This is a genomic window from Saccharothrix sp. (assembly GCF_031180885.1).
Taxonomy (GTDB): Bacteria; Actinomycetota; Actinomycetes; order Mycobacteriales; family Pseudonocardiaceae; genus Actinosynnema.
Window position 1 is genome coordinate 755,078 of sequence record NZ_JAPSLK010000001.1, and the last position, 57,671, is coordinate 812,748.

General features: G+C 70.4%; 55 protein-coding genes, 1 tRNA gene and 1 pseudogene (2 of these 57 running past the window's edge). 36 read left to right on the top strand and 21 right to left on the bottom strand.

Features of this window, described 5'->3' with window-relative positions; genetic code table 11:
- Positions 1-27, bottom strand: partial view of an acetate--CoA ligase gene (gene acs / locus RIN75_RS03825; protein WP_309110316.1) — the beginning only. Its footprint begins 1,959 nt before the window's first position; the window shows 27 of its 1,986 coding nt (coding positions 1-27); it begins with the start codon at positions 25-27; its stop codon lies beyond the left edge, outside the window.
- 199 nt (positions 28-226) lie between these two features.
- Entirely contained in the window at positions 227-796 is a 570-nt protein-coding gene (locus RIN75_RS03830; RefSeq protein WP_309110317.1) for a GNAT family protein, read from the bottom strand.
- A gap of 92 nt (positions 797-888) precedes the next feature.
- Between RIN75_RS03830 and RIN75_RS03835 the strand changes: the two genes are divergently transcribed.
- On the top strand, positions 889-1,614 hold the full coding sequence (locus RIN75_RS03835; RefSeq protein ID WP_309110318.1) for an oxidoreductase: 726 nt from the start codon (positions 889-891) through the stop codon (positions 1,612-1,614).
- Here the strand turns inward: RIN75_RS03835 and kynU are convergent.
- Positions 1,611-2,735, bottom strand: a complete 1,125-nt coding sequence (kynU, locus tag RIN75_RS03840; protein WP_309110319.1) for a kynureninase — start codon at positions 2,733-2,735, stop codon at positions 1,611-1,613. The two genes, RIN75_RS03835 and kynU, sit on opposite strands and share 4 nt — an antisense overlap.
- Positions 2,732-3,547 (bottom strand): tryptophan 2,3-dioxygenase family protein, encoded by an 816-nt coding sequence (locus RIN75_RS03845; RefSeq protein WP_309110320.1) that lies wholly within the window; start codon positions 3,545-3,547, stop codon positions 2,732-2,734. Before RIN75_RS03845 ends, kynU begins: the two co-directional genes overlap by 4 nt.
- Before the next feature lie 107 nt (positions 3,548-3,654).
- Here RIN75_RS03845 and RIN75_RS03850 point away from each other — a divergent pair, with 107 nt between their 5' ends.
- A complete protein-coding gene (locus tag RIN75_RS03850) occupies positions 3,655-4,101 on the top strand; it encodes an Lrp/AsnC family transcriptional regulator (protein ID WP_309110321.1) in 447 nt (148 codons plus the stop codon).
- Positions 4,102-4,345: 244 nt separating this feature from the next.
- Here the strand turns inward: RIN75_RS03850 and murQ are convergent, their stop codons facing one another.
- The 6 genes from murQ to RIN75_RS03880 all read right to left on the bottom strand — a co-directional run bounded on the left by murQ (position 4,346) and on the right by RIN75_RS03880 (position 12,322).
- Entirely contained in the window at positions 4,346-5,269 is a 924-nt protein-coding gene (gene murQ / locus RIN75_RS03855; protein ID WP_309110322.1) for an N-acetylmuramic acid 6-phosphate etherase, read from the bottom strand.
- Positions 5,266-6,180, bottom strand: a complete 915-nt coding sequence (locus tag RIN75_RS03860; RefSeq protein ID WP_309110323.1) for a MurR/RpiR family transcriptional regulator — start codon at positions 6,178-6,180, stop codon at positions 5,266-5,268. The genes murQ and RIN75_RS03860 overlap by 4 nt, the downstream gene beginning before the upstream one ends.
- Before the next feature lie 110 nt (positions 6,181-6,290).
- Positions 6,291-7,991: a serine hydrolase domain-containing protein gene (locus RIN75_RS03865; protein WP_309110324.1), complete on the bottom strand. Its 1,701-nt coding sequence runs from the start codon at positions 7,989-7,991 to the stop codon at positions 6,291-6,293.
- Positions 7,992-8,002: 11 nt separating this feature from the next.
- Positions 8,003-9,232 carry a DUF1343 domain-containing protein gene (locus RIN75_RS03870; protein WP_309110325.1) on the bottom strand — a complete coding sequence of 410 codons (1,230 nt, stop codon included), beginning with the start codon at positions 9,230-9,232 and terminating at the stop codon, positions 8,003-8,005.
- Between the two features lie 5 nt (positions 9,233-9,237).
- Complete coding sequence (locus RIN75_RS03875) at positions 9,238-10,950, bottom strand: glycoside hydrolase family 3 protein (protein WP_375295900.1); 1,713 nt, start codon at positions 10,948-10,950, stop codon at positions 9,238-9,240.
- Positions 10,951-11,509: 559 nt separating this feature from the next.
- Complete coding sequence (locus tag RIN75_RS03880; RefSeq protein ID WP_309110326.1) at positions 11,510-12,322, bottom strand: HAD-IB family hydrolase; 813 nt, start codon at positions 12,320-12,322, stop codon at positions 11,510-11,512.
- Positions 12,323-12,791: 469 nt separating this feature from the next.
- Between RIN75_RS03880 and ssd the strand changes: the two genes are divergently transcribed.
- From ssd to RIN75_RS03915, 8 genes and pseudogenes are all read left to right on the top strand, one after another.
- A complete protein-coding gene (ssd, locus tag RIN75_RS03885; protein WP_309110327.1) occupies positions 12,792-13,886 on the top strand; it encodes a septum site-determining protein Ssd in 1,095 nt (364 codons plus the stop codon).
- 27 nt (positions 13,887-13,913) lie between these two features.
- Complete coding sequence (locus RIN75_RS03890; RefSeq protein WP_309110328.1) at positions 13,914-15,047, top strand: TadA family conjugal transfer-associated ATPase; 1,134 nt, start codon at positions 13,914-13,916, stop codon at positions 15,045-15,047.
- Positions 15,048-15,139: 92 nt separating this feature from the next.
- Positions 15,140-15,820 carry a type II secretion system F family protein gene (locus RIN75_RS03895; protein WP_309110329.1) on the top strand — a complete coding sequence of 227 codons (681 nt, stop codon included), beginning with the start codon at positions 15,140-15,142 and terminating at the stop codon, positions 15,818-15,820.
- Entirely contained in the window at positions 15,817-16,371 is a 555-nt protein-coding gene (locus RIN75_RS03900; protein WP_309110330.1) for a type II secretion system F family protein, read from the top strand. Before RIN75_RS03895 ends, RIN75_RS03900 begins: the two co-directional genes overlap by 4 nt.
- Complete coding sequence (locus RIN75_RS03905; protein WP_309110331.1) at positions 16,372-16,554, top strand: DUF4244 domain-containing protein; 183 nt, start codon at positions 16,372-16,374, stop codon at positions 16,552-16,554.
- A 353-nt stretch (positions 16,555-16,907) separates the two neighbouring features.
- Positions 16,908-17,270 (top strand): TadE family type IV pilus minor pilin, encoded by a 363-nt coding sequence (locus RIN75_RS03910; protein ID WP_309110332.1) that lies wholly within the window; start codon positions 16,908-16,910, stop codon positions 17,268-17,270.
- A 33-nt stretch (positions 17,271-17,303) separates the two neighbouring features.
- Positions 17,304-17,615 (top strand): annotated as a pseudogene (locus RIN75_RS43980) (Rv3654c family TadE-like protein); the annotation flags it as partial.
- Between the two features lie 285 nt (positions 17,616-17,900).
- Positions 17,901-18,515, top strand: coding sequence for a bifunctional DNA primase/polymerase (locus RIN75_RS03915; RefSeq protein WP_309110333.1), 615 nt, complete (start codon positions 17,901-17,903; stop codon positions 18,513-18,515).
- A 225-nt stretch (positions 18,516-18,740) separates the two neighbouring features.
- Here the strand turns inward: RIN75_RS03915 and RIN75_RS03920 are convergent, their stop codons facing one another.
- Complete coding sequence (locus tag RIN75_RS03920; RefSeq protein WP_309110438.1) at positions 18,741-21,143, bottom strand: DEAD/DEAH box helicase; 2,403 nt, start codon at positions 21,141-21,143, stop codon at positions 18,741-18,743.
- A gap of 207 nt (positions 21,144-21,350) precedes the next feature.
- On the opposite strand from RIN75_RS03920, the gene RIN75_RS03925 reads away from it, so the two are divergent.
- The 9 genes from RIN75_RS03925 to RIN75_RS03965 all read left to right on the top strand — a co-directional run bounded on the left by RIN75_RS03925 (position 21,351) and on the right by RIN75_RS03965 (position 33,300).
- Positions 21,351-23,663, top strand: a complete 2,313-nt coding sequence (locus RIN75_RS03925; protein WP_309110334.1) for a sodium-translocating pyrophosphatase — start codon at positions 21,351-21,353, stop codon at positions 23,661-23,663.
- Between the two features lie 112 nt (positions 23,664-23,775).
- A complete protein-coding gene (locus RIN75_RS03930) occupies positions 23,776-24,354 on the top strand; it encodes a hypothetical protein (protein WP_309110439.1) in 579 nt (192 codons plus the stop codon).
- A gap of 47 nt (positions 24,355-24,401) precedes the next feature.
- Positions 24,402-24,998, top strand: a complete 597-nt coding sequence (locus RIN75_RS03935; protein WP_309110335.1) for a hypothetical protein — start codon at positions 24,402-24,404, stop codon at positions 24,996-24,998.
- Positions 24,999-25,082: 84 nt separating this feature from the next.
- The gene (locus tag RIN75_RS03940; protein WP_309110336.1) at positions 25,083-25,742 is read left to right on the top strand and encodes a hypothetical protein; all 660 of its coding nucleotides are present in this window, start codon (positions 25,083-25,085) and stop codon (positions 25,740-25,742) included.
- Positions 25,743-25,868: 126 nt separating this feature from the next.
- Positions 25,869-28,643, top strand: coding sequence for a type I DNA topoisomerase (gene topA / locus RIN75_RS03945; protein ID WP_309110337.1), 2,775 nt, complete (start codon positions 25,869-25,871; stop codon positions 28,641-28,643).
- Positions 28,644-28,658: 15 nt separating this feature from the next.
- Positions 28,659-29,399 (top strand): hypothetical protein, encoded by a 741-nt coding sequence (locus tag RIN75_RS03950; RefSeq protein ID WP_309110338.1) that lies wholly within the window; start codon positions 28,659-28,661, stop codon positions 29,397-29,399.
- Between the two features lie 81 nt (positions 29,400-29,480).
- Entirely contained in the window at positions 29,481-31,484 is a 2,004-nt protein-coding gene (locus RIN75_RS03955) for a dTMP kinase (protein ID WP_309110339.1), read from the top strand.
- A 22-nt stretch (positions 31,485-31,506) separates the two neighbouring features.
- Positions 31,507-32,703, top strand: coding sequence for a DNA polymerase III subunit delta' (locus RIN75_RS03960; RefSeq protein ID WP_309110340.1), 1,197 nt, complete (start codon positions 31,507-31,509; stop codon positions 32,701-32,703).
- A gap of 153 nt (positions 32,704-32,856) precedes the next feature.
- Entirely contained in the window at positions 32,857-33,300 is a 444-nt protein-coding gene (locus RIN75_RS03965) for a hypothetical protein (protein WP_309110341.1), read from the top strand.
- Between the two features lie 106 nt (positions 33,301-33,406).
- Here RIN75_RS03965 and RIN75_RS03970 read toward each other — a convergent pair whose 3' ends face one another.
- Positions 33,407-35,026 (bottom strand): hypothetical protein, encoded by a 1,620-nt coding sequence (locus tag RIN75_RS03970; RefSeq protein WP_309110342.1) that lies wholly within the window; start codon positions 35,024-35,026, stop codon positions 33,407-33,409.
- A 126-nt stretch (positions 35,027-35,152) separates the two neighbouring features.
- On the opposite strand from RIN75_RS03970, the gene RIN75_RS03975 reads away from it, so the two are divergent.
- The 3 genes from RIN75_RS03975 to RIN75_RS03985 all read left to right on the top strand — a co-directional run bounded on the left by RIN75_RS03975 (position 35,153) and on the right by RIN75_RS03985 (position 37,479).
- Positions 35,153-35,226: transfer RNA gene (locus tag RIN75_RS03975), tRNA-Thr, on the top strand.
- A gap of 777 nt (positions 35,227-36,003) precedes the next feature.
- Positions 36,004-36,870, top strand: coding sequence for a tyrosine-type recombinase/integrase (locus RIN75_RS03980; RefSeq protein WP_309110440.1), 867 nt, complete (start codon positions 36,004-36,006; stop codon positions 36,868-36,870).
- A 57-nt stretch (positions 36,871-36,927) separates the two neighbouring features.
- A complete protein-coding gene (locus tag RIN75_RS03985) occupies positions 36,928-37,479 on the top strand; it encodes an NUDIX domain-containing protein (protein ID WP_309110343.1) in 552 nt (183 codons plus the stop codon).
- Here the strand turns inward: RIN75_RS03985 and RIN75_RS03990 are convergent.
- Positions 37,465-38,541 (bottom strand): tetratricopeptide repeat protein, encoded by a 1,077-nt coding sequence (locus RIN75_RS03990; RefSeq protein WP_309110441.1) that lies wholly within the window; start codon positions 38,539-38,541, stop codon positions 37,465-37,467. The genes RIN75_RS03985 and RIN75_RS03990 overlap by 15 nt on opposite strands.
- Positions 38,542-38,784: 243 nt before the next feature.
- Positions 38,785-39,264, bottom strand: a complete 480-nt coding sequence (locus RIN75_RS03995) for an XRE family transcriptional regulator (RefSeq protein WP_309110344.1) — start codon at positions 39,262-39,264, stop codon at positions 38,785-38,787.
- Positions 39,265-39,347: 83 nt separating this feature from the next.
- Between RIN75_RS03995 and RIN75_RS04000 the strand changes: the two genes are divergently transcribed.
- Genes RIN75_RS04000 through RIN75_RS04020 form a run of 5 tightly spaced genes read left to right on the top strand, consistent with a single transcriptional unit; the run spans position 39,348 to position 43,243 of the window.
- Positions 39,348-39,611, top strand: coding sequence for a helix-turn-helix domain-containing protein (locus tag RIN75_RS04000; protein ID WP_309110345.1), 264 nt, complete (start codon positions 39,348-39,350; stop codon positions 39,609-39,611).
- Positions 39,608-39,964, top strand: a complete 357-nt coding sequence (locus RIN75_RS04005) for a WhiB family transcriptional regulator (protein WP_309110346.1) — start codon at positions 39,608-39,610, stop codon at positions 39,962-39,964. Before RIN75_RS04000 ends, RIN75_RS04005 begins: the two co-directional genes overlap by 4 nt.
- Positions 39,964-40,317: a hypothetical protein gene (locus RIN75_RS04010; protein WP_309110347.1), complete on the top strand. Its 354-nt coding sequence runs from the start codon at positions 39,964-39,966 to the stop codon at positions 40,315-40,317. The genes RIN75_RS04005 and RIN75_RS04010 overlap by 1 nt, the downstream gene beginning before the upstream one ends.
- A gap of 5 nt (positions 40,318-40,322) precedes the next feature.
- Positions 40,323-41,099 (top strand): hypothetical protein, encoded by a 777-nt coding sequence (locus RIN75_RS04015; RefSeq protein ID WP_375295905.1) that lies wholly within the window; start codon positions 40,323-40,325, stop codon positions 41,097-41,099.
- A complete protein-coding gene (locus RIN75_RS04020; RefSeq protein WP_309110349.1) occupies positions 41,096-43,243 on the top strand; it encodes an FtsK/SpoIIIE domain-containing protein in 2,148 nt (715 codons plus the stop codon). The genes RIN75_RS04015 and RIN75_RS04020 overlap by 4 nt, the downstream gene beginning before the upstream one ends.
- A gap of 193 nt (positions 43,244-43,436) precedes the next feature.
- On the opposite strand, the gene RIN75_RS04025 is transcribed toward RIN75_RS04020, so the two are convergent.
- Complete coding sequence (locus RIN75_RS04025) at positions 43,437-44,255, bottom strand: helix-turn-helix transcriptional regulator (RefSeq protein ID WP_309110350.1); 819 nt, start codon at positions 44,253-44,255, stop codon at positions 43,437-43,439.
- A 99-nt stretch (positions 44,256-44,354) separates the two neighbouring features.
- A complete protein-coding gene (locus RIN75_RS04030; RefSeq protein WP_309110351.1) occupies positions 44,355-44,690 on the bottom strand; it encodes a hypothetical protein in 336 nt (111 codons plus the stop codon).
- A gap of 558 nt (positions 44,691-45,248) precedes the next feature.
- Here RIN75_RS04030 and RIN75_RS04035 point away from each other — a divergent pair.
- A complete protein-coding gene (locus RIN75_RS04035) occupies positions 45,249-46,424 on the top strand; it encodes a hypothetical protein (protein WP_309110352.1) in 1,176 nt (391 codons plus the stop codon).
- A gap of 245 nt (positions 46,425-46,669) precedes the next feature.
- On the opposite strand, the gene RIN75_RS04040 is transcribed toward RIN75_RS04035, so the two are convergent.
- Positions 46,670-47,212 carry an RICIN domain-containing protein gene (locus RIN75_RS04040; RefSeq protein ID WP_309110353.1) on the bottom strand — a complete coding sequence of 181 codons (543 nt, stop codon included), beginning with the start codon at positions 47,210-47,212 and terminating at the stop codon, positions 46,670-46,672.
- 162 nt (positions 47,213-47,374) lie between these two features.
- Between RIN75_RS04040 and RIN75_RS04045 the strand changes: the two genes are divergently transcribed.
- Positions 47,375-47,524: a hypothetical protein gene (locus tag RIN75_RS04045; RefSeq protein ID WP_309110354.1), complete on the top strand. Its 150-nt coding sequence runs from the start codon at positions 47,375-47,377 to the stop codon at positions 47,522-47,524.
- Here the strand turns inward: RIN75_RS04045 and RIN75_RS04050 are convergent.
- Positions 47,511-48,437 carry a TIGR03617 family F420-dependent LLM class oxidoreductase gene (locus tag RIN75_RS04050; protein ID WP_309110355.1) on the bottom strand — a complete coding sequence of 309 codons (927 nt, stop codon included), beginning with the start codon at positions 48,435-48,437 and terminating at the stop codon, positions 47,511-47,513. The two genes, RIN75_RS04045 and RIN75_RS04050, sit on opposite strands and share 14 nt — an antisense overlap.
- A 63-nt stretch (positions 48,438-48,500) precedes the next feature.
- Between RIN75_RS04050 and RIN75_RS04055 the strand changes: the two genes are divergently transcribed.
- Positions 48,501-48,923, top strand: coding sequence for a 50S ribosomal protein L11 (locus RIN75_RS04055; RefSeq protein ID WP_309110356.1), 423 nt, complete (start codon positions 48,501-48,503; stop codon positions 48,921-48,923).
- Here the strand turns inward: RIN75_RS04055 and RIN75_RS04060 are convergent.
- A complete protein-coding gene (locus tag RIN75_RS04060) occupies positions 48,920-49,372 on the bottom strand; it encodes a DUF4442 domain-containing protein (RefSeq protein WP_309110357.1) in 453 nt (150 codons plus the stop codon). The genes RIN75_RS04055 and RIN75_RS04060 overlap by 4 nt on opposite strands.
- Positions 49,373-49,512: 140 nt before the next feature.
- Here RIN75_RS04060 and RIN75_RS04065 point away from each other — a divergent pair, with 140 nt between their 5' ends.
- Both RIN75_RS04065 and RIN75_RS04070 read left to right on the top strand, forming a co-directional pair.
- Entirely contained in the window at positions 49,513-50,010 is a 498-nt protein-coding gene (locus RIN75_RS04065; protein WP_309110358.1) for a MarR family transcriptional regulator, read from the top strand.
- On the top strand, positions 50,010-51,671 hold the full coding sequence (locus RIN75_RS04070; RefSeq protein ID WP_309110359.1) for an MDR family MFS transporter: 1,662 nt from the start codon (positions 50,010-50,012) through the stop codon (positions 51,669-51,671). Before RIN75_RS04065 ends, RIN75_RS04070 begins: the two co-directional genes overlap by 1 nt.
- A 60-nt stretch (positions 51,672-51,731) precedes the next feature.
- On the opposite strand, the gene RIN75_RS04075 is transcribed toward RIN75_RS04070, so the two are convergent.
- A complete protein-coding gene (locus RIN75_RS04075) occupies positions 51,732-52,235 on the bottom strand; it encodes an inorganic diphosphatase (protein WP_309110360.1) in 504 nt (167 codons plus the stop codon).
- A gap of 126 nt (positions 52,236-52,361) precedes the next feature.
- Here RIN75_RS04075 and dacB point away from each other — a divergent pair, with 126 nt between their 5' ends.
- From dacB to hpt, 4 genes are all read left to right on the top strand, one after another.
- Positions 52,362-54,272 (top strand): D-alanyl-D-alanine carboxypeptidase/D-alanyl-D-alanine-endopeptidase, encoded by a 1,911-nt coding sequence (dacB, locus tag RIN75_RS04080; RefSeq protein WP_309110361.1) that lies wholly within the window; start codon positions 52,362-52,364, stop codon positions 54,270-54,272.
- A gap of 66 nt (positions 54,273-54,338) precedes the next feature.
- Entirely contained in the window at positions 54,339-55,361 is a 1,023-nt protein-coding gene (locus tag RIN75_RS04085; RefSeq protein WP_309110362.1) for a zinc-dependent metalloprotease, read from the top strand.
- Positions 55,358-56,272, top strand: coding sequence for a tRNA lysidine(34) synthetase TilS (tilS, locus tag RIN75_RS04090; RefSeq protein ID WP_309110363.1), 915 nt, complete (start codon positions 55,358-55,360; stop codon positions 56,270-56,272). Before RIN75_RS04085 ends, tilS begins: the two co-directional genes overlap by 4 nt.
- 20 nt (positions 56,273-56,292) lie before the next feature.
- Positions 56,293-56,844, top strand: coding sequence for a hypoxanthine phosphoribosyltransferase (gene hpt / locus RIN75_RS04095; protein ID WP_309110442.1), 552 nt, complete (start codon positions 56,293-56,295; stop codon positions 56,842-56,844).
- A gap of 126 nt (positions 56,845-56,970) precedes the next feature.
- On the opposite strand, the gene RIN75_RS04100 is transcribed toward hpt, so the two are convergent.
- On the bottom strand, positions 56,971-57,671 hold the 3' end of the coding sequence (locus RIN75_RS04100) for a substrate-binding and VWA domain-containing protein (RefSeq protein ID WP_309110364.1). It continues 1,000 nt past the right edge of the window; 701 of the gene's 1,701 nt are visible here — the last part of the coding sequence; the start codon falls outside the window, past its right edge; its stop codon occupies positions 56,971-56,973.

Below are 57,671 nucleotides of genomic sequence, written 5' to 3' on the forward strand. Positions count from 1 at the left end.
CGGTCCCTGGGCTTGCGGCTGGGTCATGTGGGCGGACCTCCTGAATCCGAGGGGTGCGCACTGAAGGTAGTGCGATTCAGCTCACTGCGCACCCAAAAGGTTCAGACCAATTTCGACGGGTTCGAAACGTGTTGGCAACTGTGTAACCCGCGTCCGGCCCGCTGACCACGGTGGATCCGCTGAACGACACATCAATTGCGACCAACGGCACAAGCCGTGACCCGCGTCACGCGCTCAGGCGCGCCTTCGCGGCCGGCCACTCGGCGGCGGTCATCGAGTAGACGACGGTGTCGCGCAGGGTGCCGTCCGGACGGATCCGGTGCACTCGCAGCAGGCCCTCGCGCGTCGCGCCGAGCCGTTCGATGGCCCGCTGCGACCGCTCGTTGCGGGCGTCGGTGTGCCAGCCGACGCGGTGTGCGCCCAGGTCCTCGAACGCCCTGGTCAGGAGCAGGAGCTTGGCGTTGCGGTTGAGGGCGGTGCGCTGCCAGCGGGTGCCGATCCACGTGTAGCCGATGTAGAGGCCGCGGTGCTTGGGGTCGATCTCGTAGTACGAGGTGGTGCCCGCGACCTCCTCGGTCTTGGGGTCGATCTGCGCCCACGCGCGCCGGGTCGGGTCGTTGATCGCGGCGGCGACCATCTCCCGGGCCTCTTGGACGCTTCGCGGTTGGCGGACGCTGAGCCAGCGCCAGATCTCCGGGTCCTTGCCGGCTTCCAGCAGGCCTTCGGCGTGGTGCAGACCCAGGGGTTCGAGGCGGACGTGCTCGCCGGTCAGCGTGGGACGGTCGTACCAGGTCATGCTCCGGACCTTAAGCGGTCCAGTGGCTATGTTACATGGCCAATTCTCAGCGTTTTCAGATAGCCACTTACCGGCGGGTAGTGTTCTCCGGCGTGACCGATCCGCTCGCCCCGCTGCTGGACCTGCCCGGCGTGCCCGAGGCCGTCCAGACCGCCCGCGAAGCCGTCTTCCAGGTGCACCGGCACCGGGTGAACCTGCGCGGTTGGGCCACCACCGCCGCCGAGGCCTCCGTCCGCGCCGCCCGCGCCTCGGCCGCGCTGGACGGCGGTCCCACCGAGATCCCGTCCGACGGGTCGGTGACGGACCCCGTGCTGGCGGGCGCGTTGCGGGTGGCCGAGTCGCTGGGGACGATCCTGCCGACGTGGCAGCGCGCGCCGTTGCAGGCGCTGGCGAAGCTGCACGTCCTGGCCGGTGCGGACCTGGGCGCGGAGCTTGGTCGGCCTCGCGTGGCTCCCGGCATCTCGGAGCGCTTGGACCTGCTGGCGTCGCTGGTGACGGGCGGAACCTCCGTGCCCGGCCCGCTCGTGGTGGCCGTGGTGCACGGCGAGCTGATGTCGCTGGCCCCGTTCCCGACGGCCAACGGCGTGGTCGCACGCGCGGCCTCACGCCTGACCTCGATCGCCACGGGCTTGGACCCCAAGTCCTTGGGCGTGCCCGAGGTCTACTGCGTGCGCCGCCAAACCGAGTACTCGGCGGCCCTGCACGGTTTCTCGACCGGCGAGCCCGAGGGTGTGGCGAAGTGGATCACGTTCTGGTGCTCCGCTTTGGAAGCGGGCGCCCGCGAGGCGCGCAGCATCGCGGACGCCGCAGCGTCCTAGAGCAGTTCCTTCAGGGTGGAGGCGGCGCGCTCCGCCTCCTCGAACGTGTTGTAGAGCGGGGCGAAGCCGAACCGGAGCACGTCCGGCGCGCGGAAGTCGCCGATGACGTTGCGCTCGATCAGCGCGTCCATCAGCGCGCCCGCCTTCGGGTGGCGCAGGGAGACCTGCTGGCCGCGCCACTCGTCGGTCGGCGTCAGGACCTCGATGCCGGGCAAGTCCCGGACCAGGTCCATGAAGTGCGCGGTCAGTGCCAGACCCTTGGCCCGGACGTCCTGCAGGTCGACGTGGTCCCACACGTCCAGCGCCGCGTCGAGGGCCAGCATCGACAGGATGTCCGGGGTCCCCACGCGGGCCCGGGACACGCCGGGGTCCGGGATGTAGTCGGGCTGCATCGCGAACGGCACCTGGTGGCCCGTCCACCCGGTCAGCGGCTGGTGGAAACCGGGCTGCGCCTTGGTCGGCACGTAGATGAACGCGGGCGAGCCGGGGCCGCCGTTGAGGAACTTGTACGTGCAGCCCACGGCGAGGTCCACGCCCAGCGCGTCCAGCTCGATCGGCAGCACGCCGGCGCTGTGGCAGAGGTCCCACACGACCTTCGCGCCCACCGCGTGCGCCTGCTCGGTCAACGCGGCCATGTCGTACAGCCTGCCGGTCCGGTAGTCGACGTGGTTGAGCAGCACGACCGCCGTGGTGTCGCGCAGGTCCAGCCGGTCCGGGTCGGCGGGGCGCAGGGCCAGACCGGTCAGCTCCGCCACGGACTGCGCGATGTAGCCGTCCGTGGGGAACGTGCCCGCGTCCACGACGATCTCGGACCGGTCGGTGCTGCGGACCGCCGCCATCAGCGCCTTGAACAGGTTCACGCTGGTCGAGTCGCACACGACGACCTGCCCGGCCGACGCGCCGACCAGTCGCCCGACCCGGTTGCCGACCCGTTCGGGCGTCTCCCACCAGCCTTCCGACCAGCTCCGGATGAGCCGCGAACCCCACTGGTGCTTGACGACCTCCTGAACGCGTTCGGCGACGTTCTTCGGTGGTGCGCCGAGCGAGTTGCCGTCGAGGTAGACGACGTCGTCGTCCAGGTCGAACAGGTCGCGCACATGCGCCAACGGGTCTCGGTTCACACGTAGCTCCTCGCGGTCCACAGTTCCGGGAAGATCGAGCGTTGCGTGCGCTTCTCCAGCCACGCAACCCCCGCCGAGCCGCCGGTGCCGACCTTCGAGCCCATCGAGCGGCGGGTGGCGAGCAGGTGGTCGTAGCGCCAGCGGGCGAACTCCTCGGCGATGTCGGTCAACGCCTCGCCCAGCTCCAACAGGTCCCGCGACCCGGACCGGTAGACCTCGGCCCACACCTGCTCGACCTGGGCGTTGGGCTGGTAGGGCTCGCTGAAGTCGCGGCCGAGCACTTCGGCGGGGATGTCCAGGCCCTGGCGGTGCAGGGCGGCGAGGACGTCGTCGTACAGGCTCGGTTCGGCGAGCAGGGCTTCGAGCGCGTCGTGCTGGGCGGGCACCGCGCGGTGCGGGACGAGCATCGACCGGGACTTCTCGCCGAGCAGGAACTCCACCTCGCGGTAGCGGCCGGACTGGAAGCCGGAGCCTTCGCCGAGCGCGTCGCGGAAGGCGTTGAACTCACCGGGGGTCATCCGCGCGATCGGCCGCCACGCGGCGTTGAGCGCCTGCATGTGCAGGTCGCTGCGGTGCAACGTGCGCACAGCCGCCCGCAGGTCGTCGGCCCGCAGCTCCTTCTGCGCCTGCCGCCACTCGAAGCAGAGGAGGCCGAAGTACAGCTCCATGACCTGGGTGATCACCAGGAACGACATCTCGCGCGGGTCCTTGGACCACTGCTGTTGCAGCGAGTGCAGCACGGAGGCGTGCACGTAGTCCTCGTAGGGCGTTGTGCCGCCGAAGTCCAGTTTGGGTGCGACCGGGCAGTCCATGTGCTTCATGATGGTCGCGCGGACGGGTGATCTGAATGGGCGTTGACCTGGTGTTTCGGGTCATTCTCTTGTGGTTGTGAACGCTTGGGCGGTTTAGGTTTACGTTCGTGAGCACCGAGTTGGATCGCGTGGATTGGGCCCTGCTGGAAGCGCTCCAGGAGGACGCCAGGCTGTCGTACAACGAACTGGCCCGCCGCGTGCACGTGTCACCCCCGACTGTGGCCCAACGCGTCCGCCGCCTGGAGAACGCCGGCGTCATCACCGGCTACCGCGCGACCGTTGATCCCATCGCGGTCGGAAAGACGGTCGTGGCCCTGGTCCGCATGAAGTGCTACGGCCCACGCTGCATCACGGTGCACCCGGAACTGCTGGACGACTGCCCCGAGGTGGTGGAGGTGGTGCGCTTGACGGGCGACATCTGCTCGGTGGTCAAGGTCGCGACCACGTCGATCACCGACCTGGAACGCCTACTGGTCCGCCTCTCCGGCTACGGCGAAACCTCCTCCGCAATGGTCCTCTCAACCCCAATCCCCTGGCGCCCCATCACCGCCTGACCCACCCGCACTCGATCACCGCCTGACCCTCACACCCGGAATCACCGCCTGACCCTCCGCCCCGATCACCGCCCGAGCCTTCGAAGTCGATCTTGTCGGTGGTCCGTGGGACAATGGAAGCGGGGGCCGGAGGCCGCGCCCCAGCGCGGCAGTCATCGCGAAACCGCAGGTCAGAGACGCAAATGCACGCGCCAAAGATCCCAGGCGATGGGCTGAGCGATGCCGGGTCCGGAAGGCGTGCGGTCTAGCGAGCGGTGAGCAAGGTCAGGGCTTGGCGGACGTAGCCTTGCGCCTTTTCCAGCGCCTCCGCCGCCTGGGCGATCGGCACGCCGGACAGCAGGTGCACGAGCGCCACCTTCAGGTCGCCGCCCGCGTCGGCCAGCGCCGTCGTGCACTCGGTCTCCGCCAGCCCGGTCGCCTCGCGCAGGATCCGGACCGTCCGCCCGCGCAGCTTCGCGTTGGTGGCCCGCATCGACACCATCAGGTTCGAGTACGTCCGCCCCAACCGCACCATCACCGCCGTCGAGAACGACGTGAGCACCAGCTTCTGCGACGTCCCCGCCTTCATCCGGGTCGACCCGGCGATCGCCTCCGGACCCGTGTCCACGGTGATCAGCACGTCGACGTCCACCCGCGGCGCGCTCGGGTTGTTGGACACCAGCACCGTGCGCGCGCCCAGCGTCCGGGCCTCGTTGAGCGCGGCCACCACGAACGGCGTCCGGCCGGAGGCGGTCACGCCCAGCACCACGTCACCGGCCACCGCGTGCCGCCGGATCTGCGCGGCGCCGCCGGCGGCCTCGTCCTCGACGTCCTCCACGGCCTTGACCAGCGCTTCCGGCCCGCCGGCGTGGTGGGCGACGAACCAGTCCGGCGGCGCGTTGAACGTCGGCACGATCTCGGCCGCGTCCAGCGTCGCCAGCCGGCCGGACGTGCCCGCGCCCACGTAGTGCACGCGGTGGCCGGTGCGCAGGGCGTTCACCGCGAGGTCGGCGGCCTGGGCCAACTCCGGCAGCACGGCCTCGACCGCGTCCGGCACCCGGTGGTCCTCGGCGTTGATCAGTCGCAGCACGTCGAGCGTGGACAGCCGGTCGATGTCCAGCGTCCGCGGGTTGCGGGTCTCCGTCGGCGACTCGACCCGGACCGCGACCCCCTGCCGGGGCGGGGTCATTTACCGGTCTCCCGGCGCCGCCTGCCGTCCGGCCGGGCGCCCAGGCGGTGCCCCGACACCGCGTCGTAGGTCGCCTCCAACGCCGTCTTGGCGGTCTCGACGTGCTTCTGGGCGACGCCGATGAACAGGCAGTCGATGACGGTCAGTTGCGCGATCCGGCTCGCCATCGCACCCGAGCGGAACGTGGTCTCGCGGGCGGCGGTGGTCAGGACGTGGTCGGCGACCTCGCTGATCGGCGAGCGCGGGAAGTTCGTCAGCGCCACCGTGGTCGCGCCGTGCTCCTTGGCGACCCGCAGCGCCTCGACGGTCTCCGCGGTGGACCCGGTGTGCGAGATGCCGACCGCGACGTCGCCGGCGTTGAGCACGGCGGCCGAGGTGAGCGCGATGTGGGTGTCGTTCCACGCGAAGCAGGTGCGGCCGATGCGGTGCAGCTTCTGCTGGAGGTCGAACGCGACGAACGCGCTGGCCCCGAACCCGTAGACGTCCACCCGGCCCGCGCCCGCGACCGCCTCGACGACCGCCTGGAGGGTCTCGACGTTGAGCTGCTCCGCGGTCTCCTCGACCGCGCGGGCGTCGGCGAACGCGACCTTGCCGACGACCTGGCGCAGGTCGTCGCCGGGGCCGATGTCGCCGCCGAGGTCCCGATCCGTGCGGGCGGCCGTGCGGGCGGTGTCGGCGGCCAGCGCGATGCGCAGTTCCGGGTAGCCGCCGACACCGATGGCCTTGCAGAAGCGGGTCACGGTCGTCTCGCTGGTGCCCGCCGCCTCGGCGACCTCGGTGATGCTGCGGTGGGCGACGGTCGCCGGGTTGTCCAGCACGACCTTCGCCACCCGCTGCTCCGCGCGGGCGAGGCCGGGGAGCAGGGACCGGATCCGGACGAGAGGACTGGCGTCGGTGCTTTCGGTGGACACGTGGGAAACTTACTAACCGTCCAACGGAAAATCAACGGAGGGTGTGCGACCGTCACCCCAACCGTGACGCAATGCCACCTGGTGGACGTCGCGGTTGCGCCGAAAGCCCACTATCGGTTGGCCGAACGCCACCCTTCCGCGCGCAGCCCGTCGCGTTCGCCGTCCACCAGCACCCCGCGGTCGTCGACGATCCGGACGGCGTCGACGTACGCTCCGCGCCCGCCGTAGCCGGCACCGCGCACGAACCGCCACCGGTACAACTTGGCCGGTGTGGTCTCGAGTTCCACGCGCTGCCAGCGGCGCTCGCCGTACCCCGTGAGCGTCTTCAGGTCGCTCCACGTCGTGCCATCGTCACTGGACTCCACGACCACCTTGTCCGTGGGATCCAAGTCGACAAAGGCACTGAACGACACGGTGTGCCGGCCGCCGGATGTTCGGAGGTCCGGTGTGGTCAACGTGCCGCCGGGTGTGGTGGGCGTCCAACTCGTCGGGCCGCGCCGCGGTGGGACGGCCAGCGCCTGGGCGAGGCCGTTGGCGACGACCCGGCGGGCCGGGTTGATCGAGCCCCAGGTCCGGGTGGGGTGGACCCGGTTGGTCAGCAGGATCGCGATCGAGTTCGACAGCGGGTCCAGCACCAGGCTGGTGCCGGTGAACCCGGTGTGGCCGGCGGTCCTCGGCGAGGTCAGCGCACCCATGTACCAGCGCTGGTCCAGCTCGAAGCCCAGGCCGTGCGCGTTGCCGGGGAAGCCCTGGTTGAAGTCGGTGAGCATCAGGCGGACGGTGTCCGGCTGGAGGATGCGCGCGTGGCCGTACCGGCCGCCGTTGAGGATCGCCTGGCCCAGTGTCGCCAGGTCGTGCGCGGTGGAGAACACGCCCGCGTGCCCCGCGACACCGCCGAGCGACCACGCGTTCTCGTCGTGCACGACACCCCGGACCAGCCCGCGCCCGGTCTGGAACTCGGTGGCGGCGATCCGGTCGAGCTTCGCGGCCGGCGGGTTGTAGCCGGTGTCGTCGAGGTCGAGCGGACCGGAGATGCCCTCCGCGACCAGGACGTCGAGCTTCTTGCCGCTCAGCCGTTCGCTGAGCACGCCCAGCGTGATCAGATTCAGGTCGGAGTACGTGTAGACGGTGCCGGGTTTGTTCTTCGGCGCCACGTCCATCACGGCTTTGATGCGCGACGGGATGTCCGGGTACCGCGACCACAGCGGCAGCCACGGCTCCAGACCCGAGGTGTGGGTGAGGAGTTGGCGGACCGTGATGACGTCCTTGCCGTTGACCCCGAACTCGGGCAGGTAGCGGGCGACCGGGGCGTCCAGCTCGAACGCGCCCCGCTCGTGGAGCTGCATGACCACGATCGAGGTGAACAGCTTCGAGATCGAGGCGAGGTCGAAGATCGTGTTCCGCGCCATCGGCACCCGTTGCGCCTCGGGCAGCTCCTTGCCCGCCGCGTCGGCGTACCGGACCGCCCACCCGGCGGTCTCGTGCGTGGCCACCACCCCGTCGTGCACCAGCAGGGTCACCGCGCCGGAGAACAGCGGGTGCCCGCTCGCGTCCGGCTCGGTGTACCGCCGCACCTGGTCCAGCGCGGTGCCGATGGCCGCCGGGTCGAGTCCCACGACCTCCGGTGTACCCGATCGGAGCACGTCGTGCGCCCACCCGTGGCGAGGCAGGTCGAACCGGCCGGGCAGTCCTTGCGCCTCGACCGTGCCGTCGCCCGGCGCGGCGGTGTCGTCGTACGGCGCGGCGTGGGCGGTCGCCACGGACGCGACGGCGAGGGTCGTCGCGAGCAGTGCGGTCAGCAGGGTGCGCATCGCAGGTCCCCTCACCGGTAGTGGAGGTACTGACGGCGGAGGCGGATGAAGGCGGCCAGCTCGTCGGACCACGCGCCGATCACCTCGTCGGTGCCGGCGCCCGCGTCGACCATGCGGCGCAGGCGGTCCGAGCCGGTGAGCTTGTCGATCCAGAAGTCCGGCCGCCACGCGAACACCTGCGGGTAGCGGGCCCGCGCGGTCACGATCATGGCCACCGCCGCCCGGATCGCGTCGAACTCCCGCGGCGATGTCACGTGCAGCGCCACCCCGCCGCACGCCTTCCCGACGAACTTGTTGAACGTGGGCGTGAAGTGCGCCTCCCGGAACCGCACCCCCGGCATGCCGAGCGCGTTGAGGTCCTCCGCCCACCGCCAGTCGATGCCGGGTGCGCCCACCGTCTCGAACGGGCGAGTGGTGCCGCGCCCTTCGGACAGCACCGTCCCCTCGAACAGGCAAGTGCCGGGGTAGACCAGCGCGGTGTCGCGCGTCGGCATGTTCGGGCTCGGCGGCACCCACGGCAGCCCGGTGTCCAGCAAGTCCCGCCGCCACCCCTTCGCCCACACCGTCCGCAGCGAGACCGATCCGCCCTCGGCCGGCAGGAACTCCCCGTTGAACAGCGCGGCCAGCTCACCGACCGTCATCCCGTGCTGCTGCACGATCGGCTTCCTGCCCACCCCCGTCGCGTACGCCGGGTCGAGCTGCGGCCCGCGCGCCCACCCGCCGACCGGGTTCGGCCGGTCCAGCACCAGGAATTCCGCGCCGGTCGCCTTGGCGGCCTGCATCGCCGTGTACATGGTCCAGATGTAGGTGTAGAAGCGCGCGCCCACGTCGGCGATGTCGAACACCACCGTGTCGACACCGGCCTTGGCGAACATCCCGGCCAACTTGGTGGCGTTCGCCCCGTAGGCGTCGTACACCGGCACGTTCGTGCGCGGGTCCAGGAAGTCGCCCTCCGACCCGCCGGCCTGCGCGGTGCCGCGGAACCCGTGCTCCGGGCCGAACGCCGCGGCCGGTGTGTGCCCGGCGGCGACCATCGAGTCCACGATGTGCGTCTGGTCCCGGAGGACGCCGGTCGGGTTGGTGACCACGCCGACCTTCCGGCCCGCGAGGACCCGCCACCCGTCCTCCGCCGCCAGTTCGGCGCCGGTGGTGAGCTTCCGGTCGGCCTGCGCCGGCGCGGAGGTGGTGGCCAGCACCGGGACCGCCAGCGCGCCCCCGATCAGGAGTTGTCTGCGTCGCATCGCCCTCACCAGCTCAATCCGTGGCCGAACGGGTACGGGGTCGGGCCCGGCACGGCCACCGGAAGGGTTCCCGCCGGCCGCACCTCACCCGTGATCACGCGGGCCAGCGCGGCCATCGACACCGCGCTGTAGGAGTATGTGGCCAGCCAGTTCGGCGCGGCGGTGTGGGCCACGTCGTACGGGTTCTGCACGGCCACCGCCACCACGGTCTTGCCGGTGGCCAGCAACCTGGTCAGCAACGCCTGCTGCGCGGGCTGCCGGGACAGGGCGTTCGTCAGCACCACCACGAGGTCGGCGCTGCCCGCGGCCTGTACGGCGGCGGCGATCTGGGCCTCGGTGGGCGCGCTGCCGGTGGGCAGGGCGGTACCGCCGAGCAGGCCCGCGAGTGTGCGCGTGGTGGTCTCGCCCCAGCCCGTGACCAGCGCGTACGTCGGCTTGGCGGCCAGCGGCAGGTCGCGGTTGCGCACCGCGGTGACGGTGCGGTCGGTGATCGCCTGCGCGGTGGCCAGGTGCTCCGGTGTGCCGATCGCCGAGTCGACCTTGTCCTCGTCGACGAGCGGGCCGGTCAGCATGCCGCGCAGGAACTTCATCCGCAGGATCCGCAGCACGCTCTGGTCGATGCGCTCCTCGGTCAGCTCACCGCTGCGCACGGCGGCGAGGACGCTCTCCACGGCGACGCCCAGGTTCATCGGCATGAGCAGCTGGTCGACGCCCGCCTTCAGCGCCAGCACCGGGATCTCCGCGTCGGAGTGCAGCTGCCGCACGCCCGCCATCTGGAGCGAGTCGGTGATGATCACGCCGTCGTAGCCCAGCTCGTGGCGCAGCAGGTCCAGCGCGGGCTTGGACAGCGTGGCCGGCTCGCCGGACGGGTCGATCTTGGGCACCTTGATGTGCGCGGTCATGATCGAGTCGATGCCCGCCGCCACCGCGGCCTTGAACGGTGGCGCGTCCAACTGCCGCCACTGCTCGACGGTGCGGTCGACCTTGGGCAGCGTGGTGTGGCTGTCCTCGTCGGTGTCGCCGTGGCCGGGGAAGTGCTTGGCGGTGGCCGCCACGCCGTGCTTGGACAGGAAGCGCTGCTGGTAGCCGCGGACCTGGGCGGCGGTCAGCTCGGCGGCCAGCGCCGGGTCGCCGGAGTAGGAGCGGACGCCGATCACCGGGTTGGCCGGGTTGGAGTTGACGTCCGCGTCGGGCGCGAAGTTCTGGTTGACGCCCATCGCGCGCAGCTCGCGCGCGGTGATGGCGGCGGCACGTTCTGCGTCCGCGGCGCTGCGGCCGGCGCCGAGGGCCATGTTGCCGGGGAACTGGGTGGCCGGCGCGCCGATGCGGGTGACGATGCCCATCTCCTGGTCGGTGGCGATGGCCAGCGGGATGCGGCTGGCGCGCTGGAGGCCGTTGGAGAGGCGGGCGATCTGGCGCGGTGTGTCGATGTTGTCCCGGCTGGAGTTGTTGAAGTAGATGACGCCGCCGGGCTGGTACTTCGCGACCACCTCGGCCGGGGTGTCGACGCCGAAGTCCTTCTTGTTGTTGGGGTGCGCCTCGTCCGGCGCCTGGCCGTTGAGGTGGGTGACGAACAGCTGCCCCACCTTCTGCTCCAGGGTCATTCCGCGCAGGAGCGCGCCGACGGACTGCGCCTGGACCGGGTCGGCGGTCGCGGGCGGCACGACGAGGGACGCCGCCGCCACAGCTGCGGCGGCGAGCGCGAGCGGTCGGAGCACGGTGGCCTCCCCACTTGGCAATCTTTCCACCAACAGGTGGACGCATGCGGAAAGTTACTCACGTCACAGGGGCGGGTCAACGGGTTGCGCTGCGTGGCCATCATGCGGAGGGGCACCGACAAAAACCGGCGTCCGGCGACTCACTCCTTCGGGTGTTCCTGGCGCAGAAACAGGCCGTGGCCCCTCCCGGAGGAGAGGCCACGGCCGGCGGCGCGGGCTTTCGAGTTACCAAGCGTGCAACTCGTGTCGTACAACCCTGGCCTCGGCGTCCGGCGTCCCGGTACGCAGGCCCTAGACGACAAGCCTCCCGCGGCGTGCTGCGCGTGGGTGCTCGAAGTCCGCGCACGGAGCCCTGTCGGGGTGAACGGTGCTTCTCTTCCGCTCCGTCCCTGGCCGACCCGGGGTCCGCACCTCCTTTGTAATCCGGTTGCGCCGCCACATCAAGGGCTCGATGGGGTGCACCGGTCAAGCCACCGAAAGTAGCGGATCTTCTTGTCTGACACCGTTTTCGAAGCGGACACCATGGTCGGTACCGCTGTCCGGGGCACCCGGGGGTGAATCAGCTCCGGCGGCGCCGGCGCAGCCCGTACCAGGCCACGCCCGCGGCCGTCGCCGCGCCCAACCCGATCGCGGTCACCGCGACCGCCGTGCCCGAGGGCCGCGGGATGCGGGCGCGCAGCGACACCGGGTCGGAGAAGGTCAGGACCGGCCAGCCGCGCTGGGCGGCGACCTTGCGCAGCGCGCGGTCCGGGTTGACCACCGTGGGGTGCCCGACGGCCTCCAGCAGCGGCAGGTCGGTGATCGAGTCCGAGTACGCGTAGCAGCGGGTCAGGTCGTAGTCGTGCTCCTCGGCGAGCTGCTTGGCGGCGACCGCCTTGTTCTCGCCCGCGCAGTAGAAGTCGACGTCGCCGGAATAGCGACCGTCCGTCACGACCATCCGCGTGCCCACGCTGTGCGTCGCGCCGACCATCGTGGAGATGGGCGCCACCAGTTCCTCACCGGACGCGGACACGACGACCACGTCGTGACCCTCGGTCTTGTGGTCGCTGATGAGCTGCGTGGCTTCCTTGTAGACCAGCGGGTCGACGATGTCGTGCAGCGTCTCGTCCACGATCGAGCGAACCTGCTCGACGTCCCAGCCCGCGCACAGCGCGGTGATGTGCGAGCGCATCCGGTCCATCTGGTCGGCGTCGGCGCCGGCCAGCATGAACACGAACTGCGCGTAGGCGCTCTTCAGCACCGCACGCCGGTTGATGAGGCCCTCTTGGAAGAAGGGCCGGCTGAACGCCAGCGTGCTCGACTTGGCGATGACCGTCTTGTCCAGGTCGAAGAACGCGGCGACTCTGCTGCCTTCGGTGGCGTGCTCGGTCACGGCACCAGCTTAAGGGCGGGTTCGACGGGTCGGTCGGCAGGCGTCATTCGCAGTTGTACGAACTTGGCGTGGTGCGGTCTACCGAATTTCTCGTGTCCCTCTAACGGAAGACACGCATGACCCTGTCCCGTGGGGATACAGTAGACGGGTCCGGCGCGACCGGACGGGTTCAGTCCGACCCCCCGGGACTGAACCATCGACGACCCCCGTCCCTCCCCCCTGGCGGGGGTCGTCCCATGTCCGGGGCCGGTTTCAAGATCGTTCCAGGTGTACCTCCGCCCACTTCCGGGCGTCCTCCCCAGCTTCTCCCGGGCCGTCGTGCGCCCGCTGCCGAACCCGCAATCGTGCGGCTCCGAGTTGTCCACAGGCCCCGAGTTGTCCACAGATTGAACAACCGGCGTTGTGGCCTTGCTCACCGGTCGGGAGCGTGGGTCTCGCACGGACCCGCGTGCCTGACCGAGGAGGAGCTGTGAGCCGAGTGGTGGCCCTGGTGGCCGGGACCGACCTGCTGGACGAGGTGCTGCAAGCCGCCGCCGTGGCGGGGTGCGAGGTGGAGCGGGTGGTCGACGTGTCCGCGCTGCGCGGGCACTGGCACGCCGCGCCCGCCGTCGTCGTGGACGCGGAGGGCGCGAGAGCGTGCGTGTCCGCGGCGTTGCCCCGGCGACCAGGGGTTTTGCTGGTGTCGACCGGGCCTCCCGACCCCGCTGCCTGGCCGTGCGCGGTGGAGTTGGGCGTGGAGCGGGTGATCGACGTGTCCGCCGCGCCGGACGGGTTGCGGACCGCGCTGGCCGACCGGCTGGAGTCGCCGCACGAGGGCGGCCGGGTGCTGGCGGTGCTCGGCGGTTGTGGTGGGGCGGGCGCATCGGTGCTGGCCACAGCCGTGGGGCAGGCGGTGCTGCTGCGTGGTGGTCGCGCGCTGTTGGTGGACTGCGACCCGTTGGGCGGTGGGCTCGACCTGGCGCTGGGCGCCGAGTCGGCATCGGGCGTGCGCTGGCCGGATGTCGAGCTGAGCGGTGGCCGGGTGCCCGCGTCCGCGCTGCGCACAGCCCTGCCCGGGCTCAACCGGGCCGGCGGCGCGTTGTCCTTCCTGTCGTGCTCCCGCGGCGGCCCCGATCCGGCGCCGCAGGCCGTGGCCGCCGTGGTCGAGGCGGGGCGGCGGGCGGGGGAGACCGTGGTGTGCGACGTGCCGCGGCAACTCCCACCGGCGGCGTGCGCCGCGCTCGACCGCGCCGACCTGGCGGTTCTGGTCGTGCCGGCGGAGGTGCGGGCGTGCGCGGCGGCCAGACGCGTGGCCGATCGGGTGGCCGAACGCGGGGTGCGCCTCCACTCCGTGGTGCGCACACCCGCGCCGGGCGGGATCCGACCGGCGGAGGTGGCGGAGGCGGTGGGCATCCCGCTGCTCACGACCATGCGCCCCGAGCCGCGCCTGCCCACAGCCCTGGACCACGGGCGTTTCCCGCTGCGGACACGCGGGCCGCTGGCGAAGGCGGCGCGCGCGGTCCTCGCGGCGCTCGAGGCGACTTCGTTGCCGGACAAGCACATCCGGGAGCCACACCATGTCTGATCACTGCCGTCCACCGGTCGGAGGTGGGTGATGAGCGACCTCGTGGAGCGCGTCCGGCAGCGGTTGGCCGACGGGCGGGCCGAGTTGTCGTCGGCGTCCGTGGCCGCCGCCGTGCGCGGTGAGGCCGGGGGCGTCGTCAGCGACGAGGACGTCCAGCGGGCGTTGACGGTGTTGCGGCGCGAGTTCGTCGGGGCCGGGGTGCTGGAGCCGTTGCTGCGGGACCCCGGGACCACCGACGTGCTGGTCACCGGGCCGGACCAGGTGTGGGTCGACGGGGACGGCGGGCTGCGGCGCACGGACGTGGTGTTCCCCGACGAGACCGCGGTGCGGCGGCTGGCGCAGCGGTTGGCCGTGGCGGCCGGGCGGCGGTTGGACGATGCCGTGCCGTACGTCGACGGCTGGCTGCCGGGTGCGGTGCGGTTGCACGCGGTACTGCCGCCGATCGCGCCGTCGACGTGCCTGTCGTTGCGGGTGCTGCGGCCGGCGAGCCACGACCTGGCGGCGTTGTGCGGACGCGGGACGTTCGACGCGGCCACGGCCGAGGTGCTGCGGGCGGTGGTGCGGGCGCGGCTGGCGTTCCTGGTGGTCGGCGGGACCGGGTCGGGCAAGACGACCCTGCTCGCGGCGCTGCTCGGGTGCGTGCCGCACGACCAGCGGATCGTCTGCGTGGAGGACGCCGGCGAACTCGAGCCGGACCACCCGCAGTTCGTGCGGCTGCTGGCGCGCGGCGCGAACGTCGAGGGTGCGGGGCGGGTCACCGTGCGCGACCTGGTCCGGCAGGCGCTGCGGATGCGGCCGGACCGGATCGTCGTGGGCGAGGTCCGGGGCTCCGAGGTGGTGGACCTGCTCACCGCCTTCAACACCGGCCACGACGGCGGTGCGGGGACCCTGCACGCGAACTCGCCCGCCGAGGTGCCCGCGCGGCTGGAGGCGTTGGCGGCGTTGGGCGGGCTCGACCGGCGGGCCGCGCACAGCCAGGTGGCGGCGGCGGTGAAGGTCGTCCTGCACATGCGGCGGGACGCCGACGGCGCGCGGCGGTTGGCCGAGATCGGGGTGTTCGAGCGCAGGCACGACGTGCTGGAGGTGCGGCCCGCCTGGCGGTTGGGCGAGGGCTGGCAGCCGGCGGGTGTCGGGCTGAGGGGATTGGTGGCCCGGCGATGACCTTCTTCTTGATAGCTCTGGCACTCCTGGCGGCACCACCGACCACAGCGCGACGCCGGCTCGCGGCTCTGCGTGCGAACGGCCGTTCTCCGGTGCGGGGAGAGGTTCGGCGGTGGCTGTCGAGGGGGCCGGTGGTCGTGGCGGTGGGGGCGCTGGTCGGGTTGCTGCTCGGCATCGGTGGTGTCGTCGCCGGGGCGTTGTTGGCGTTGACGTTGTGGCGCTTGCACATCGATAGGCGGAAGGAGCGTGCGGAACGGGAGTCCAAGCAGGCGATCGCCGAGGGGCTGGCGGCGTTCGTGGCCGAGCTGCGGTCGGGGACCGACCCGGCGCGGGCGGCGTTGGGTGCGGCCGAGGACGCCGATCCACCTGCGGCGGAGGTGTTCGCGACCGTCGCGGCCACCGCTGAACGCGGGGGTGACGTCGAGAAAGCCTTGGCGCACACCGAAGGGCGGCAGCCCGCGCGGGCGTGGCGGTTGTCCGGCGACCACGGGGTGCCGTTGGCCGACGTCCTGGAGGCGGTGCGCGACGACCTCCGGCGGCGGGCCGGGTTCGTGCGGCACGTGCACGCCCGGATGGCCGGTCCTCGCGCGAGCGCGGCGGTGTTGGCGGGGTTGCCGGTGCTCGGGGTCCTGCTGGGCGAACTGACCGGTTCGCACCCGCTGGGTGTGCTGGCCGGGACCGGCGTCGGGCAGGTGCTGCTGGTGGTCGGTGTGGCACTGGTCTGCGCCGGGTTGTGCTGGAGCAGCCACCTCACCAGGCAGGTGACGGCATGACGTTCCTGCTGCTGGCCGTGGCCCTGTTGCTGCACCCCGGGCGGCCGAGCCCGATCGTTCGGCTGAGACCTGCGACCAGGAAGGCTCGGGCACCGACGCGCCCGCCGCCCGACCCGTTCGCCCTGCCGACCGCCTGGGACCTCTTGGCGGCGGCCCTGCGGTCGGGGCTTCCGGTGGCGACGGCCGTCGAGGCGGTGCTGCCCGGTGTGCCGCCCGAACCCGCCGGACACCTGCGCAGGGTCGGCGACCTGCTGCGTCTTGGCGCCGACCCGGTGACGGCGTGGGCACCGGCACTGGCGCACCCCGACACCGCGCCCCTGGCCCGGGCTGCTCGGCGCAGTGCCAGGTCGGGTGCGGCGTTGGCCGGTGCCGTGGCCGACCTGGCGGCGGACCTCCGGGCCCGTGCCGCCGACCGTGCGGAGGCCCGGGCGCAGCGGGCGGCGGTGCTGGTGGCCGGGCCGTTGGCGCTGTGCTTCCTGCCCGCGTTCCTGTGCCTGGGTGTCGTGCCCGTGGTCATCGGGTTGGCGGGACAGGTGACTTCGAGTTGGTGAGTGTCCACAGTGGACGAAGGGGTGAAGGTGTTGAACGACAAGGGGATGACCACCGCGGAGTACGCGATCGGCACGCTTGCCGCTGCCGGGCTGGCGACGGTGCTGCTGGTGCTGCTCAAAGGCGACTGGGTGATGGCGCTGTTGCAGGGATTGCTGCAAAAGGCCTTCACGGCGGGAACGTGACGTCCGGCGAGCGGCGCGGGGAGGTCACGCGGGATCTGCCGGGCGGCGGTGTGACGCGAGTGGCGCCGCCGGGCGGCGGTGTGACGCGAGTGGCGCCGCCGGGCGGCGGTGTGACGCGAGTGGCGCCGCCGGGCGGCGGTGTGACGCGAGTGGCGCCGCCGGGCGGCGGTGTGACGCGAGTGGCGCCGCCGGGCGGCGGTGTGACGCGGGATGTGCCGAGCGGTGATGTGACGCGCGATGTGCGGCGCGGGGAGGCGACGTCCGGTGAGCGGGGCGGCGTGACGCGCAATGTGCGCGGCGCTGTGACGCGGGATGGGCGCGGCGGCGTGAGGTCTCGTGGGCGGCGTGCGGGTGTGGCGTCCGGGGATCGGGGTGCGGCGACCGTTGAGGCCGCGTTGGCGGTGTGCGGGCTGGTGGCCGTGTTGGTGCTGGGGATCGAGGCGGTCGTGACAGTTGTCGCGCAGATCCGGTGCACCGATGCGGCGCGCGAGGCCGCTCGGCTGGTCGCGCGGGGTGAGGACGGGCGGGCTGGGGCGGTGGTGAGTGCCATCGCGCCGGCTGGGGCCGTGCTCGTGGTGCGGAAGGAGGGGGACACCGCGTCGGTCGAGGTGTCGGCGGAGAGGCGGTTGTTGGACGTGCGGGCCAGTGCGTTCGCCGTGGTCGAGCCGGGGGTCGGGGGAGCCCAAGCGGCCGGTGGCGGACGGCGGGACGGATGAGTGGAAGGGGAGCTTGGAGAGGAGTGACAAGGGGTGAGGGGGGATCGGGGGAGTGCGTCGGTGGTGGCGGTCGCGGTGATTGCCGTTGTGTTTTCGGCGGTGTTGATCGGGATTGAGGTGGGGAGGGTTGTTGTCGTTCGGCATCGGGTGGCGGCTGCGGCTGACCTCGCCGCGGTCGGGGCGGCTGGGTATGCGCTCGACGGGGAGGTTGTGGCGTGCGGCAAGGCGGCGCTCGTTGTCGAGCGGATGGATGCCCACCTGGTCGAGTGCGAGGTGGTCGGGGTTGAGGTGCGGGTTGTGGTGCGTGGTCCGGCTTTGGCCTTCGGTGCGCCCAGCGCGCGGGCTCGGGCTGGTCCGGGTGAACCCGCACTGCCGTCCGCCGCGACGAACGGTCGTCTCCCGGCGGTGAGCGGACTCACACACCGCGCCATTGCGGATTCGGCGCCGGCCATCGGGAACGCCGGTGTTCTGTCGGCCGGTGGGTCGTGCGGCGTTCGCCGTTCCGTACCTACCAGTTGTCGACCGGGGGTTACCAGAAGTGCCTGCCATGACGTTAGTTCAAGTGGCGGCACCGACGCGGTGTCGAAAAACACCCGACACGGTGTCGTGGTCCAAGGAGGCGAACGGAAGATGGAGTGGTCGGATAGCTGGCGCGGGGCCTTCCGCATCGAGCTGCGCGCGGAGGCGGTCAACCTCGCGTGGCACGGGTGGCCTGTGCTGCCGGGCACCTATCCGGCGGGTGCGCAGTGGGCCGGTCGCGAGGGCGTCGAGCAGGACGGCCCCGTCCCGGTGCACCGCGACTGGCAGGAGCGCATCGGCACCAAGGCCGAGCAGGTCGCCACCTGGTGGGCCGGTCGCTCCTACAGCATCCTGCTGGCCACCGGGCACGGCGTGGACGCCATCGAGGTCGGAGCGGACCTCGGCCGGCGGGCCGCCGTGGCGCTGAGGGCCACCGGAATCCCGGTGCCCATCGTCGCCACGCCCTCGGGCCGCTGGATGTTCCTGGTCACCACCGGCCAGGCGCTGCGCGCCGACTGGGTCGCCGAGCACGACGTCCACCACTACGGCAGGGGCGAGTACGTGCCGCTGCCGCCGACCCCCTTCCAGCACGGCGTCGTGCACTGGCGGGTCAAGCCGCAGATCTGCGCCTGGCAGCTCCCGCAGCCGGGTGTCGTGCAGGACGCGCTGACCGAGGCGGTCCACGCACCCGCGGACTACGGCCTGCTCGCCACCGACCGGGCCTGAAGCCAGGCCTGAAACCTGGCCTGACGCTGGGCCTGAAACAGGCCTGAAAACGGGCCTGAAATGGGAAAGGCGCGGGAATCCCGAACCCGCGCCTGGATCCCAAGGTGGGTCGGCGTCGAACCCCGATCCCGAGGTGGGGCGGCGTCGCACCTGGATCCGGAGATGGGTTGGCCTCGGACCTCGATCCCGAAGTGGGGCGGCGTCACCCATGTCCAGCGGGACTGGTCAACCCCGGCCGGTCCTCAGCCCTTCGACCCGGCCGTGTCGGGCGTCGTGGGACTTTGCCCCGACGACCCCGAGCACGACGTCCAGCACGGCCAACCCGCCCGCCTTGTCCAGCGGATCGTTGCCGTTCCCGCACTTCGGCGACTGCACGCAGGACGGGCATCCGGCCGGGCACGTGCAAGCAGCGATGGCCTCCCTCGTAGCGGCCAACCACGGGACCACCGCGGCGAAACCGCGGTCGGCGAATCCGGCCCCGCCCGGATGACCGTCGTGCACGAACACCGTCGCCTCCCCGGTGTCCTGGTGCAGCGCGGTCGACACCCCGCCGATGTCCCACCGGTCGCACGTAGCGAACAGGGGTAGCAGGCCGATCGCCGCGTGCTCGGCGGCGTGTAGTGCGCCGGGGACGCGCGCCGGATCCAGACCGGCGCCCCCCGGCGCACTACCCAACAACCCCTCGTCGACCGTGTACCAGACCGCACGGGTCAGCAGGGTTTGCGTGGGCATGTCCAGCGGCACCGCGTCGATCACCTGGCCCGACGGCAGTTTCCGCAGGTAACCCACCACCTGCGAAGTCACCTCGACCTCGCCCAGGCACACCGTCACGCCCTCGAAGATTCGGGACTCCAGCGTCCGCACGACGGTGATGTCCTTGGTGTCCCGCGCGGTGGTCGACCACTCCGGCTTCTCCGCGTGCACCAGCGCGATCCCGCTCTCCAGGTCCAGCCGGTCCACCACGTACGACTCGCCCTGGTGCAGGTACACCGCCCCGTCGTGCACGGTCCAGCACGCCGCGCCCGGGTCGACGGTGCCGAGCATCCGCCCCGTCTCACCCTCGACCACCACGACCTGCTCGCCGCCCGACCCCCGGATGTCGACGTCGGCGTGCGGCCGGTCGTGGGACGTCCAGTACCACCCGTTCGGCCGACGTCGCAGCACCTTTCGGGCGACCATGTCGTCCAACGCCGCGACCGCCGCCTCCCCGCCGAACGGCTCCAGCGAATCCGAAGTCAACGGCAGCTCCGCCGCCGCGCACGCCAGGTGCGGCTCCAGCACGTACGGGTTGGTCGGGTCCAGCACGGTCGCCTCGACCGGCCTCTCCAACACGGCCGCCGGGTTGTGCACGAGGTAGGTGTCCAACGGGTCGTCGCGCGCCACGAACACCACCAACGCATCCGTGTCACCGGTCCGCCCGGCCCGCCCCGCCTGCTGCCAGAACGACGCCAGCGTCCCCGGGAAGCCGGCCACCACCACGGCGTCCAAGCCGACGATGTCAACCCCCAGCTCCAACGCGTTGGTGGACGCGACCCCCAACAACTCACCGGACGACAGGGCACGTTCCAACGCCCGGCGCTCCTCGGGCAGGTAGCCGCCGCGGTAAGCCGCCACCCGCGAGGACAGCTCCGGGTCGATCTCCGCCAACTGCCGCCGCGCCCCGATCGCGGTCAACTCCGCCCCGATCCGGGACCGCACGAACGCCAGCGACCGCGCCCCCTCGACCACCAGGTCCGCCAGGATCCGCGCCGTCTCCGCCCCCGCCGACCGCCGCACCGGAGCGCCGTTCTCCCCCTCCAACTCGTCCAGCAGCGGCGGCTCCCACAGCGCCACCGTCCGCGCGGCACGCGGCGACCCGTCCTCCGTCACCGCCGCGCACGGCACCCCCGCCAAGCGGGATGCCGAAGCCGCCGGGTCCGCCACCGTCGCCGACGCCAGCACGAACACCGGGTCCGCCCCGTACCGCTGCGCCACCCGCCGCAGCCGGCGCAGCAGCAGCGCCACGTGCGAGCCGAAAACTCCCCGGTACGAGTGACATTCGTCCACCACGACGAAGGAAAGCTTCCGGAAGAACCGCATCCACCGGGAGTGGTTCGGCAACACCCCCCGGTGCAGCATGTCGGGGTTGGTGAAGACCCAATTGGCGTGCGCCCGAACCCAGTCGCGTTCCGCCATCGGCGTGTCCCCGTCGAACGACGCCGCCCGCACCCCGGGAACTCCCAGGGCCTCCACCGACCGCAGTTGGTCCGCGCCCAAAGCCTTCGTGGGGGACAGGTACAGAGCTGTTGCCTTCGGATCACTGTGAACGGCCGACAGCACCGGCAATTGGTACGCCAGCGACTTCCCGGAAGCGGTGCCCGTCGCCAGCACGACGTGCTTGCCCTCCCACGCCAACGACGCCGCTTCGGCCTGGTGCCGCCAGGGTTCCGCGACCCCGCGATCGACCAGTGCCTTTACCACATCCGCGGCGGCCCAAGAGGGCCACGGAACGGTGTCGGCGGGCCTTCGGGGCAGGTCGGCGGTGTGCGTGAGGGGCGATTCCCCGACCGGAACCCCGGCGAGAACGCGGTCGAGCAGTCGACGTGCCTGGTTCGCCACAAGGCGCAGCTTCGCACACCCCACCGACATCACGGTTGCTTCCTGCGTGGATAACGGTGTGTGCACGGATCGGGACGCGGTGTCAGAAGCTTGCGCGCTATGAATAGACTCCGCCGCTATCGCATCCAATGAGGGATGCGTCACGTTGTGACGGTGCCGACACCTCGCGGTGGCGCCGGTGCCGGCGCAACGCGGTGCTTCCCGCCGTTGGGCTTGGAACACTCACCAGGAGGACGGATGTCCCGGCAATTCCTCGCGGAGGGCCTCGAGCTCTCCGGAGGTGACCAGGGCCTAGTCGCCGTGGTCGCCGTGGTCGCCCTGGCTGCCCTAGCCATTGGTTACCTGCTTCTTCGGGAGGTGCTGGCCGCCGGCCAGGGCACCGCGAAGATGCAGGACATCGCCAAGGCGGTTCAAGAGGGCGCAGCGGCTTACCTCAACCGGCAGTTCCGCACGCTCGGCATCTTCGTCGTGATCGTGTTCGCGCTGCTGTTCCTGCTCCCCGCTGAGGACACCGGGGAACGCATCGGCAGGTCGCTGTTCTTCATCGTGGGCGCGGCGTTCTCCGCCGTGATCGGCTACCTCGGCATGTGGCTGTCCACCCGCGCGAACGTGCGCGTCGCGGCGGCGGCGAAGGAGACGGGTGGCCGCGAGAAGGCCATGCGCATCGCCTTCCGCACCGGTGGCGTGGTCGGCATGTTCACCGTCGGCCTCGGCCTGTTCGGCGCGGCGCTGGTGGTGCTCGTCTACACCGGTCAGGCCCCGAAGGTGTTGGAGGGCTTCGGGTTCGGAGCGGCGCTGCTCGCGATGTTCATGCGCGTCGGCGGCGGCATCTTCACCAAGGCCGCGGACGTCGGCGCGGACCTCGTCGGCAAGGTGGAGCAGAACATCCCCGAGGACGACCCGCGCAACGCGGCGACCATCGCGGACAACGTCGGCGACAACGTGGGCGACTGCGCCGGCATGGCGGCCGACCTGTTCGAGTCCTACGCGGTCACCCTGGTCGCGTCGCTGATCCTGGGCACCGCCGCGTTCGGCGCGCAGGGCCTGCTGTTCCCGCTGATCGTCCCGGCGATCGGTGTGCTCACGGCGGTCATCGGCGTCTACATCACCAGCGCCCGCGCCGGTGAGAACGGCCTGACCGCGATCAACCGCTCGTTCTACATCTCGGCGGTCATCTCGGCCGTCCTGTGCACGATCGCGGCGTTCGTCTACCTGCCCAGCTCGTTCGGCGAGCTGGACGGCGTGTCCGACGCGATCAAGTCCACCTCGGGCAACCCGGCGCTGATCGCGGCCGTCGCGGTGATCATCGGCATCGTGCTGGCGGGCGTCATCCTGTGGCTGACCGGCTACTTCACCGGCACCGAGCACAAGCCGGTCAAGGACGTCGGCAAGACCTCGCTGACCGGCGCGGCGACCGTCATCCTGTCCGGCATCTCGGTCGGCTTCGAGTCGGCGGTCTACACGGCGCTGGTCATCGGCGGCGCGGTGTACGGCGCGTTCCTGCTGTCCGGTTCGGTGGTCGTGGCGCTGTTCGCGGTGGCCCTGGCCGGCTGCGGCCTGCTGACCACGGTCGGCGTCATCGTCGCCATGGACACCTTCGGCCCGGTCTCGGACAACGCGCAGGGCATCGCCGAGATGTCCGGCGACGTGGACGGCGAGGGCGCGCAGATCCTCACCGAGCTGGACGCGGTGGGCAACACCACCAAGGCCATCACCAAGGGCATCGCGATCGCCACCGCCGTGCTGGCGGCGACCGCGCTGTTCGGCTCCTACCGGGACGCCATCGAGCAGGCCCTGGCGGACGTGAAGGTCGGCCTGGAGGGCCTGCCGGTGTCGTTCTCCAACCTGGTGTTCTCGCCGAACGTGCTGGTCGGCGTCGGTATCGGCGCGGCTGTGGTGTTCATGTTCTCCGGTCTCGCGGTCAACGCGGTGACCCGGGCGGCGGGCGCGATCGTGTTCGAGGTGCGCCGCCAGTTCCGCGACAACCCGGGGATCATGGACGGCTCGGTCAAGCCGGAGTACGGCAAGGTCGTCGACATCTGCACCAAGGACTCGCTGCGCGAGCTGGCCACGCCGGGCCTGCTGGCGGTCATGGCCCCGATCGCGGTCGGCTTCGGCCTCGGCGTCGGCCCGCTGGCCGGCTACCTGGCGGGCGCCATCGCGACCGGCACCCTGATGGCGATCTTCCTGGCCAACTCCGGTGGCGCCTGGGACAACGCGAAGAAACTGGTCGAGGACGGCAACCACGGCGGCAAGGGCTCCGACGCCCACGCGGCCACCGTCATCGGCGACACCGTCGGCGACCCGTTCAAGGACACCGCCGGTCCGGCCATCAACCCGCTGATCAAGGTGATGAACCTGGTGTCGGTGCTGATCGCGCCGGCCATCGTCACCTTCTCGGTGGGCGAGACCGCGTCGGCGGGCGTCCGGTACTCCATCGCCGTCGTGGCCGCGGTGATCATCGTGGCGGCGGTCGTGGTGTCGAAGCGGCGCGGCACGGCCATCGCCGAGTCGCCCGCGGAGGCCGCCGTGTCCAACGGCGCGGCCTGACGATCGGCTGAAGAAGCGGGCGTCCTCCACTCGGGGGCGCCCGCTTCGGCGTGTGGAGGTGTGGTTGCTTGGGCACACTGGACCTGCCGGTGTTCGAGAGGAAGTGGACGTGATGAGGTTCCGCCTGGTCGTGGTGACCGCTGCCGCGCTGGTAGCGGCCGGGTGCTCGTCGAACGGCGACGGGGCGCCCGGGCCCACGGGGACGTCGTCGCCCTCCGCGGACGCCGTCGCCTGGATGGACAAGGTGTGCTCGGCCTCCACGGCGTTCGTCACGGTGGAGAAGACGCCGCCCAAGCTCGACGCCAACGACCCCGCCAAGCTGAAGGCCGACATGAGCGCCTACATGGCGCAGCTCGCGGACGCGTTCAACAAGACCGCGACCCAGTTGAAGGAGGTCGGGCCGTCGCCGGTCGCGGGCGGTGACGAGCAGGTGACCAAGATGGCGGAGACGTTCGCCGGCATCGGCAAGTCGTTCACCGACGCCAAGGCGGCCGTGGACGCGGCGGACGCCAACGACCCCATGGGCGGGCTCCAGGCGGCCGGTGACGCCATCGCGCGGCTGGAGCAGTTCGTGGAGCCCCTGAAGGCGCTGGAGGCCACGCCCGAGCTGCGTGAGGCCGCGGAGCAGGCCACGTCCTGCCAGAGCCTGCGCACGCTGAAGCCGTCGGTGGGCGCCACCCCGACGTCGTGAGGCGGTAGGTTGCGGCCCGTCACATAGCCGACTTGGGGGGAACCCTCGTGAAGAAGACCATCGCCGCGGCCGGTGTGCTGGCGGCGGCCCTCGTGACCGGCGCGTGCTCCGGTTCCGGGTCCGGCGGCACCTCCGCGGCGCCGACGACCACGACCACGACCGCCGCGGCCGCGGACCCGGTGAAGTGGACGGGCACGTTCTGCAAGGGCATCTCGCCCACCGCCGAGGCCATCGTCGAGCTGCTGAAGACCGTGCTCAGCGGCCAGTCCGACCCGGCCGCGCAGAAGGCCGCGCTGCTGGCGTACGCCGAGAAGGGCGGCTCGGCGCTGACCGACGCGGCCAAGGAGCTGGAGGGCCTCGGCGCACCGTCGGAGAAGGCGAAGGCCCTGCACGACGAGGTCGTGAAGTTCTTCACCGACTCGGGCGCGCAGCTGGAGAAGGCGGCGAAGGAGCTGGAGAAGCTCGACCCGAACGACCCGGACTTCGCGACCAAGCTGGAGCAGATCGGCGGCGAGGACGCGGACCCGAGCAAGCTCCAGGCCCAGGTCGACAAGCTGAAGAACGACCCGGAGCTGAGCCAGGCGTTCCAGAAGGCCCCGGAGTGCGTCGAAATGGGAGAAAAGCTCAAGAGCCTCGGCGGCTGAGTTGGAGCGCGCCTTTTATTCCAGCTGAAGATCGCCCGGTCGGGGCTAGTGTGTCCTCGAACGTGTGTTCTACGCTGCGGGGCCGTGGGGCAACTGTCCTTCTTCTCGGCCGAGGCGCGGCAGCCCTGTGTCGCGGACCTGGCCGGCCTGCTCTGCGGGCCCGGCCGGGCCGTGGGGTTCGCGCGGGGCCGGGCCGCCCGGATCGCCGTGCCGCTGGACGAGCGGTGGCGCGGGTCCGCGCTGGTGGCTGCCCTGGGCGAGCGGAACGTGCAGGCCAGGGTGGCCCTCGTGCCGCCGCCCGCGGTCGAGGAGGAGCCCCGGGACCCCGAAGCCGTCGACGTGACGGAAGAGTCTGAACCGGTCGAGGTGGAGCCGCCGCCGGACGTGTGGGAGGTCGCCACGCCGTTCCGCACGGACCTCGCCGGACTGGCCGCGCAGTGGGGTGAGGGCGGCGCCAAACTCGTGCCGCCGGATTTCACCCTGCACGGTGGGGTACTCCGCATGTGGGCGCTCGCGTCCGGCCGTTGGGCCGAGTCCGGGTACGTGCTCGGGCTGGACCCGTGCGCCCCCGACACGCACGAACCGCTGCAAAAGGCGTTGGCGTCCTCGGGGCTGCCGGCCACACTGCTCAAGTCCGGCGGTCCGGCGCTCCGGGTCGTGGGCAGGCGGCGGTTGGAGCGCCTCGCGGAGCTGGTCGGCCGCGCCCCGCGCGGGGTCGGCGAACGGACGTGGCCCGCCGCGTAGCGGTCCTCCTGCCGAGCGATCGGGCACAGTTGTGTCACCCTGTCCCGACCGGGGCTGCCCCGGCGGCGACACGGGACAGTGCACACTGGCGGGTCGGGACACAGTGTTCGGAGAGAGCGGGACGGCGTGGCTGGATCGACACGGGCGAGGAAGACCAACGGGGACTCGGCAGGCGGCAATCGGCGGTTGGTGATCGTCGAGTCGCCCGCCAAGGCGCGCAAGATCGCGTCGTACCTCGGCAACGGCTTCGTCGTGGAGTCATCCAAGGGGCACATCCGCGACCTGCCCCGCGGCGCCGCCGACGTGCCCGCGAAGTACAAGGGCCAGCCGTGGGCGCGGCTCGGGGTGGACGTCGACCACGACTTCGAGCCCCTCTACGTCGTCACGCCGGACAAGAAGTCGACCGTCGCGGAGCTGAAAGAGCTGCTCAAGGACGTCGATGAGCTGTACCTCGCGACAGACGGCGACCGCGAGGGCGAAGCCATCGCGTGGCACCTGCTGGACACCCTGAAGCCGAAGGTCCCGGTCCGGCGGATGGTGTTCCACGAGATCACCGAGCCCGCGATCCGCGCCGCCGCCGCGAACCCCCGCGACCTCGACCAGGACCTGGTCGACGCCCAGGAGACCCGCCGCATCCTGGACCGCCTCTACGGCTACGAGGTCAGCCCCGTGCTGTGGAAGAAGGTCATGCCGAAGCTGTCGGCGGGCCGGGTGCAGTCCGTGGCGACCCGGATCGTGGTCGAGCGCGAGCGCGAGCGGATGAAGTTCGTCACGGCCTCGTACTGGGACGTGTCCGCGGTCATGGACGCCGGCGAGGACGCCACGCCCCGCACGTTCGGCGCGCGCATGGTCGCCGTGGACGGGGTCCGCCTCGCCGCCGGCCGCGACTTCGGCCCCGACGGGCGGCTGAAGGAGGGCACCGAGGTCCGCGTGCTGGACGAGGCGCAGGCCCGCGCGATCGCGGACGGCCTGGTCAACGCCCGGATGACGGTCGCCTCGGTCGAGGAGAAGCCGTACACGCGCAAGCCGTACGCGCCGTTCATGACCTCGACGCTCCAGCAGGAAGCGGGCCGCAAGCTGCGGTTCTCCGCCGACCGCACCATGCGCACCGCGCAGAAGCTGTACGAGAACGGCTACATCACCTACATGCGCACCGACAGCACCACGCTGTCGGAGACGGCCATCGCCGCCGCCCGCGCCCAGGCCACGGAGCTGTACGGCAGCCAGTACGTGTCCAAGGAGCCCCGCCAGTACAACCGGAAGGTCAAGAACGCCCAGGAGGCGCACGAGGCCATCCGACCGGCCGGTGAGGTGTTCCGCACGCCCGGCCAGGTGGCCCGCGAGCTGGACTCCGACGAGTTCAAGCTCTACGAGCTGATCTGGCAGCGCACGATCGCCTCCCAGATGGCCGACGCGCGCGGCAACACGACCAGCGTCCGGATCACCGGTCGCACCGCGGGCGGCGAGGAGGTCACCTTCGCCGCGTCCGGCCGCACCATCACCTTCGCCGGCTTCCTGAAGGCCTACGTCGAGACGGTGGACGCCGAGGCCGGCGGCGAGTCCGACGACGCCGAGTCGCGGCTGCCGCAACTGGTCAAGGACCAGGCGCTGACCGCCGCCGAGCTGTCCGCGGACGGGCACTCCACGTCGCCGCCGCCGCGGTTCACCGAAGCCAGCCTGATCAAGACGATGGAGGAGCTGGGGATCGGGCGGCCGTCCACGTACGCCTCGATCATCAGCACCATCCAGGACCGCGGCTACGTGTGGAAGAAGGGCTCCGCCCTGGTGCCGTCCTGGGTGGCGTTCGCCGTGGTCGGGCTGCTGGAGCGGCACTTCGGCCGGCTGGTGGACTACGACTTCACCGCCGCGCTGGAGGACGAGCTGGACGGCATCGCCGCCGGCCGCCAGGAGCGCACGACGTGGCTGTCCGGGTTCTACTTCGGCGGCAACGTCGGCCCCGAGTCGTCGGTGGGCCGGTCCGGCGGGTTGAAGAAGCTGGTCGGGTCGAGCGTCGAGGAGATCGACGCGCGCGAGGTGAACTCGATCCCGCTGTTCGTGGACGCCGACGGCAACACCGTCGTGGTCCGCGTCGGCCGGTACGGGCCGTACCTGGAGCGCGAGGTCGAGGGCGTGTCGCAGCGGGCGAACCTGCCCGACGACCTGCCGCCGGACGAGCTGGACCGGGAGATCGCGGAGAAGCTGTTCGCGACCCCGCAGGAGGGGCGTTCGCTCGGGGTCGACCCGGTCAGCGGGCACGAGATCGTGGCCAAGGAGGGCCGCTTCGGGCCGTACGTGACCGAGGTCCTGCCGGAGGCGCCGGACGGCAAGAAGGCGCCGAAGCCGCGCACCGGGTCGCTGTTCAAGTCCATGTCGCTGGAGACGGTGACGTTGGACGAGGCCCTCAAGCTGCTGTCGCTGCCGCGCGTGGTGGGCAAGGACCCGGAGACGGGTGCCGAGATCACCGCGCAGAACGGCCGGTACGGGCCGTACCTGAAGAAGGGCACCGACTCGCGGTCGTTGACCAGCGAGGACCAGCTGTTCACGGTCACCCTCGACGAGGCGCTGAAGATCTACGCGGAGCCGAAGAAGCGGGGTCGGGCCGCCGCCGCGCCGCCGTTGAAGGAGCTGGGCGCGGACCCGGTGTCCGGCAAGCCGATGGTGGTCAAGGAGGGCCGGTTCGGGCCTTACGTGACCGACGGTGAGACGAACGCGTCGCTGCGCAAGTCCGACAGCGTCGAGGGGCTGACCGACGAGCGGGCGGCCGAGCTGCTGGCGGAGAAGCGGGCCAAGGGGCCGGTGACGAAGAAGAAGACGGCGGCCAAGTCGACGGCGAAGACGACGGCGAAGTCGACGACCAAGTCGACGACCCGGAAGAAGACGCCGGCCAAGTCGAAGAGCTAGCGGGATGATGCGGCGGTGGACGACTTCGGCCCGGACGGCACGCAGCCCCCACCGCCGCCCCACTTCTTCCCGGACCCGCTCGCGGGCCTGGTGACCGGGGCCGACCGGGTGTTCCCGGACGCTTTGAGCGGGTCGGCCGGCTTGGAGTCCGGCGCCGGCCCGGGCACCCCTCCAGCGGAACCCGCGGCGGGCGGTTCGGCGCTCGGTGGTTCGGTATCGGGTGGTTCGGCGCTGGGTGATTCGGCGCTGGGTGATTCGGCGCTGGGCGCGGCCTCCGGCCCCCGTCTCCATGATCCCACGGGGGACCGACAATTCGGGGCTTCGGGCGGCGGAGCAGCACGACGCTCGACCGCGCGCCGCACGCCCAGGCGGTCCGCGCAAGCCGCCCGGTCCACTTGGTCCGCCCACTCCGCGCAGGCCGCCCGTCCGGCTGCGTCTGCCAGACCGGCGCAGTCGGGCCGTTCGGTGCAGGCGGCCCAGCCCGTGCAGCCGGTGCCGCAGGGGTGGAGCGTGCCGCAGGCGCCGCCGCCCTCGCCATACGCGTACCCGATGGCCCAGCAGCCGGTCCAGAACGCGCCCGCCCCGTACGTCCCGCCCCACGCGGCGCTGCCGCAGCGAGGTCCGCAGCCTGCTCAAACGCCGCAGAAGACCGGTGCCGGCTGGGTCGGATGCCTCATCGTGCTCGCGGTGCTCGGAGGGCTGCTGTTCCCGGTCGCGCGTGCGATCATCCAGGAGTTGGCCAAACTGTTCTCGTGACCGATCAACCACCCGAATGGTGGATGTGGTCATGTGATCGAACGGCCCCGGCTACCCTGATTGCCTGCACGAACGGCGGGGGTGAGCGTCATCCAGGACGGCGGCGGCACAGCGGCGTCAACCAGCCACCGGATTCGCAGTGTGTTGGCGATCCGGCCGTTCCGCAGGCTTTGGGGTGTCACCTATCTGTGCAGTGTCGGTGACTGGCTGTCACTGCTCGCGTTGACCGGTCTGGTCTCCCGGCTCACCCAGAGCTACCAGTGGGAGAGCTTCGCGCTCAGCCTCGTGGTCCTCACCCAGCTCCTCCCCGGCATCCTGTTCGCCCCGCTCGGCGGCGTCCTGGCGGACCGGTTCGACCGGCGCAAGATCATGGTCGTCTGCGACCTGCTGCGCGGCGGCCTGTTCATCTCCATCGCGCTCGTCGGCACCGCCTGGTGGCTGTTCATCGCGAACTTCCTGGTCGGCTGCTGCGCGATGCTGTGGATCCCGGCCAAGGACTCGGCCGTGCCGAACCTGCTGCGCCGCCCCGACCAGGTGGAGACCGCGAACCAGCTCGGCCTGGTCATGACCTACGGCATCTCGGTCATCAGCGGCGCTGGCCTGTACTCGCTGATCTCCGGCATCCCCGGCTACCTGCACCTGCAGAACACCGACATCGAGTTCCGCATCGCGACCATCGCCGTCATGGTCAACGGCGCGCTCTACGTGACCTCGGCGATCCTGGTCGCGGTGCGCATCCCGGAGCTGTCCGGCCGGATCGCCCGGGTCAAGCCGGTCAAGGGCGAGCGCGAGGGCTTCTTCGCGATGCTGCGCGACGGGCTCCACTTCGCCGGCCGCACCCCGCTGGTCCGCGGCCTGGTCATCGGCATGATCGGCGCGTTCGCGGCGGCCGGCGCGGTGATCGGCACGGCCAAGCTCTACGCCAACTCGCTGCTCGGCGGCGACTCGACGTTCGGCCTGCTGTTCGTGGCGGTGTTCGCCGGTCTCGCGGTCGGCATGGCGGTCGCGCCCCGCGCCGCCCGCAGGCTCACCTACGACCGGCTGTTCGGCGTCACCATCGTGCTGGCCGGCGCGAGCCTGCTCATCGTCGCCATCGCGCCGCACCTGTGGGTCGCGCTGATCGCGGTAGCCCTGGTCGGCGGCTGCGCCGGCATGGCGTTCCTGACCGGTCTGACGATCGTCGGCTCGAAGGTCGAGGACGCCATGCGCGGCCGGACCGTCGCGCTGATCCAGTCCCTGCTCAAGGTCGTGCTGTTCGTGGCCTCCGGCGCCGCGCCGCTCGTGGTCAGCCTGATCCAGCGGCGCACGGTGACCGTGTTCGGGCACCCCATGCAGGTCGACGCCACCCGCCCGGTGCTGTTCGGCGCGGCGCTCATCGCGATCCTGCTCGGGCTCATCGCCTACCGGCAGATGGACGACCGGCGCGCCGAGCCGATCCTGTCCGACCTGATCGCGGCGTTGCGTGGCCGGCGCCGGCGGACCGGTGGGCTGCTCATCGCGGTCGAGGGCGAGCGCCGGGCCGACACCGCCACCCAGGCCAGGCTGCTCGCGGACGCGCTGCGCGCCGAGGGCCGGGAGGTGCTGCTCGCCTCCGACCCGGACCTGGACGAGCAGCGGCTGCGCAACCTGCTGTCCACCGCCGACCTCGCCGGGGTCCGGGCACACGCCCTGGTCGCCGCGGCCGTGCGCGCCGACGTCGTGGAACGCGAGGTGCGGCCCGCGCTCGACGAGGGCGCGGTGGTGGTGATGGAGCGGTACGTGGACAGCCCGCTCGCGCACTTCAGCGCGGTCGGCAGCGTCGAGCCCAGCGAACTGGAGGGCCTGGTCGACTGGGCCACCGGGCGGCTGCGGCCGGACGTGACCGTGCTGCTGGACCGGACCCCGACCGCGCCGCCGGAGAAGGGCCTGGTGGAGGACCACTGGCGGGTGCAGCGGCTGCTGACCGAGATGGCGTCGGCCGACCCCGAGCGGTACGTGGTGGTGGACGCCGACGGTTCCGCGGAGGAGGTGGCCGCCCGCGTGCGCGCCGTCGTGGTGCCGCTGGTGACCCGGTCGTCCGCGCGGCCGGTGGTCGAGTCGTCGTGACGGCTGGGTAGGTTTTCTCCTCGTGAAGGGTGTGTGGAGCGAGGTCGTCGGCCAGCCCGACGCGGTCGCCGTCCTGAGCGCCGCCGCGGAGGCCGCCGCGTCCATCGTCGCCGGTGGCACGCCCGCGCCCGGCGCCATGACCCACGCCTGGCTGTTCACCGGCCCGCCCGGCTCGGGCCGCTCGGTGACGGCCCGCGCGTTCGCCGCCGCCCTTCAGTGCACCGTGGTCGGTGACCGGCCGGGGTGCGGCGAGTGCCCCGGTTGCCACACGACCCTGGCGGGCACGCACGCCGACGTCCGCGTGGTCGCGCCCGAGGGGTTGTCGATCTCCGTGGCCGAGATGCGGTCGCTGGTCCAGGTGTCGGCGCGGCGGCCGACGTCCGGGCGGTGGCAGGTGGTGATCATCGCCGACGCGGACCGGTTGACCGAGGGTGCGGCGAACGCGCTGCTCAAGGCGGTGGAGGAGCCGCCAGACCGGACCGTGTTCCTCCTGTGCGCGCCGTCCGACCACCCCGACGACGTGTCGGTGACCATCCGGTCGCGGTGCCGCATCGTGCCGTTGGGGACGCCCCGGTTGGACGCGATCGCCGAGGCGTTGCGCGAGGAGGGGGTGCCGGCGGACCGGGCTTCGTGGGCGGCGTCGGTGTCCGGCGGTCACGTCGACCGGGCGCGGCGGCTGGCTTCGGACGAGGCGGTGCGGGCGCGGCGCGAGTCGGTGCTACGGATACCCCTGGGGCTGAAGCGGCCGGCGGACATCTTCACCTGCGCGGACAGCCTGGTGCAGGCGGCCGAGGCGGACGCGTTGACCGCGAACGAGGCGCGCGACGAGGCCGAGCGGCAGGCGCTGGAGACCGCGATGGGCGCGGGCGGCACCGGCAAGGGCACGGCCGCGGCGACCCGGGGCGCCAAGGGTGCGTTGAAGGACTTGGAGAAGCGCCAGAAGTCCCGTGCGACCCGGACCCAGCGCGACTCGCTGGACCAGGCATTGGTGGACCTGGCCGGGTTCTACCGGGACGTGCTCGTGACGGCGACCGGCGCGCAGGCGGTGCTGAACCACCCGGACCGGGCCGAGGACGCGCGCGAGGCCGCCCGGATGTGGTCCCGCGAGTCGACCCTGCGCCGGTTGGAGGCCGTGCTGGCGTGCCGGGAGGCGCTGGAGCTGAACGTGAAGCCCCGCATCGCCGTGGAAGCCATGCTCACCACCCTCCACCGCGGCTGACCAGCGGGTTCCTGGTTTCCCGGTACGCCGCCACGACCGGGATCCGCGGTCGGCCTTCCGCACCGCCACCGTCCGCTGCCACGATCGGGGACACTCGTCGTTTCGCCGCCGCGACGGGCCTCGACTCGCACTCGACGCCCGATGGATGGTGCCGTGAAACTGACCCGCCGAACCCTGCTCACTTCGACCCCCGCGCTAGCCGCCGCCCCCGCTCTGGCAACTCCCGCCGCCGCCGACCTCGCGCCCGCCTCGGCCAACCCTGCCGACCCCGCCGCCCCTTCCACCGACTCCGCGCAAGATCCGCTCACCCGGTTCCGCGCCGCCCTCGACTACGCCGTGGCGAAACTCCGCTCCGTCGCCCCGCGCGTGACGTCGTTCCCCGAGGAGACCAAGTTCGAGCGCTGGACCTACGTCGACGACGGCGGCTGGGTCGGCGGCTTCTGGCCGGGCCTGCTGTGGCTGGCCCACGTGGACACCGGCGACCCGCTGTTCCGCGACCTCGCGATCGCGTCCGCCGAAAAACTGGCCCCCCGCAAGGACAATCCCCGCGACCACGACCTCGGCTTCCTGTTGGTCGGGCGGGCCATCGGGCTCTGAGACCGCCGCGCCGGGACCCGCCGGTCCGAACCCGCAGCCGGAATCCGCCGGCCCCAACCCGCAGCCGGAATCCGCCGGCCGCAGCCGCCCGCCCCTCCCCTTCCTTTTACGGGACGCGGGAGTCGTCGGTTGGTTCCGGATCCGGCATGTCACTCGATGGGGTGGCGTGCCGGAGGCGGGGGCGGACCGGCGGGATCGCCGCCACGACGATCACGCCCGCCAAGAGTAGCGCGGTTCCGGTCCAGAAGATCGGGATCGTCTTGTAAGCGGCGTTCGTGTAGGCCAGCGGCTGGCTGCCCGTGTGCTTCGGCGGCGACGGCTGGCCGCCACCACCGGGCGGGGTCCGGGCCGGTGCGCACACGACGCCGCCGTTCGGGGCGGCTGCGCGGACGATCTGCTCGCCCAGGGACACCTGTGCCAACGCCGACGGCAGGTTCGGCAGCCCGAGGGCATCGGTCGGCAACAGCTGGAGGTCGAGCAGCCGCGCAGTCGCCCCGAGCATGAACCCCTTGATCACGGGGCCGCCTTGCTGGAGCGGGCCGTCGAGGACCATCGACTTCTCGTTGAGCTGCGCGATCTGCAGCCGCAGCACGCCGATGTCGAGCTTGCGCTCACCCAGCGCGCCGACGACCGGCAGGTTGCCCGCGACCGGCAGTCCGATCGGCACGTCGAGCTTCGGGTTGGCGGCGTCGAGGACGCCGAGTTCCTTCCCGCCCTGGGACACGCGGAGCACCGGAGCGGCGTAGGTGATCTTGGACGTGGCCGCGTCGCCGGTGGACAGGGCGGTCAGCGTCGGCTGGCTGACCACGTCGATGCGCACCTCCATCGGCGTGCCCGCGAGCAGCCGGACGCTCGCCGCCTGGAGGGTGGACGTCGACTTCACGGCCTTGTTCGCGCTGCCCGGCAGGTCGACCAGCTCGACGGTGGAGTGGGCGCTGAGCGTGTCGGGGAGGCTGAGCAGGGAGCCGTTCGCGCCGGTGTCGGGCGAGCCGGACAGCAGGCCGCCGAGTTGGCTGAGCGGCGCGCCGAGACCCTTGAGACCGTCGATCAGCGCCTGCTTGCCGGCCGCGTCGAGCTTGGGCGTGTCCTGGGTGAGCATGCCGGTCAGGTCGGTCGACCCGGGCAGGGTCGGGATGGCGTTGAGCACGGACAGGCTCGCGACCGACGTCTTGGCGTCGGCCAGCGGCGACACGCACGGGCCCAGCTCGTCGTGCCAGCGGGCGTGGGCGCTGCCGTTGAGGAGGCCGACCTTGAGCAGGGTGTCCAGCGGGGTCTGGGGCGGGTTGAGGCCGCCGGTGACCGGTGCGGCGTTGTCCGGGGACGCGGTCTGCACGAGCGTGCCGGGCGTCTGCGGGGCACGTCCCTGCACGGCGAACCCGAGCGGCGACGCCTGCGCGACGGCACGTTCGTAGGACAGGAACGCCTCGGTGTTGGCCTGCGCGCTGGCCAGCCCGACCCCGATCTCCGCCGCCGACTGCTTGGGCAACTGCTCGCCGAACCCCGGCAGTATCGTGTTCGTCGGCACCGAGTCCGGCGCCAACCGCACCACCGCGAGGCCCGTGCCCGCGTCCCCCACCGCGTGCGCGGTGACCGGCGGACCGGACGACACCGGCGGCTGGTTCGGGTCGCGCGGCCCGGGGACGGGGGTCGTCGTGGGCTGGGCCAACGCGGGAGCGGCGCACAGCGCGACCAGCACGGCGGCGGCAGGCAGGGCCAACAGGCGCATCTGTGCGGTACCTCCCACGACTACGGCGTCGGCTGCGGCGCACGCGTGAGCGGCGTCACGTACGGGCTAACGACCGCACCCCCTGGTGGGTGACGCTCCATGCCTGGGCTATAGTTGTCGCGTCTCGCCGCCTTAGCTCAGTCGGCCAGAGCGGCTCACTCGTAATGAGCAGGTCGTCGGTTCGATTCCGACAGGCGGCTCGCAGGTGAGACACCCCGGATGGCTCCGGGACGGCTCCTTCGTGGAGCTAGTCGTGGAGCCATCCGGGGTTATCGTCGTCTCCATGGCGACCAAGTCGGCGGACTCACGCACCCAACGCGGCGAGATCGAGACGCTCCCCAGCGGGGCGCTGAGGGTCCGCGTGTACTCCGGTCTCGACCCCCTCACGGGCAAGCGGGTGTACCTCACCGAGACGGTCCCGGCGGGGCCCAAGGCAGTGAAGCAGGCGGAGAAGATCCGGACCCGCTTCCTCGCCCAGGTGGACGATCGTCGCAGCACGCGCACCAAGGCGACGGTGGACCAACTCCTTGATCGGCACTTCGACGAGTTGGACGTTGAAGAGCAGACGAAAAACGATTACCGGTCCTTGGCCGCGAACCACATCCGGCCGTTGATCGGCTCCAAGCCGCTCGCCAAGGTGACCGGTGAGCTTCAAGACTCGTTTTACAGGGAACTCCGGCGTTGCCGTGACCACTGCGACGGCAAGCGGTCTAAGAAGTGCCGGACCACCCGCCCGCACGAATGCGACCACCGGTGCCGCGAGCACACGTGCAGCGGCCTAGCCGATGCGTCTATCCGCAAGATTCAGTCCATCCTCAAGGGAGCGGGCAAGCGCGCTTTCCGCTGGGAATGGGTAGGAAGCAACCCGTTCGACAAGGCGGAGGTCACAACCCGCGCCGAAGCCCAACCCTCAAGCGCCTACCCCGACGCAGGCTGCCGCGATTCTGATGGAGTCGTGGTGCGACCTCGACTGGGGAATGTTCATCTGGACCAAGACCATTGCGGGCTCCCGGCGCGGCGAGACGTGCGCCTTCCGCTGGCGAGACTTCGACCCAGATTCCAAATTGTTGCACGTAAAGCGCAACATCCGTCAGCGAGGGTCGCGGACTTGGGAGAAGGACGTCAAGACTCACCAAGAGCGCAAACTGTCGCTGGATGACATGACTGTGCAACTCCTGATCTGGTACCGCTCGTACTGCGCGGAGCGCGCCGGACGAAACGACATGTCTGATGATTCCTTTATCTTTGCGGCGGACCCGGACGGTAAGACGTATCGAAAGCCGGACACCGTGAGCCAGCGATTCGAGCGTCTTTGTGCACGCCTTGGTTGGGATATGCATCTCCATGAGATGCGCCATTACAACATCACAGAACTGATCTCCCATGGCGTTGACCTTCGAACGGTTGCCGGTCGAGTCGGCCACAGTGGCGGCGGTGTTACGACGCTGAAGTACTACAGCAGTTTCCGACTGGACGCGGATCAGCGCGCCGTTCAAGTCTTGGCGTCGTCCATGCCGACTCCACCGATCGATCTCGATGCAGCGAAGCCTGTGCCGCAATTGTCCGCAGTCGATCCCAACAGCCCGTACCTCAAGATTGCGGCTGACCTCCGAGGGGCGATTGCGTGTGGCGCTTGGCAGGCAGGGGATCAATTGCCGACCGTGGCCACGTTGGCGGAACGCTATGGTGTCTCTTTCGGGACGGCCCAACGCGCTGTTGCCGAACTTCGTTCCGCCGGACTGGTCGATGTCCGCCGTGGAAAGCGTGCGGTGGTAATCGACCCGACAACGACTACGGCGCAACCTCTTGCCGAAGTCGTGGGTCTGGACAGCCGAAGGAAGTAGATCACGATACGGCGGCCACCTCTCGCCCAGCCGCGCGCATCTCGTAGGCTCGCGTGCGTGACCGACGAAGAACGCGGAGCGTGGAAGAAGTTCGGCGAGCGGCTGATCTACGACAACCGGTGGGTCAAAGTAGGCCTTGCCGACGTCCAGGCACCCAACGGTGAGCGTTGGGAGTACCACGTTGTCCACCTGGCCAGAATCGCAATAGCTCTGGTCGTGAACGACCGGGACGAAGTGCTCATGCTCTGGCGCTACCGCTTCCCCACCGACCAATGGGGGTACGAACTTCTCGGTGGCATGGTTGACGACGGTGAGGATGCCGCCGCAACGGCCGCGCGAGAGGCCGCCGAAGAGAGCGGCTGGAAACCGATCGGAGAGCCAGAGCATCTGCTCAGCTTCGAACCGCTTCCCGGTCAGGTCACCGCGCAGGTCGACGTCTATTTGTGGCGTGACGCCGAGTTGATCGGCGAGCCAACCGACACCGAAGAAGCCGGCCGCGTCGAGTGGGTTCCGCTTAGCAAGGTCAATGAGTTGGCGCAGCGGCAGCAATTGTTGGGTTCGGGCACGCTCGTGTCGTTGCTCTACTACCTGAATTCACGCCGTTCGTGACTTGCCCGCTGGAAACGTGAGCTGGGCGAGTCGGCGCAAGTGGCGGTCGGACCTGATCTGTTGACCAAGCCGTTTCGCTTCGCGTGCGTACGATTGTGCAGCGTCCCGTTCGCCGGCGGCGGCGTGCGCGAAAGCGAGATCGACCAACATGCCGACTCGCGCGCGGATGAATTCAGGCGGCAGGCGCGGTAGAGCGCGCGTCAGGTGATCGACTGCTTCCGGGTCGCCGAGTCGGGCGAGCGCGTTTCCGCGCCAGCGGGCGAGATGGCTGCCGCCGAGAAACACGAACGGCAAGAGCGGGTCCACCGGGTCGGCCGGTAGGAGCGCGTCCGCTTCGTCGAAGGCTTGGACGGCGTTGTCCCGCTGGCCGGCGGCGGCGTAGCCCTCTCCGTGCGCCGCAGCGAGCCACGCCCGTAGCAGCGGCGTTACAACGTCGTCCGCCAGAGCGCGAGCCCCCGCGAGCTGGTCGAGCGCGGACGCGGTCTCTCCGACGTCGATCAACACGAACGCCTGTTCAGCCGTCGCGTGCGCCAACAGCCCCACCGATCCTGCCTCGCGAGCGGCGGCCTTCGCGCGCTGGTAGTGCTCCCACGCCTGGTTGATCGCGTTCCGGTCGAGTGATTCCCAACCCGCCAGCGTGGATGCCTCGACGAGGACGCTCGCCAGTTCCTCACGGTGCCCTCGACCGGTGCCGTACTGGAGAAGGTTGCCCACTTGTTCGATCTGGCTGCGGAGCTGGTCGAGCAGAGTGATCCCGCCGAATCTGCGGTCGACGTGACGAGCGTGATCAACCTGTCTGCGGAAGATCTCAACGGTGGCGCTGTCTACTTGGCGCGCTGACGCGAGGCGCGAGCGGAGTTCGCTCGCCTCGTCGTCTTCCACCTCGGGCGGGAACCCTAGTTCTTCGTTCGTGCGCCCGTAGATGTCACGGAACAGCCGCCGGTAAGTGGGGCTGCTGACTGGCTCGTGTCCGTTCTCCCACCGCGACAGCTTCGTCTTGAGGCTGGCTCGCGTCATGATCGGTTCCCCGAGCATGTCCGCACGTTTGATGAGCATGGTCATCACTGCGTCGGCGGAGTAGCCGAGCAGCTTTCGGACCGCCTGAAGCTTGGTCGGAGTGGTCAATGCGCACCATCCGAATAACCGGGTTTACCAGCGGGGTTATCTCGGGTTAACGAACCGCGGATTAACCTGCGCCATCTGTGGATCGCTGCGGAAATGCCGTTTCTTGTAGGCATGAGCGGCAAGCGAAACGGCGCGACGACCACGGCCCCGGTGCTGTGCGTCCCCCCGACCACAGCAGCCCTACCGGTGTTGCTCGTCGGTGCGGGCGGCTACGGCCTCAAGGCGGCTGCTCATCGTGTCGAGCCGCTCGGTGATGTCCTGCAAGTGGTCCTGGATGCTCTCCAGACGCGACAGGATCTCGTCGGTGGGGTCTCCGGTCTCCCCGGGCCGCAACGGCGTCTCACCGCGCAGCACAGCCGACAGGTGCCCTGGGTGCCACTCCAGCGCGACCGACAGCGCTTCGAGCGTGCGGCGGCTGCGGCGGCGTTCGACGGTGTGGTTCTCCAGTTCGCGGACGATGGCCTGCGAGATCTTCGACCGTTCGGCAAGCTCTCGCTGTCGCAAGCCAAGCTCGCGCGACCGCGCCTTGATGGCCTTGCCGACCGCAGACCAATCCTCTGCCACGTATTCCTCCGCGCTCCGCCTCGCGGTCGAGATTAGCGCGATCCGCTGATATTGCGCGGCGATTGGTACGCCGCGCCCACCGATTCGACCTCTCACGCAATCGCGACCGCTGAAATAGGCGTGTAATTCCGCCTATTTTGGCGAATCAAAGCCAAGGGATTTCCACGATGGGTACACCCATGCCTGACGCCGGGCGGCCGGCGTTCTACACGGTCCACGAGGCTGCCCGGTTGCTTCGCGTCGATCCGTCCACGCTGTACCGGGCACTTCGTGAGGACGGGTTCCCGGCGGTCCGCATCCGGACGCGCTACGCCATCCCGTCCGCCGCGCTCCACCAGCTGATCGAGGAGGCCGCCGAGTCGGGCGGTGTCGTGGACGCGGGTGTTCCGGCCGACGAGCGCAGCGTTCGCGGCCTGAACCGGCTCGTCGGGGGTGCGTGGTGAACGAGCCCGTGAACCCCGACGAGTACTTCGAGGGCATCGCGTCGCGGCTGGACCGGTTCGCTCCGGTGCCGGACGACGTGCTGTGGGAGTTGGTGACCCGCGACGGTGCCTGCATGGCGGAACGGTCCGCCGGACAGGAACCGAACTTCACGGGTGACGCGGTGGCTGACCGGGAGTTGGCCGCCCAGATCTGCGGCAAGTGCCCGGTGCGGGACGCCTGCTTGGAACTGGAGTTCCGGACGTCCGGTGCGGACGGCCTGGGCGTGTGGGGCGCGCTGAACGAGGACGACCGCCGTGCGGTCTACCCCCTCTGGCTCGCCCGACGTGACGAGACGGAAGGCGGTGACCGGTGATGGAGACCGCTGTGCTCACCGTGACACCGACGATGTTGCTCGCAGCCCTCGGGGTTGTGCTCGGGGTGTTCATGGTCTGGCGGGCGAGCGTCCGCAAGGCCAGGGCCGCAGCCGACGCAGCGCGAGCTGGTGCCCGGGCCGCGTCGCTCATCGGCCGGGTACTCGTCGTGGGCAGCGTGATCGTCGGAGTTCAGTGGGTCGTGATCACACACGCTGCCCACAACACTCCGCTGGTCGTGGCGGTGCTCGGGTTGCCCGCGCTGTTCACGGCGCACACCGTGGTTCGTGCCCTGACCATCGTCGCGGACGGCGGCGGAACCACGCGCAGGGATCGGCGCGGTGGTCGGCGATGAACCGCGTGATCAAGTCCGTGGAAGGGGTGTCCGCGTTCGCGCGGGCACCCCGCCCAGGGGTCGAGGCTCTTGCCCAGGAAGCAGCGCAGGCTGCGGCTGTCCGTGCACTGCGCTCGCACCCGGACGTCGTGGCGCTTCGGGTCGAACAGGTCCGCGTTCAGGTCGACCGTCTGTGTTGGGGCGGCATCGTGCTCGGACTGGCGTTCACGATGACCAACGTCCAAGCGTTCGCGGCCGGGGGCAGCGCGCCGTGGTCGCTCGCGTGGCTCGCCGCGTGGCTGGTCGACCCGATGGTCTCGCTCGTGTTGCTGTCCATCCTCCGCGCGGAACAGATCACAGCGCGGTACCGCGTCAGGACCGGGCCGTGGGTCCGACGCGCGAAGTGGTTCACGTTCGCAGCTACGTACGTCATGAACACGTGGTCGTCGTGGGTGGCGGGGTCCGTGGCCGGGGTGGTGTTGCACTCGGTTCCGCCGCTGGTGGTGTTCACGGCCGCCGAAGCGGTGACAGACCTGCGGGACAAGCTCACGGCGGCAGTTGCGGAGGCGTTCACGGAGGCTGGTGGAGTCCCGCAGCCCGCTGGCGCCGACGCGGTTCAGCCCGCAGCGCCAAGGCCACGCAGGCCAGGCCGGAAGCTGTTCGCGGACTACCTGGATGCGGCGCGCGCGGCCTGGAACCCGGAGGTCGAGATCACGCCGGCGTGGGTCCGCCAAGCCACCGGATGTTCACGCGGGCTATCGCCGCGCCTCGCTACCGCGCTCGCTCGGGAGGTGTCGCCATGAACGGCGAGGCGGTGAACGGGAATGCCGTGAACGGGGACATGGTGCCGGTTGGTCCGGTGTACGACGGTGAACTCGTTGACGAGAACGGCCAGGGCGTCACCGCGACGGCGACGCCAGCCCGTGAACGGTGGCGCGTGCGGGCTGGCCGGTGGTGGCGGCACTCGCCTCGCGTGCCGCTGGCTCTCAAGAGCGGACCGCACGCGCGGCAGGCGGTGCGGGATGGTGTGGCATGGCTGCTGCTACTGCCTAGGCGGTTGTTGCGAGCCGCAGCACGTGGGGTGCTCGCGGCGTTCCGGTGGTGGCGGAAGTGGGTGACCGTCCGGGACTACCGGGAGGCCGCCGTGTCGTCGGACAAGCTCGCGGACAAGTTCACCGAGATCCGTGAACTGACGATCTTCAGGTGGAAGGTCACGGGTGCGGTCGTCGCCGCGTTCGCCAGTGCGCTTCTGGTCGCCTGGCTGCTCTACGGGTCGATCACGTGGTGGGTGGTCGGCGGCCTGGCCGTGCTCGTGCTCGGCGTGCTCGGCCGGCGGCGGGACGGGTCGCCGGGCCGCAAGGCGGTGTTGTCCGGACCGCGATCGCTGACGTGGACCATGGACCCGCAAGTTCTGGTCGACGCCTTCCGGGACGCGAAGCTCATCGGGAAGGACGAGACGCTTCGGCTGGTCGAACGACCTACGCGGCAGGGCGATGGGTGGGCGATCACCGTCGATCTGCCCGCGACGCGCAAGGCGGCGGACGTCGTCAAGAACAGGGATGCGTTGGCGTCGGCGCTCGCGGTGGATGAGGTTCAGCTCATCGTGGAGCGGGTGCGCGGGAACGGCGGCCATGCCGGACGGGTCGCCATGTGGGTTGCCGACTCCGACCCGTACGCGACACCCCCTCAGCGCACGCCGTTGCTCGCGGCGGAGCGGTGGGACGCTTGGCGTCCGGTCCCGTTCGGACGGGACGCGCGCAACCGGCGCATCCATGTCCCGCTCGTGTGGACGTCGTTGCTCATCGGTGCGATTCCTAGGCAGGGCAAGACTTTTACGGCACGGCTGGCAACCGCGGGCCTGATCTTGGACCCGCACACGCGGCTATACGTGGCGGACTTCAAGGCCGGCAAGGACTGGGACGCGGCGGCGCTCGTCGCGCACCGGTTCCTGTCCGGTGACGAGTCTGACGACGTGCTGACGCTCATCGGCTGGCTGGTCGAGTTGATCGCAGAGGTTCAGGACCGGTACCGGCGGATGCGCGAGTTGGACGACCGGGTGTGTCCGGAGTCCAAGGTCACTCCTGCCATGTCGCGGGACCCCGCGCTCCGTATGCCGATCACGCCGATCATCATCGATGAGGTTCAAGTGCCTTTGGAGGACCGTACTTCCCTTGAGGTGCAAGGAAAGAAGCTCACCGCCGGAGAGTACGTGGGTGAGTTGCTGACGTGGCTCGCCAAGAAGGGGCCAGCGGCAGGGGTTGTGCTCGTGCTCGCCACGCAGCGACCGGACTCGAAGACGATCCCGTCCGGCCTGCGCGCGGTACTCGGCTCGCGGTTCGCGCTGCGGGTCATGGACTGGCGTGACTCGAACATCGTGCTGGGGGAGCAGATGAACACGCGCGGGCACGACGCGAGCAGGCTCCTGCCTTCTCACAAGGGCGTCGGCATCCTCAGGCCGGATGGCGACACGGACGCCGGCGCGGACGTTCTCGCGATCACCGTGCGGACCGACTACATGCCCAACGACGATTGGCGAACCATCTGCGAGCGCGGACGGGCGCTTCGGGAGGTTGAGGGAACGTTGACGGGGCAGGCGGCCGGACACGATGTCCCCGCCGAACTCGACCACGCGGTAGCGGCTCGCGCGATTGGTTCGGGTGCGGGAGCGGCATCGGCTGAGCCTCGAATGGAGGCTCAGCGTGATCTGCCGGAGCCGCTGGCGTCGGTGATCGAGTACTTGAGTGCGAATGACTCGGATCGGGAGTTCGTGCCGAACTCGGAGTTGATCGAAGCACTGGGCGCTGACCCTGTGTGGTTCGGCAGGCAGATGAGCGAACTGGGCTGCCGATCGGTGCGAGAGCGGATCTCCACAGAGCACGGCGTGCGCCAAGTACGCGGGTACGTCATCGCGGAGTTGCTGGCGCTCGCGGATCGGTCAGCGGACTGACGGACCATGATCAGCGCACTGTCACAACGCCCGGACCCTGCTGTCTCACCGTCACAGCAGCCGAGACGCTAAGGAAGGGCTGCTGACCTGCACATACATGCCGCTGTGACGGCAAGACGGCAGTCCCGTCACAACCGGGGGCGAACCGGCCTGCGGTGGTCGCGAGCAACGCGACCACCGCAGTGCTCTGCTGTCACGATGTGGCCACAGACTTGAGAGAGTGGACGGCGTTGATCAGCCTGACCATTTCTCGGCGTACGGCGTCGGGCACTTCGCACGCATCTGCGAAGTTGATGACGTCTGCAAGCTTGGGTTCGATATTGCCATTCTCAAGCTTCGACACTTTCGACTGGCTGATGCCGGCGCGGCGGCCTACTTCGTCCCCGGTAAGGTCTGCATTCAATCTTGCAAGCAGGAGTAGAGAGCCAAGCCGTAGCCGGATTCCTTTCGTCCTAATCGTTCCTGACGCCCTCCGCTTGGACCGGTGGCCGGGCGGGTTGATCTTTGCTCCAACTTCAATCAGCGCTTTCCTGACGGTGGCCTCCGCAACACCGTGTCGCGCCGAAAGCACAGCAAGCGTGGCACCGTGCTTGTATGAATGGAGTAGAAGCAGCGCTGCCGAAGTCCTTACCTCGCATCCTTCGCAGTGGTTGCACAGTTTGTCCCGGATTGTGGGCTCTTCCATCGGGCCGTGCTCACTGCAGTAAGTGGGCGACTTGACGCTGGGTCCGATTTTCGCCCCGGACAATTGAAGGGCATTTCGCATCTGTGTCACGGTGACACCTAGTTGTCCAGCCGCCCGAGGAACCGTGTGGGTCGCCGACTTGGCTTTCCGCTCCCACCATTCACGTAGTTCGCGGGTGAACGCGCCAAACCGCTCGTCGGCTATGCCAAGCGCGAAGCCTTCGCGTATTTCGTCGTCCGTCCACGGCCTTGCTTCGTTCTTATGGGTGTACATTCGTGCCCTAAACTCATTGCGAAGATCTCTTTGGTAAACGTCAGGCAGCCCCACCAGCGCCTTGTGTGCAAGGGTGGTAGGGCTGCTGAGGCGAAGATCCTTGGTGCTCGCGACCAGTCGTGTAGTTCCCTCCTTCCGTCGGCCGGGAGTGCGCTACCCGGCTTGGGCTTTTGGACGCTCACGCATGTCGCCTTGAGATTCCCAGGTGCGTGAGCGAGTCTGATCGGCAGAGTTTTCCGTCGACTCAGTGTCGGCGGCATCCACAACGAACACGGAAACTGCTTCCGGTTCGTCGGTCCAGCCATCCAGGTTGTTTGCAACCGATTGTGCGAGCGCGGCGAAGGCGGAAACGCATTGCTCGAACGTGCCGCTGTGCTCTGTGGTCGGGTAGTCGGCGGCCTCGTCCAACATGCGCTCAACAAGACGCCGTCCAGCGTCAACAACCTTGGATACTTGTGAAGCCAGTTCCAGTCGGTGCTGATCGATCATGGGTATCCTCGTTTGCGGGACGACCGGCATAGCCGCCAAAAGCTCCATCGGCCCCACCAGTCCTCGATATCGCCGATTATGTAAATCCACTCTGCTAGGCAAACGGCAGACGTGACAACGATCAATGCGGTCATGGCAATCTGTCGCTCTGTCCGGTGCTCGGTTCAGCTCTTTCAATGGTGGTAGGCGACCGGTCAAAGCCGAGTGCGCGGTGACGCGCCCGATCCGACGTCTGCACGCGGCGTAATGCAAAACGAGTCGAAAGCTCGCCATACGCCAGAGTGACCGCGATGAGCAATAGCAGAACGACGACAGTGTTCGGACCGCAGATGCACAGCGACTCGGGCGTGTGCACAGACATGCGGAGTTTCCGCCCTTCATTTGATTCGCGTTTGGGGCCCGGCGGCGCTTCCTGAGGAGGCGAAGGTCAGCGCCGCCGGGGGTCTCGTGCGCTCATGTCATACTGAAATCAGCGTGTTCTCAGCGGGTCCGATGTGGGAGGCCGCGTGGCGGCCATCTGGTGGCCCCAAGGCGGCCACGACATGGCGGAGGTGCAATGTGAGCAACTGGGCCGGCGGGAAGCGTGCTCGGACCGTGCTCGAAGCTGAGATCCGCAGTCGGCAGATGACCTTCGAGGAGTTCGTCGAGTACGCGGAGAACTTCGCGCGGGACCACGGTGAGGCCGGCACGTTGAGCCTCCGGCACCTACGGCGGTTGGCCGCCGGGCGGCAGTCGGATGGTCGACCCCTCGGACCCGTCCGTCCGGCGACGGCGCGACTTCTGGAACGGATCTTCGGGCTGTCGATCGATGAATTGTTGAGTGCACCCGACGCGGACGCTCGATCGGCCGAATCGGCGACTGATCTCCGGACGATGCTGAACATCTCCGGTCGGGTCGATCTTGGTGTGGTCAGCCTGCTACGTGGGCAACTTGACTACGTGCGCCGGTTGGATCGGCAATTGGGTGCGATCGTGGCGCACGACGAGGTCTTGGTGAAGATCACGCAAGTTGACCGCCTCCGGTCGTTCAGCTTGACGCCTGCGGTCCGTTCGGCGCTCGCCGCTCTGCAATCCGAACTGTGCACCCTGGCCGGGTGGCAGGCGCTCGACATGGGCAATCAGGTAGAGGCTTGGGGTCACTACGAGCGTGGGAAGATCGCTGCGCACGAATGTCATGACCCTGCGTTCTTGGGGCACACGCTCGCGGAACAGGCGTTCGTGTTGCTTGACGCTGGCGAACCGGATGAGGCTGTCGCGCTGCTAGAGCCGTTGGCGGATCAGTACCGACGGGTCGTCTCTCCGGTGCTTTTCGCGTGGCTGTCGGCGGCACTCGGAGAGGCGTACGCCGTGAAAGGTGATCGCTCCGCGAGCCTCAAGGCATTCGATACCGCGTCGGCCGCGTTGCCCGAAGGGGAACCGGACCACGAAGGGCCGTTCGTCGCGCTCGACCCGACACATCTCGCGCGGTGGCGCGGTCACGCGCTCGCGAGATTGGGTGAACCGGGGGCAGTGGAGACGCTGACAAAAGCGCTGGATGAACTTGATCCCTCGTTCATCAGGGCTGCTACGTCGCTGCGGGTTGATCTTGCTACCGCGCTGCTTCGTCAGGGCGAGCGAGAAGAAGCGCACCGCCACGTCGTGGTGGCGGGGTCGGCGGCCGATGAGATCGGGTCCGTGCGGCAGCGCCGCCGCATCGCGGCCTTGGGCACCGCGACACGCCCGGGACGGCGGTAGTCTTGAAGATCTTTTTGGGCGGCTCCACGTGGAGCCATCGGTGGAGCCAAACCATGCCGAACATGCCCCATGGAGCCACTTCCGGCGCAGTCGGTGACTAGTGAAGCCGCAGGTCAATGCACATGTTGGTCATGACAAGCGCTCTCGTAATGAGCAGGTCGTCGGTTCGATTCCGACAGGCGGCTCGCGAGATCGAAGGCCCGGACCGGCTCGCCGGTCCGGGCCTTCGCCGTTCCCGGCGACCCTCAGCCGCCCTCGGCGAACCCGCCGGCCGTCAAGCTCGTGATCAGGAACTGCTGCCGCAGGTCGCCGTGGCGCTCGTACAGGTGGGGCACGGCGCGGGAACCAGAACCCTCCGGAAAGTCCAGGACGTGGCCGGTGAGCACGGACGCGATGGTGTACCCGTGTCCGTCTTCGGTCCGGCGGAACCGCCACCGCTGGTGCGGTTCGGCGTGTCTGGCCCACATGCAGGGCGTCCTGGAGAGGTCGGACGTCGTGCGCGCGTCGAGTGCGAGCTTGTTCCCGACGGAGCAGATGACGTACTCACCCCAGTGCGGTGTGCGGATGAAGACCCACTGCTGGGGCTCGAAGCCGTGCGGGCGCCACATGATCGGTTCGGCGCCGTTGTGCTCTTGGACGCCGTTGTCGAGGGCGAGTCCGTTGCCGCGGTTGATGATGACGAACGGGCCGGACCGGCGTCGGCGGATCCCGCGCCAGGTGCGGGTGCTCTTCACGCTGATGAATCCCGCTGACAACCCCAGTTCGACGCTGTTCTGCGACTCGTCCACCCGGAGCCCCCTCCCGACTCGTTCTGTTCGCACGTTCATCGGTGTGGGCGCGGTGGCTCGTTAGCCGTGTGCGGTTGTGTGCGTTGCTCCATCAGAGTGGCGTTTCGGGTGGTCGCGTCAGTCGTCGTTCACCCTGTCGTTGCCACCGTGGAGGTGAGGGCGATGGTCGGGATGATCGTGCCGACGGTCTTGGCGTTGCCGTTCGTCGTGCTGGCCGCGCGGGTGGGGCGGCGGCGGTGGGTGCGGCGGCACCAGCTGGCCCGGGTTCGGGCGCAGATGGCGGTGTTCCACCACCGGCTCACGCGGACGTGAGCACTCGGGTGGCGTGGTCGCCGTAGCGGCGGTCCATCTCGGCCTTGGTCTCGGCCGGGGTGCCGACCACGGCGAAGGCGTCCAGGACGTCGTCCGGGATCGACGCGGTCATGTCGTCCCAGAGGCCTCGGCGGGACATTCGGTGCAGTTCCTCGTGCAGCTCACCCCAGCCGTGCAGGTCCAGGACCTTGCGGTACGCGGGAGTCGAGCCGTAGAAGGCGATCTGGCGTTTCACCTCGATCACGCCCGCCTCGTCGTGCGCGACCAGGGCCGGCGCGCTGATCTCCAGCGGGGGGAGGTCGGAACAAGCGCGACCGCGTTCCAGCGCGGGGACGGTGACCTCGCGGAAGTAGCGTTCGGTGGTGAAGTTGTGGCACAGGAAGCCGTCCGCGACCTCGCCGGCCACCTCGGTCATCAACTCGCCCACGCCGGCCAGCCACACCCGGGGCGGGCCGTACGGGTTCGGGCCCGGGTCGAAGAACGGTGTCATCAACGTGTGCGTGTAGAACTCGCCCCGGAACCGCAGCCGCTCACCGGTCTCCCAGCACGCCCAGATCGCCCGCAGCGCCTGGACGAACTCCCGCATCCGCGCCGCCGGCCGCGACCAAGGCATGCCGAACCGCTTGGTGATGTGCGGCTCCACCTGTGACCCCAGCCCCAGGTTGAACCGCCCGCCGGAGAGCAGTTGCAGGTCGTTGGCCTGCACGGCGGTGCTCATCGGGTTGCGGGCGAACGCCACCGCGATGGCCGTCCCCAGCTCCACGTCCAGCCCGCCCAGCCGGGCCAGGCCGACGAACGGGTCGTGGCTCGTCTCGGCCAGCCAGAAGCCGGCGCAGCCCTCGTCGAGCGCGCGCCGCGCGGACTCCTCGACGGTGCGCGGGTCGTACGAGATCTCCAGCCGATCCACCTGCACCGGCAGAACCTACCGAAAAAGGCTTTGAGCCTGCCGTTACGGCAATTCCTAGCGTCCCCGGCCATGCCACCCGCGAAGAAGACCCACCAGATCACGATCAACCTGGAGGCCGGCAACGCCTCGATGATGGACCTGGGCAAGGTGCTCGGGCAGACCGGCGTCAACCTGGTCGGCGTCAAGCGCGCCTACGACGAGGCCACCGCCGGGCAGCGCGGCGACGTCGTCCCGGCGGTGGTGACCGTTCGCGACGACAAGTCGTTCGAGCTGCGCCTCAAGACGCCGCCGACCGCGTTCCTGATCCGGAAGGCGCTGGGCGGGAAGGGTTCCCAGCGCCCCGGCCACCAGAGCGCGGGCACGCTGACCCGCGCCCAGGTCCGTGCCATCGCCGAGCGCAAGCTGCCCGACCTGAACACGACCGACCTGGACGCGGCGGAACGCGTCGTCGCCGGCACCGCCCGTTCGATGGGCTTGGCCGTCGTGGACTAGCGGTTGGGCTTGAGGGTCCAGACGACGACCATCTCGGCCGTCGTGACGCCCTCGGCGTTGGTCACGGTGACGTTGACGGGGAACTCGGGGCGGGTGCCCGCGTCGAGTTCCGCCACCACCTCGTCCGCCGGGCGACCCAGCACGGCCTCGGCGCGCAGCACGCCCAGCGCCAGCTTCTTGTAGGCGATCTCGGACCGGGCCACCAGCGGGGTCGCCTTGGCCATGTGCGGCGCGAAGGCGGCCATCGCGACCGCGCCGGACGCGGTCTCGCCCAGGCCGAAGATCATCGCCGCGTGCGGCCCGCCCACGTGGTTGTGGGTCTCGGCGGCGTCGGGCAGCTCGGCCACCACCCGGTCGCCCGCGACCTCCGGGAACTCGACGCCGCTGGTCTTGACCCACGGCACGGCCTGCTTCATCGCGTCGGCGACGAACGAGTAGTCAGCGCTCATGGCGGGGATGTTACCGACCGGTAGTCATGTAAGGCGAGTCACCGGACAACTCGTTTGCCAAGAGGCTTCCGCGGGTTCATGCTTGTACTCAGCAACTAGTTGGATGATGCAAGCAAACGGAGCGTCCCATGGTGACCCCGGTGGGTGACGAGACTCAGCTCGCCCTGGCCGAACGCATCGGCACGGCGATGGTGCGCCTCAACAAGATGCACGCCTGCGTGGCCGCCCACATGAGCAAGACCGGCATGGACAAGGCCTCGTTCGTGCTGCTGGCGAACCTGAGCCAGATGGGCCCGTCCCGGTCGAGCGCACTCGCCGAGGCGGTCTTCTCGGACCCCTCCACGGTCAGCCGCCAGGTCGCCACGCTGGTCAAGGAAGGCTGGGTCGAACGCCGGGCGGACCCGGACGACGGCCGCGCCAGCGTCCTGGCCGTCACCGACGCGGGGAAGCGCCTGCTCGACGAGCGCCGCGCGCTGCGCAACCGGGCCATCGCCCGCATGCTCGCCGACTGGTCCGAGGCGGACCTCACGGCGTTCATCGACCACTTCGAGCGCTTCGTCGGCGACTACGAGAAGGCGCTTCCGGATTTCATCGCTGAGAGCGGACTGGGGCCGCGCTCAGAAGGGGAGAAGAACTGATGTCGGAAACGACGACCCGAGCGGAGGCGACACCGCCAGGCGCCGCGCTGCTCACCCACCGCCAGATCCTGACCATCCTGTCCGGCCTGCTGCTGGGCCTCTTCCTCGCGGCGCTGGACCAGATGATCGTGGCCACCGCGATGAAGACCATCGCGGACGAGCTGCACGGCCAGACCCTCCAGGCCTGGGCGACCACGTCCTACCTGATCACGGCCACCGTCTCGACGCCGCTGTACGGGAAGCTGTCGGACATCTACGGCCGCAAGCCGATGTACCTGACGGCGATCTCGCTGTTCCTGGTCGGCTCGCTGCTGTCGGGCCTCGCGAACTCGATGTACGAGCTGGCCGCGTTCCGCGCGGTGCAGGGCCTGGGCGCCGGTGGTCTGATGTCGCTGGCCATGGCGATCCTGGCGGACATCACCTCGCCCCGTGACCGCAGCAAGTACGCGGGCTACTTCATGGCCGTGTTCGGCATCTCCAGCGTCGCGGGCCCGGTCGTCGGCGGCCTCTTCGCGGGTCTGGAGACGTTCCTGGGCACCGCCGGCTGGCGCTGGGTGTTCCTGATCAACGTCCCGATCGCGCTGGTCGCGCTGGCCGTCGTGGCGAAGGTGCTGAACATCCCGCACAAGCGGGTCGACCACCGCATCGACTACGTGGGCGCGCTGATGCTCACCGTCGGCCTGGTGCCGCTGCTGATCGTCGCCGAGCAGGGCCGCGAGTGGGGCTGGGACTCCGGCGCCGCGATCGCCATGTACGTCATCGGCGTGCTGGGCCTGATCGGGTTCGTGTTCGCCGAGCGGCGGATGGGCGACGAGGCGCTGCTGCCGCTGCGGCTGTTCAAGCGCCAGACGTTCTCGCTGGGCAACGGCGTCAACTTCGTGATGGGCATCGGGATGTTCGGCGGCATGGTGTCGCTGCCGCTGTACCTGCAGATCGTGAAGGGCTACTCGGCCACCGAGGCCGGCCTGATGATGCTGCCGCTGACCCTGGGCATCATGACCGCCGCCGGCACCAGCGGCCAGATCACCGCGAAGACCGGCCGCTACAAGGTGTTCCCGGTGGTCGGGTTCGCGCTGATGGCGGCCTCGCTGTTCCTGTTCGGCACGATCGGCACGGACACGCCGGTCTGGCAGCCGCTGGTGATGATGTTCTTCATGGGCGCGGGCCTGGGCCTGTCCATGCAGACCCTGCTGGTGGCCATCCAGAACGACGCCGAGCCGCGGGACATGGGTGTGGCGACGTCGTCGGCCACGTTCTTCCGGCAGATCGGCGGCACGGTCGGCACCGCGGTGTTCCTGTCGATCCTGTTCAGCACGGTCGGCGACAAGATCGGCAACGCGGTCCGCACCTCGCTGGGCGACCCGGCCTTCGTGGCCGCGCTGGCCAAGCCGGAGAACGCGCAGATCGCGGGCGCGCTGCAGAACGGCGGCTCGGGCGTGGACCTGAACAACACCGAGTTCCTGACCAAGCTCGACCCGGTGGTCGCGCGGCCGTTCCTGGACGGCTTCTCCGGCTCCATCGACCTGGTGTTCCTGGTCGGCGGCCTGGTGTCGATCGTCGGGTTCGCGCTGGTGTGGTTCCTGCGCGAGGTCCCGCTGTCCAACCGGTCGGGCCTGGAGCGGGTCAACGACGAGGCGGCGGCGCCGGTCGCGGTCCACTAGTCCTCGGAACGGAGAACGGGCCACCCCTTCACCGGGGGTGGCCCGTTCCGCTTCGTCCGGTCAGTGGTCCTCGCCGCGCGCCACGGCGTCCTTCAGGCGCTGGTAGGACCGCACGATCTCGGCCTCGGCCTCGGTGCGGCCGACCCAGGTCGCGCCCTCCACGCTCTTGCCCGGCTCCAGGTCCTTGTAGACCTCGAAGAAGTGCTGGATCTCCAGGCGGTAGAACTCGGAGAGGTGGTGGATGTCGCGCAGGTGCTCGCTGCGGGGGTCCTCGGCGGGCACGCAGAGCAGCTTGTCGTCGCCGCCCTTCTCGTCGGTCATGCGGAACATGCCGATCGCGCGGGCCCGGATGAGGCAGCCCGGGAAGGTCGGCTCCTGGACGAGCACGAGCGCGTCCAGCGGGTCACCGTCCTCACCGAGGGTGTCGTCGACGAAGCCGTAGTCCGCCGGGTACTGAGTGGCCGTGAAGAGGGTGCGGTCCAGCCGGATGCGCCCCGTCTTGTGGTCCATCTCGTACTTGTTCCGGACCCCCTTGGGGATCTCGATGGTGACGTCGAACTCCACTGCGCGGTCCTCGCTCGTCTTTGACGTTCGTTACGCCACTAGTGTGGACCACGAGGTGTCGTCAACCCTCATCCGAGTGCCTGGTCGTGGGTGTGACATTGCCCGTAATCAACCCCGGAGGACTGCGTGCCCGACGAGCCATCGTGGCCGACCGTCGACGATGACGATGTGGTCCACGAACCGCCAACGGTGCAGGTCAGAAGGCCGGGACCGGGCGACTCGCCGACCATGCGCATCCCCGTGCCGCCGCCGGCCCCGCCCGCGCCGGAGCGGACGTCGATCGTCCGCAAGCCGACGCCGCCCGCCGACCAGACCACCCGCCCGCTCGACCAGACCACCCGCCCGCTCGACCAGCCCGCGCCCCGCGAGCCGCAGAACGGACGCCCGCCGGCCCGTGCCGAGCAGCCGCCGACCCCGCCGCGCGGCCAGGCGCCGGTCGAAGCGGCCCGGCCGCGTCAGGAGCCGGCCGAGGCCGGGCGCTCCCGCCAGGAAGCCGCCGAGCCGGCCCGGCCGCGCCAGGAGCCGGATGAGGCCACCCGGTCGCGTGAGGCGGTCACCGACGCCGCGTGGTCCCGCTGGGAGGCCGGCTCGGACGACGCCCCCGAACCCGCCGAAGCCGCCGACGAGGAGCACGCCAAGCCGCAGCGGATCGGGACCGTCGACGAACCGGAGCGGCGGAAGCGGCCGTTGGCGCTGGTAGGAGCCTTGGCCGCGGTGCTCCTGCTGGTCGCGGGCGGGGTGACGTCGTGGCAGCTCGGGTGGTTCGACACCGCGCCCGTGCCGACCACCGCCGCGCCGCAGCCACCCGCCCCCGTCTCACTCGCCGTCCAGGCTGTCGGCACCGCCGGACCCGTGCCCAGCGCCTCCGGGATCGCCGCCGCCCTGCGCGGACCCGCCGGGAACCCGAACCTGGGCACGCTGACCGGCGTCGTCGCCGACCCGGGCACCGGCCAGGTGCTGTGGAAGCAGGGCGACACGACCCCGCTCACCCCCGCCTCCACGGTGAAGATCCTGGTCGCGGCGGCCTCGCTGCTCGCGCTGGACCACACGTCCCAGCTGTCCACCAAGGTCGTCCAAGGCCCCCAACCGGGCACGGTCGTGCTGGTCGGCGGCGGCGACCCGACGCTGTCCTCGTTCCCCGCCGACCGCAGCACCGTCTACCCCGGCGCGGCCACCCTCGACGAGCTGGCCTCGCAGGTCTCCGCGCACGGCCCGGTCACCCAGGTCCTCTACGACACCAGCCGCTACCAGGGCGACGGCATGGCCCCGGGCTGGGACCCGGGCGACGTCGGCGGCGGGTACGTGTCCCCGATCGGCCCGCTGATGATGGACGGCGGACGCCAGGACCCGACCGCCTACGACACCCCGCGCACCGGCACGCCCGCCGCCGCTGCCGCGCAGGCCCTCGCGTCGCGGGTGGGCGCGGCGTCCACGGCCCCCGGCACCGCGCCGGCGGGCGCCAAGGTGCTCGGCGAGGTGAAGTCCGCGCCGGTGGACCAGTTGGTCGAGAACCTGATGCAGGTCTCGGACAACGTCCTGGCCGAGACGATGGCCCGCGAGGTCGCCATCGCCCGGGGCCTGCCGCCGACGTTCGAGGGCGGTGTGCAGGCGGTGCGGGCGGTGCTCACCGAGAACGGGTTCGACCTGACCGGGGCGGAGGTCGTGGACGCGTCCGGGCTGTCCAAGAACGACAAGGTCCCGGCGCGGCTGCTCACCGACATCCTCACCGCCGCCGCGAAGCCCGACGCCGGCGATCCGAAGACCGCCAAGCTCCGGCCGCTGCTCACCGCCCTGCCGGTGGCCGGTGGCAGCGGGACGCTCGCCGGCCGGTACACGGACCTGGCGGGCAAGGGCTGGGTGCGGGCCAAGACCGGCACGTTGACGGCGGTGAACTCGCTGGCCGGCGTCGTGGTGGACAACGACGGCCGCCTGCTGGTGTTCGCGTTCATGTCGATCAGCCCTGAGGACCCGCGGACGAAGGTCCGCCCGGGCTTGGACGCCATGGCCACGGCCCTCCGCGGCTGCGGCTGTACCTAGCTCGGACCGGCCCTGCCGAGACGTGAGAGGTGTTGCCCCGGCCAGGGCGCAGGTAGCGTTCGCGGTGTGAACCGCGCTGCGCAGGACCACCGTGCGGGCAGTGACCCGGTCGACTGGGAGCTGGCCGTCGCGACCGCCGCCCGGCTCGTGCGCCCCGGTCCGGTGGTGCCCAGAGCGGAGGCCGACGTCGCCGTGGGGCGGCTGCGCGAGCAGGCCATCGACGCCGAGGTGCACGTCCGCGAGCTGACCGGGCTGGGCCACGGGCTGCCGCTGCGGGCCGGCGAGGTCGTCGACCGGCCCGGCTGGGTCAAGGCGGCCGTGCAGGGGCTCTCCGTGCTGACCGACGGTGCCCTGCCGCGCCAGTCCGGCACGTTCAGCGGCGTTCTGTCAGGCACCGCCGGCGTCCAGGCGGGCGTGGTCATCGCGTTCCTGAGCGCGCGGGTGCTGGGCCAGTACGACCCGTTCTCCGACGGCGGCCGGCTGCTGCTGGTCGCGCCCAACATCGTCGGCGCGCAGCGGGCGCTGGACGTCAACGGCGCGGACTTCAGCATGTGGGTGTGCCTGCACGAGGGCACGCACAGGCTCCAGTTCACCGCCGTCCCGTGGCTCAAGGACCACTTCTCCGGCCTGGTCGGGCGGCTGCTGTCGACCATGGACGACGGTGTCGCCGTGCGGCTGCGGGACCTGCCGAGGCGGTTGCGCGAGGCGGGCGGGTTCGTGGACCTCTTGCAGAACCCGGCGCAGCGCGAGGTGCTGGACCAGCTGATCGCCCTGTCCACCCTGCTCGAAGGGCACGCCGACCACGTCATGGACGCGGTGGGCCCCGAGGTCGTGCCGTCCGTGGCGGTCATCCGCCAGCGGTTCACCGCCCGGCGCAAGGGCGGCGGCATGCTCGACCGGGTGTTGCGGACGCTGCTCGGCGTCGAGGCGAAGGTCCGCCAGTACGCCGAGGGCGCGGCGTTCACCAGGCACGTCGTGTCCGCGGTCGGCATGCCCGGCTTCAACGCGGTGTGGACCGGTCCGGACACGCTGCCCACCCGGGCCGAGATCGCCGACCCGGCCGCCTGGCTGCGCCGCGTCTCGCCGTGAACGGGCCGGTCGACCGGGTCCGCGTCGCGGTGCGGCGCTTCCTGGCCGAGCACCGGCCCGAAGAACTCACCGTCGCCGTGTCCGGCGGCGCGGATTCGCTCGCCCTGGCGGCGGTGACCGCGCGGCTGCGACCCGGGACTCGCGCGGTCGTGGTCGACCACGGGCTCCAGGAGGACTCCGCCACCGTCGCCGCCCGAGCCGCCGCGACCTGCACCGACCTGGGGTTGCGGGCCGAAGTGCGGACGGTCGTGGTGGACGGCCCCGGCGGCCCCGAGGCGGCGGCCCGGCGGGCGCGGTACGCGGCGCTGCGGCCGGAGCGGGGTCTGGTGCTGCTCGGGCACACCCTGGACGACCAGGCGGAGACCGTCCTGCTGGGCCTGGGCCGGGGTTCCGGGCCGCGCAGCATCGCCGGGATGCGGGCGTTCGACCCGCCGTGGGGACGTCCCCTGCTCGGCGTGTCGCGCGCGGACACCGCCGCCGCGTGCGCCGAGCTGGGCCTCACCCCATGGGTGGACCCGCACAACGCCGACCCCGCCTACACCCGCGTCCGCCTGCGCACCGAGGTCCTGCCGCTGCTGGAGGACGTCCTCCAGGGCGGTGTGGCGGACGCGTTGGCCCGCACCGCGGCCCAGCTGCGGGAGGACTGTGACGCACTCGACGAACTGGCGCGGTCCCACCCCGGCGACCCCCGCGACGCCAAGGAACTGGCCGATCTCCCGACCGCGCTCCGCAGGCGTGTGCTGCGCCTGTGGCTGCTCGACGAGGGCGTGCCCGAGTTGTCCGACTCGCACCTGCGCCGGGTGGACGCGCTGGTCGCGGAGTGGCACGGCCAGGGCGGGGTTTGGCTGCCCGGCGGCTTTGTGGCACGCCGTGCGCATGGCAGGCTGCGAGTTGAACCAGTGCAGTCATGACACAACAAAGGGGTTCGTCCGTGTACGACGGCGACATCGCCTCCGTGCTCATCACCGAGCAGGAAATCAGCGACAAGGTCACCGAGCTGGCCAACAAGGTCGCGGCCGACTACCCGGCCGACGGCGGGTCCGACCTCGTCTTGATCACCGTGCTCAAGGGTGCGGTGATGTTCATGACCGACCTGGCTCGAGCGCTGCCGGTCCCGGTCCAGTTGGAGTTCATGGCGGTCAGCTCCTACGGGTCGTCCACGTCCTCGTCGGGCGTGGTGCGCATCCTCAAGGACCTGGACCGCGACATCGCGGACCGCGACGTGATCATCGTCGAGGACATCATCGACTCGGGTCTGACGCTGTCGTGGCTGCTGAAGAACCTGGCGTCGCGCAAGCCGCGGTCGCTGGAGGTGTGCTCGCTGCTGCGCAAGCCGGACGCGGTGAAGGTCGACGTGCCGGTGAAGTACGTGGGCTTCGAGATCCCGAACGAGTTCGTGGTCGGCTACGGCCTGGACTACGCCGAGCGCTACCGGGACCTGCCGTACATCGGCACCTTGGACCCGAAGGTCTACTCAGTGTGATTCGGCCGCGACTCCGTCGCGGCGGCGAGGCCGCCTGGAAGTCGGCCCATCCGCTCGTGCTTCCCGCCGATCACGCTTTTCGATCGGCGGGAAGCACGAGCCGACAGGCCGACGCGGCCTCGCGGGTCAGCAGTTCGGCCGGCAGCGCCGCTGGGAGATCGCGTCCAGCAGCACGGTCTTGATGTCGTCCGGCTTGAGTGCCTGGTAGGACTTGCCGCCGGTCGCCGCCGCGATCTGCTTCAGCGTCTCCATGTCCGCCTCCGGCCCCAGGCCCACCATGAACATGGGCACCGGGCGGGCCGGGTCGGCCTCCTTCTTCAGGATCTCGACCAGTTGCGGCAGCTTGAGCGTGGAGATGTCGTCGTTGCTGCCGTCGGTCATGATGGTGACCGAGTTGATCTTGGACGGGTTGAACGTCTGCTGCGCGTGCCGGAACGCGGCCAGGACCGTGTCGTTCAACGACGTGCCGCCGCCGACCAGGGCCGGGATGCCGCCCGCGCCCCGCTGGAGCTGCTCGCGGCGCGGCTTGCCCGCGATCGGCTCGCCCAGCGGACCGGGCGGCACCAGCTCCACGTAGCCCTTCGGCTTGCGGTTGGTGGAGAACGCCCACAGGCCGATCTCGGAGGTGTCCGGCAGCATCGCCAGCGCGGTCAGCGACGCGTCGCGCGCCGCCTGGACCCGGGTCAGCTCGCTGCCCTGCATCTTCTCGGCCATCGAGCCGGACACGTCGAGCACCGCGAGGATGCGGGTGTCCAGGCTGACCGCGCCCCACGTGCGCAGCAGCTCGGAGACCTGGTCCGGGGACGGGGTCTTGAGCATGGCCACGT

Bases quoted from the DNA above. Each gene is read 5' to 3' on its own strand.
- RIN75_RS03830 (WP_309110317.1), bottom strand. From the start codon at position 796: ATGACCTGGTACGACCGTCCCACGCTGACCGGCGAGCACGTCCGCCTC.
- RIN75_RS03845 (WP_309110320.1), bottom strand. From the start codon at position 3,547: ATGGACTGCCCGGTCGCACCCAAACTGGACTTCGGCGGCACAACGCCC.
- murQ (WP_309110322.1), bottom strand. From the start codon at position 5,269: ATGACCCCGCCCCGGCAGGGGGTCGCGGTCCGGGTCGAGTCGCCGACG.
- RIN75_RS03865 (WP_309110324.1), bottom strand. From the start codon at position 7,991: ATGCGCACCCTGCTGACCGCACTGCTCGCGACGACCCTCGCCGTCGCG.
- RIN75_RS03870 (WP_309110325.1), bottom strand. From the start codon at position 9,232: ATGCGACGCAGACAACTCCTGATCGGGGGCGCGCTGGCGGTCCCGGTG.
- RIN75_RS03900 (WP_309110330.1), top strand. From the start codon at position 15,817: ATGACGTTCCTGCTGCTGGCCGTGGCCCTGTTGCTGCACCCCGGGCGG.
- RIN75_RS03915 (WP_309110333.1), top strand. From the start codon at position 17,901: ATGGAGTGGTCGGATAGCTGGCGCGGGGCCTTCCGCATCGAGCTGCGC.
- RIN75_RS03920 (WP_309110438.1), bottom strand. From the start codon at position 21,143: ATGTCGGTGGGGTGTGCGAAGCTGCGCCTTGTGGCGAACCAGGCACGT.
- RIN75_RS03925 (WP_309110334.1), top strand. From the start codon at position 21,351: ATGTCCCGGCAATTCCTCGCGGAGGGCCTCGAGCTCTCCGGAGGTGAC.
- RIN75_RS03930 (WP_309110439.1), top strand. From the start codon at position 23,776: ATGAGGTTCCGCCTGGTCGTGGTGACCGCTGCCGCGCTGGTAGCGGCC.
- RIN75_RS03970 (WP_309110342.1), bottom strand. From the start codon at position 35,026: ATGCGCCTGTTGGCCCTGCCTGCCGCCGCCGTGCTGGTCGCGCTGTGC.
- RIN75_RS03980 (WP_309110440.1), top strand. From the start codon at position 36,004: ATGTTCATCTGGACCAAGACCATTGCGGGCTCCCGGCGCGGCGAGACG.
- RIN75_RS03990 (WP_309110441.1), bottom strand. From the start codon at position 38,541: ATGACCATGCTCATCAAACGTGCGGACATGCTCGGGGAACCGATCATG.
- RIN75_RS04000 (WP_309110345.1), top strand. From the start codon at position 39,348: ATGCCTGACGCCGGGCGGCCGGCGTTCTACACGGTCCACGAGGCTGCC.
- RIN75_RS04010 (WP_309110347.1), top strand. From the start codon at position 39,964: ATGGAGACCGCTGTGCTCACCGTGACACCGACGATGTTGCTCGCAGCC.
- RIN75_RS04020 (WP_309110349.1), top strand. From the start codon at position 41,096: ATGAACGGCGAGGCGGTGAACGGGAATGCCGTGAACGGGGACATGGTG.
- RIN75_RS04030 (WP_309110351.1), bottom strand. From the start codon at position 44,690: ATGATCGATCAGCACCGACTGGAACTGGCTTCACAAGTATCCAAGGTT.
- RIN75_RS04045 (WP_309110354.1), top strand. From the start codon at position 47,375: ATGGTCGGGATGATCGTGCCGACGGTCTTGGCGTTGCCGTTCGTCGTG.
- RIN75_RS04055 (WP_309110356.1), top strand. From the start codon at position 48,501: ATGCCACCCGCGAAGAAGACCCACCAGATCACGATCAACCTGGAGGCC.
- RIN75_RS04060 (WP_309110357.1), bottom strand. From the start codon at position 49,372: ATGAGCGCTGACTACTCGTTCGTCGCCGACGCGATGAAGCAGGCCGTG.
- RIN75_RS04070 (WP_309110359.1), top strand. From the start codon at position 50,010: ATGTCGGAAACGACGACCCGAGCGGAGGCGACACCGCCAGGCGCCGCG.